This is a genomic window from Capnocytophaga sp. oral taxon 324 str. F0483, assembly GCF_000318315.2.
GTDB classification, from domain to species: Bacteria; Bacteroidota; Bacteroidia; order Flavobacteriales; family Flavobacteriaceae; genus Capnocytophaga; species Capnocytophaga ochracea.
Map to the genome: position 1 here is coordinate 133,637 of NZ_KB291527.1, position 57,671 is coordinate 191,307.

Sequence of the window (57,671 nt, forward strand, 5' to 3'; positions counted from 1 at the left end):
AATCTTGGACGATTGGTATAGAAAGGGTATGTAAGTAATTGATTAATACTGTAATACAACAAATCAAAAAACGGCAAAAACGGGGTTTCGAGGCGAAAGAAAGAGAAATAGGCAATAGGCCTTAGGTCATAGGCAATAGGAGGGAGTATGACGGAAAAGGTGGAGTGTAGCGATGCAATAACGAATAATGAACGAAGGAAAGACGAAGAAACAACGAAGAAAAGACGAAGAAACAACGAAGAAAAGACGAAGAAACGGAGAAGGAATAGCGAAGAAACAATAAAGCAAAAGAGAAATTTAAATAAAGCAAAAACGAAAAAATAAAAGCATATGAAACGAGTAAATCTATTTTTAATGGCAGTGTGTTGGACAGCTTTTGTGAGCTGTAGCAAACAATCGAGTGATATTCCTGAGGTGACCATTGATAAAACCAAAGTGATGCGATGGGATTTTAAAACGCTTGACGGTTGGTTATTAGGTAATCAGGACGAGGATTACCCACAAGGGAAGGACAAAGAAACTTATGCTAAAGTGGTAAGTGATTCTTACGCCAAAGATGGTTGGGCACTGAAAATATGGACGAAAGCTCATACTGAACAACGCAAAAAACAAAAAACAGTACACCGTTACGGGGCAGGTATTTACACTTGGCGCGCTTACATTCCGCCGATGGAAACTGGAGCTTGGGCAAGTATAGGCTCTTTCTTGTATAACAGTGAGGGGCACGAAATAGATTTTGAAGTAGGCTCAGGTGATGCTAAACGCAGGAAGAAGTTGGGCGCAAAAGAGGGGCAGGTAGTGGTGTTTATGACCAGCCAGAATAATCCTTGGAAGCAAAATGCTGAGGTGCTTATAGACAGCGACCAATGGCATACTTTTCAGATTAAATTAGCTATCAATCCGCAGAATAACCATTATATTGCTACGTGGCTCATCGATGGGGTGCAACACCTTCATACGGAGCTCAACTATGGGCAACAGTATTCTTTTCGTATCTTTTGCAGTGTAGAGAATATAGATTTTATAGGCGACCGTATTCCTACCAGAGACCATTATGCCTTGTGGGATTATGTGACATATGAGCCTTTTAGTAATGCTATTGAGCCTGTAAATCCCGATAAAGACTAACGCTTTTTTCTTATTGAAATAATTAACATAGAGGAACGAGAAAGATTTAAAATATGAGAAAATCGATTATTATTTTGTTTTTAACCATAGGAGGATTATTAGTCTCGTGTAAAAAAGATGACTCTTTTACCCCTCCGTATCAGGGTAACCTTACCGCTTTTGAGGTGTCTTTGAGTAAGACGAATAACCTTCGCGCGGAAGTAACTGCTACTTTCAGCGGGGAAACGTCTTTCCATATAGCTTATTGGGAAGTGAACCATCCGGCACAAGTACAGCAAACCAATACCTACCAGGGCAAAGGGATAGAACGTAAAACGCTATTGTTCCTCAAACCCGATACTGAATATGCTTGCAAACTATTTTACGGCAATGGATTGGAAACCGAAGTGAAAACCTTTAAAACAAAAAATGTGGAGGCTTTCCTTCCTAATGCAACATTACTGATAGACGACCTAAAAGAAGATATAGGCGGTTATTTTTTTGCAAATGCCCGTAGGAATGGTACAAAAGCCATCTATCTAACAGATACTAAAGGAGTAGTAGTATGGTATGAGCAAGTGCCCGAAGAGCCTTTGGTCGTAAATTACGATGCACAGCGTCAGCAGTTTTACATTCTTACCAATCCTACTTACCCCGTTGGAAGTCCTTATACTTTCAATGCTAAAAGTATTAAAATTATAGACCTCTTTGGTGAGGTAGTATTTCAAAAAGACTTTGCTACTGTTCCCGCACTTAACGGACGGGAAGTGCATCACGAGTGTCGCCCTATGCCCGATGGCAGTATAGGATTAGTAACCTATATTGATAAAACTTTCGACCTCACTGCACAAGGTGGTACAACCACTGATATTGTAAAGGGTGATGGTTTTGTGATTATGAATAGAAAAGGAGAAATCACCCAGCAATGGAGTTGTTTTGATTATGTAGACCCCACTACCGACCCTAATATAAAAACACAAGGGGTAAAAGAAGATTGGCTACACGCCAATTCCTTTAACTACGATAGCGAAGGTAATTACTATATGACGTTTAATCGTTATGGAGAACTTTGGAAAATTAACGGTAAAACAGGGAAGTTACTATATCGCATAGGCGAAAATGGCACCATAAAACCTGAGAAAAAATACTTTACTCACGGGATGCACTGTGCTAACCCGAAAGCACCTAACGAAGTGTTAGTGATTGACAATGCGCGTTCAGATTCCGATACGGGCTCGAGAGCTATTTTGTATAAAGTGAATGAACAAAGCAAAACAGTAACAGTTCCTATGGCAGTAGCACTTCCCAAAGATTTATCCTCATCAAACCGTAGTAATGCACAATTTATAGGTGAGGACTTACTACTAATCACGTTGAGTACCAAAAAACAAATAATCATTACCGACCGCAACGAAACACCCACCATAAAACGTTCTTTTATGTTGCCTTTTACTTTCTATCGAGCACAATATATCCCAACTATTAAATATTAAAAATCAAACCACCACCAATGAAAAAACTTATATTTAGTTTAGTAACACTATGTCTTATGGCTTGTAAAAGCACTGAGCCTGTAATTCATTACGAGGTAATTCCGCTACCACAATCCATTAGTTATACCCATCAGAAACCTTTTGAGCTCGATGCTCAAACCGTGATTACCTATCCACAAGGTGATGCCTTACTACAAAGGAATGCCCAATTCCTTGCCTCTTATCTTAAAGAAATCACAGGGCTAACCCTTACCACTGAGCCCAATGTAAATAGTGGAAAGGTTATTCGTCTTAAAACCGACCTTAAAAAACCTAACCAAGAGGCTTATCAACTTACCGTAGCAAGTGAGCAAATTACTATTGATGGAGCAAGTCCCGCAGGTGTGTTCTACGGCATACAAACCTTGCGCAAGTCGATTGACGTAACAGAACCTAAATCCTTAGCGTTCCCTACGGCTGTGATAGACGATGCGCCTCGCTTTGCCTATCGGGGAATGCATTTTGATGTGAGCAGGCATTTCTTTACAGTAGATTTTATCAAGCAGTACATTGATATACTCGCACTTCATAACCTTAATAAGTTTCATTGGCACCTCACCGATGACCAAGGGTGGCGTATAGAAATCAAAAAATACCCTCGTCTTACTGAGGTAGGTTCAACACGCAAAGAAACCCTTATTGGGCATTTGCTCAAAGATAAACCCCACCAATTTGATGGCAAACCTTATGGCGGGTTCTACACCCAAGAACAGATTAAAGAGATTGTAAAATACGCCCAAGACCGCTATATTACGATTATTCCCGAGGTAGATATCCCTGGACATACCTTAGCTGTGCTTACGGCTTACCCTGAGTTGGGTTGTACAGGCAAGGACTATGCAGTAGGTACCAAATGGGGGGTTTTCGACGATGTACTTTGCGCCGGCAATGAGGCTTCTTATGAGTTCTTAGAAGGTGTATTCGACGAAATTACCGAACTTTTCCCCTCTAAATATATTCATATAGGAGGTGATGAGTGTCCTAAAACACGTTGGAAAGAGTGCCCTAAATGTCAGGCTAAAATTAAAGCGTTGGGCTTAAAAGGCGACGCTGAACACACTGCCGAACAGAAACTACAAGGCTATGTGGTATCGCGCGTAGAGCAGTTTCTCAAGAAGAAAGGTAGAGAGGTAATAGGCTGGGACGAGATTTTGGAGGGAGATAACATTTCACAAGACGCGATTGTAATGTCGTGGCGAGGTACCGAAGGAGGTATAGCCGCAGCACAACGCCACAACCGCGCTATTATGACTCCGCATTACAGTTTGTATTTCGACTATAACCAAGGCGAAGACCCCAGTAAAGAACCACTGTCCATAGGCGAATACCTTCCCGTGAAAAAGGTGTACGACTACGAACCTATCGACCCTAAACTCACTCCCGAACAAGGTAAATACATCTTAGGAGCACAAGCTAATTTGTGGACAGAGTACATCGCGAGTCCTGCACACGCTGAGTATATGCTCTTGCCTCGCTTGGCTGCCTTAGCTGAGGTACAATGGACAGCCCCAGAGAAAAAGAACTATGCTGACTTTTTGAAGCGTTTAGGCAACTTACTCAATTACTACCAAAAAGAGGGATATCATTATGCCAAACACATCTTGGGTGTTACCCCTGTGATTCAGCCCGCTCCTAAGAAAGATGGCATTCAGGTAGAACTCCTCACCGTAGGCAATGGCAAGGTGTACTACACCACCGATGGCACTACTCCTGATGCTACCAAAACGCTTTATACCCAGCCTATCAAACTCAGCAACGAGGTGCTGTTAAAAGCAGTAGCTGTGCATAAAGATACCATAAGTGGAGTGTTTAGCTACCAGTCGTTATTTAATAAGGCTACTTACAAGCCTATACAATTACTTACTGAAACTAATCCTAAATACACTTTTGGAGGGGCTACAGCCTTAGTAGATGCCCAAATAGGTGAAGATTCTTATATCGATGGGCATTGGGTGGGCTTTCCTGGTCGAGTGGGAGTGGAAGCAGTGATTGATTTAGGTAAAGAAGAAGAAATTAGCAATCTCAAAACAGGTTCTCTGTCCGATACGCCTAACTGGATATTCCCAGCCTCAGAAGTCGCTATTTACAGCTCTGCTGATGGAAAAAACTTTCAGCTCATCACTCAGCAACCTTTGAAGATAGCCCAGAAGACCGACCCTATCAAGCGCGTGCCTATCAGTTTGAACTTTGCTAAAACTAAAACTCGCTATGTGAAAGTAGTGCTCAAAGGTACCGTAATCCCTGAATGGCACGAGGGTAAAGGCACACCAGCCTTATTGTTTGTAGATGAAATCCAACTGATGTAAAAATATATATTTTTCATATGTAATATTGCTTTTATTTAAAATTTGTGTACTTTTGCACATCGTAAAGACGCGACTACAAAACGCGTCTTTACTTTTTAGTATGCAAAAACCTTTAATATTAGTAACAAACGACGACGGTATTACCGCTCCTGGTATCCGTTATCTGATAGACATAATGAAAGAATTAGGCGAAGTAGTGGTAGTAGCCCCTGATTCGCCACAGAGCGGTAAAGGGCACGCCGTTACCCTCGATACTACTATGTACTGCGACCCTGTGCCCTCACATAATGGAGCTACTCGCGAATACGCTTGTAGTGGTACACCTGCCGACTGTGTGAAAATAGCCAAACACGAAGTGCTGAACGGTCGTCTGCCCGATCTCTGTGTGAGTGGTATCAATCACGGTTCCAATGCTTCTATCAACGTGATATATTCAGGAACGATGAGTGCTGCTATCGAGGCGGGTACTGAGGGCATTCCTGCTATTGGTTTTTCATTATTAGACTCCAGTTGGAATGCCGACTTTTCGCAAGCGCGCTCTTATATCAAAAATATTGCTGAAAAAGTACTCGCTAATGGTTTGCCCAAAGGAACAGTGCTGAATGTGAATATACCTAATATCAAGAAGGAAGAAATAAAAGGCGTAAAAGTATGCCGTCAAGCACGTTCGCGCTGGATAGAAAGTTTTGATAAACGCGTGAACCCGCAAGGGAGAGTGTACTACTGGATGACAGGTACTTTTGTGAATGAAGACCAAGGTACTGATACTGACCAATGGGCTCTCGAAAACGGCTATATTTCAGTAGTGCCTATTCAATTTGACCTTACGGCTCACCAAAATATTCAAGAGTTAAAGCAATGGGATTTTTAAATATAAATCAAAAGCGCAAAGACCAAATCATTGGTTTTATAGCAGGTATTGTTGTAAATGTGATAGGGGTGATAGCCTATGTGCTTATCTTCTCTAAATTTAGTATTGCTACTACCTTGCAAGATGCCTATTACAAGAGATATTTAGGTAAACTCATACTCTTAGGAGCCCTATTAGACCTTGCTATCTTCTTCTTTTTTATCAATCGTTATGAAAACGAACGCGCACGTGGTGTACTTATCGCTTCGTGCGTATTAGCCTTTATAATTCTGCTATTACAATTCACTTAAAATTAAATACAATGAGAATCAGAGAATATGTAGTTTTCTTATACCGTATCTTCTTGGTATACTTATTTTATGCTATTGCACGTGGTTTGTTTATCTATATGAATCGCGGACTGATGGGTGATTATAACACATCCGACCTTTTCTATTATGGATTGGCGTTTGATAACTGTGCTATAATGTACACTAATTTGCTGTTCATACTGCTCAGTTTACTACCTTTGTGGGTAAATACCCATAGGAAATTTCAGAAAGTAGTTTTTTGGTCGTACTTTGTACCTAATACGATTGCTTATGCCACCAATTTTATTGATATGGCATACTACCCTTTTAGCAAGTCTCGCCTTACTTCGGCATCGTTTGCAGTTATAGAACACGAAAACAACAAAATGAAAATATTCAGTAGCTTTTTAGGAGGCTATTGGTATATGTTCGTAGGCTTCTTTTTACTGATAGCTCTTTGGGTTTTTCTTTATAAACGCGTGAAAAACGTCGAAGTGCCTATTACTCAAAAGAAATCTTATTTTGGTTGGTCTACTGTATTTTTCTTAGGCTTCGGTACTCTGATAATGATGGCTATACGAGGCGGTGGTTTTACTTCGGATACGCGCCCTATCAATATGCTTGATGCTAGCCGACACGTAAATACAGCTCCTCAGGCTGATGCGATACTAAACACGCCTTTTTGCCTTATTCGCAGTATGGGTAAGAACAAAGGATTTAAAGAATATCACTTTGTAGATGAAGCCTACATCAATGAGAGTTTAAAACCTATTAAGCAGTACAACCGCGAAGTAGCTACCAAGCCCAATGTCGTCCTCTTTATTTTAGAAAGTTTCGGCAAAGAGTATTGGGGCTGTATGAATACTAAAACCCATATTCCTAACTTTAAGTCGTATACTCCCTTCTTAGACTCGTTAGCACAACATTCACTTGTGCTCGACAATGCTTATTGCACAGGACGTCAGTCAATACACGGAATGTCGTCAATGTTGGCAGGAATTCCCTCTTTTCAAGTCGCTTACACCTCATCACCTTATGTGAAGCAACCCACACAGTCTTTGGTGTCTATTGCCAAAGAAATGGGCTACGATACCTCTTTCTTCCATTCAGCACCCAATGGTTCTATGGGATTCTTAGGTTTTTCTAATATCTTAGGTTTCGATCATTACTATGGTAAAAATGAGTACAATAACGATGCTGATGACGATGGACACTGGGGAATTTGGGACGAACCTTTTTTCCAATATATGTGCAGGACTTATTCTCAAAAGAAACAACCTTTCTTAGGTACTATTTTCACACTCTCCTCCCACCACCCTTTTCAAATTCCTAAGCAATATGAGGGCAAATTCCCTAAAGGCAACTTAGAAATTCACCAATGTATTGGCTATACCGATTACGCTCTCAAACAATTCTTTGAGTGTGCTAAAAAACAACCTTGGTATAACAATACTATCTTTGCTTTTGTCAATGACCACCCTAACCAAATCTATTACGACCTTTACAAAGAGCCTATTACAGGCAAAGGAGCGGCAATTATGTTTTACAGCCCTAACCCTAATTTAGTGCCAAAGGGGGTAAATTCAGATATTGCCCAGCAAATAGATATTTATCCTTCGTTAGTAGACCTAATGGGTTACCATAAGCCTTTCCGCTCTTGGGGGCGCAGTGTGTTTGCCAATCTTCCTGATGAAACGCCTCGCGCTTTTATCTCCGATGCGCTTATGTACCAAATGATGCAAGGTAATTACATCTATATCATCGACGAAACAGGCAAGGTAAACGGAGTGTACAAGAAAGAAGACGGTGCTCTCAAAAACAATCTCTTGGGCAAAGAAGACAATGCCGAAATACAAAAAGGTATTAAAGATTTAAAAGCCTTTATGCAAGACTATATGGATAGAATTATCAATCATAAGCTTAGTTTAAAATAAAGGTAAAAAGTAAGAAACAAATCCAGCGATAGCTGGCAGGTTAAATAGCAAAGCGCGATGTTTAGAATAATAAACATCGCGCTTTCTTATCTCATATCTCTTACCTCTTAGCTATTCAAGAGTAAGAAGGTATTTCTCTGCGTCCAACGCTGCCATACAGCCCGAGCCTGCTGCCGTAATAGCTTGGCGGTAGCGCGTGTCGGCAGCATCACCAGCTATAAACACCCCTGCTACATTGGTGAGCGAAGTGCCCGCTACATTCTTAATATAGCCCACCTCATCAGTGTCGATATAAGGTTTAAACACATCGGTATTAGGTTTGTGACCGATAGCTACAAAGAAACCTGTGATAGCTATTTCGCTTATCTCCCCTGTTTTGTTGTTGCGCACTTTAATGCCGGTAACTACTTGTCCGTCACCTAATATCTCTTCAGTTTCAGTATTAAATAGCACTTCTATTTTTGGCGAATTGAGTACGCGTTCCTTCATAATTTGTGAAGCGCGGAACTCATCGCGACGCACGAGCATTGTTACTTTCGAGCAAAGGTTCGCTAAGTAAAGCGCTTCCTCACAAGCCGAGTCGCCTGCCCCTACAATAGCCACGTGTTGATTGCGGTAGAAAAAACCGTCGCACACAGCACAAGCCGATACGCCTCCTCCTGTTTGCAAATAGTGCTGTTCTGAGGGTAAACCTAAGTATTTAGCCGAAGCACCCGTAGCGATAATCACAGCATCAGCGTGGAGCTCTTGGTCATCTACCCATACTTTGTGTGGGTGAGCCGAAAAATCTACCTTAGTCACCCAGCCGTTGCGAATATCAGCCCCAAAGCGTTTAGCTTGTTGCTCTAACTGCATCATCATTTCGCTACCCATTACTCCCTCAGGATATCCCGGAAAATTCTCTACTTCGTTAGTAGTAGTGAGCTGTCCACCAGGTTGTTCTCCTTGGTAAAGCACAGGGCTTAGGTTCGCGCGCGAAGCGTAAATAGCGGCAGTATAGCCCGCAGGACCTGAGCCTATAATTAGGCATTTTATCTTTTCAATGTTTGCCATAGCAATTTTTTCTTTCTTTTAATTAGGGTGCAAAACTACAAAAATAATACCAATCTACAAACCTGCCAATTTGTTAACTCCTTAATAGGGTAATGTTTCTACAACTGATTCTTTATAAAAACTCTCAGCAGAATATAACCTATCTCCGATACTGATGAACAAGCTGTTAGACGTATTTTCTTGCAAAAAATGTTGTAAAAAGTAGCTCAGTATATCTTGGGCTTCATTCAAAAAGATGTAGTATTGGTATAGGTAGATAGTTTTTACCTCAAAGGGGATTTGTACCAACCATTCTTTGGTAAATGTTCTTCTTAAACGGTTGTATTTAGAGAAACACACCCATTGATAGCCGCATTTATTGGAATATACTTGCGTATAATTCACCGAACCCGTTACTTTGTAAGGAATATCTTTCAAATAATTGGTAATAGTTACTTTATCGTCGGCAAAAAACAAGCAAACTTGCTCTGTAGCCACCAGAGGAGGTAATATAAAATCAGATTGCGCTAATTTTTCTTTCCATTTGCGCAAAATTTTTAGTATTAACTCACGGTTCTTCTTGCTTTTTACAAAAGTAGGGAGCTTCGCTACCATTGTCATTCCCTCACGTTCGCGTAGGTCAGAGGCAATATAGTCTTCCATTATTTGCAAATGACTCATATTTCTCGCCCAAAACAAGTTACCACGCACGTTTTCTTGAAAAAAGTACGGCAACCCAAAAGTGTTATCACATTTTAGTCCGTTAGGTGCTATAGGGTTAGGTTTGTGGTACAACTTGTACTGAGGTTTCACGAGGTACTCTTCGCCACACTTAGGACATTTCACTTGGCAAAGGTCTTTCTTTTCTTTGAGTCCGCCTTGTCGTTGTTCAATTGGGGTGCCACAATTGGGGCAGTGTAGTTTTACTGTAGCTACAAACAACTCCAAATTTTCACTTGTTTTCTCAAATCCACAATGCTCGCAACGCACTTTACTGCCACCTTTATCTGTTACTACGGCAATTTTTTGACACTCGGGACAGGTTACCCAAGTGTCGTCTTTCCATAGAATAAGGTGTTTTTCGGTATATCGTTGCTTCGTCATTTTTACTTTTTAGTTATAAGTAATTGCTCATTAAAGAGCATCTTTTGTATAACAATCGTATAAGGTTTTTATAAGTTTCCTATAAGCTACCCTTCATTTTTACTGAGGTTTCGAGCCCCCATATTTTCAATTTCTGAAAGCAAAAGTACAAAAAATATACTAATAAACAAAAAATTAAACCTCTCATTTACTTTTGCAACAAACCTTAGTGAAGCTCCTCCCTCCGCTGGCGTGTTTCTTGTAACTCGCACTTCTGAGTCTCTCCGAGATTCTCAGAGAACTCTCATTAACCACACCTCCCATATGCTAATTCCTAAATTTGCTAATCTGCTAATTTTCTTTCAATTTCTCCACCCTAATTGTTACTTATTTTTATGTCCGACAAGTCTAACCAGTAGAACCAGTGATATCAGCTGATAGTAGCACTATAAGTCCAATCAGTATTCAGTTAGTATTCCATTAATCTTCGGTTAGTCTTCACTGTAGAGCCACTGTAGAGCCACTGTAGAGCCACTATAAGTCCACTGTAGTTCCGTTTAAGGTTTATTAAAAATCCGTCAGATGTCTCACAGAGCAACCACAAGGTACTTCTTGCTACCTACTCACAAGCACCTTTCATCTACCCACTTTTCACAAATCACCCCCGATAACTTATAATTCTTTATAAAAATAAATATACTTATATTGTGTTAATAATCAATGATATATAAAGAATTTTAACAGCTAATTAAAAAATCCAAAATAAAAAAATAGGAAATAATAAATGTTATTTCATATAAAACACGTATATTTGCGCCTTGCATAGAATAGCGTATGTACAGATTTATACACATTACATTGATACTATTGGCGATGCATATGGCATCGGCACAGCAACACGAAATCGGTGTTTTCTTAGGTGGAAGCAACCCCATTTCAGATGTTGGTAGAACCTATTATTTATATCCTAACAAAATCGCTTTTGGTGGGATATATAAATGGAATTTCCACGAACGTATGGCAGTTCGTGTGCAGGTTACTAAGTCCGAACTTAGAGCTAACGACGTCCAATCCGATATCCCTGGTAAACGCAACCGAGGGTTCGCTTATTCAAGTGATATTACCGATTTGGCGGTAGGCACCGAGTTCAATTTCTTTAGCTACAGAATCGGCAATTTGCTCGATATGCCTATGACCCCCTATGTGTTCGTAGGTATAGCTGGGCTTTGGCACGACGATTTGTACTTCGACCCCTCCTATCCCAAACCCGTTGAAGCTAGCGATACTACACGTCGCGACTTCGATGTGGCTGTGCCCGTAGCTTTCGGTTTTAAAGCTAAAATCACTCGAAGGCTTGTTTTAGGAGGTGAAGTAGCTTTCCGTTTTGCCCTTACTAATAACGTCGATGGTAGTGCACCCGAAAGAAAATCCTTTACATTCGGTAACATAGGAAGAAGTTACGACTGGTACGCCTTCTCAGGTCTTACCCTTACCTACACCTTCGGCGAATGGCCTTGCTATTGTAGATAATTTCACTTAAAACCAATGGAGATTACGAACTATCCAAAGCATCTGGCTATTATAATGGACGGTAATGGGCGTTGGGCAAAAAAACAAGGTTTGCTCAGAGCCTATGGTCACGAAAAGGGAGTGCAAACTGTGCGACAAGTAGTGGAATATTGTGTGGAACACCGTATTCCATACCTCACCCTTTTTGCCTTTTCTACCGAAAATTGGAAACGACCCGCCTTAGAAGTAAAAGCCCTAATGGAGTTATTGGTAAAGTTCCTGAAAAAGGAAGTTGATAATTTGCACAAAAATAATGTAAGACTCAAAACCATTGGCAATTTAGACCGTTTCCCTCCTAAACCACGCGAAGCCCTACTTGCTTCTATCGATAAACTCAAAAACAATACAGGGCTTACCCTTACCTTAGCCCTCAACTATGGAGCACGTGAAGAAATCCTAACTGCTATAAAAGAAATTGCAGCAAAAGTAAAAGAAGGCACACTTATTGCTAATACAATTACCGAAACAACACTACAAAAACACCTATACACCTACGACTTACCCGATGTAGACTTACTTATCCGCACCAGCGGTGAGGAGCGCATCAGCAATTTTTTATTATGGCAAATAGCCTATGCCGAACTCTATTTTACTGAAGTATTATGGCCTGACTTCACAAAAAAACACTTAGAAGAAGCCCTATCAAACTATCAAAATAGAGAAAGACGATTTGGAAAAACAAGCGAACAACTTACGTAAAACTATGCTGAAAAAATTTTTATTGCTTGCTTTCTTGGCTTTTGTAAGCCTTGTAAGTGCACAAGAAGAAGATAGAATATCATTAGGAAAAGGAAGAAAATATACAATTGGTGGCATTGAAGTTACTGGCGCAAAACGTTATAACGAACAAACTATCCTCACTACTTCGGGTTTGAAAGTAGGTGATGTAATCGAAATCCCCAGTGAAAAATTCAGCTCCATCATTCATAAGCTATGGGGCTATAAGTTGTTTAGCGATATTAATATTTATATCAAGCGCGTAGAAGGTGATACCGTATTCTTAGAGTTAGCTATCAAAGAAACACCTTCATTAGTCGATGTAAAAGTAACAGGTATCGGACAGAAAAAAGCAGAAACCCTCCTTAAAGATGCCGAAATTAAAAAAGGAGTAAAGGTAAACGAAAGCCTTATTGCTAATACTAAAAACTATATCACTAATAAATATCGAAAAGATGGTTATCTCAACACCAAAGTAACCATTGATACCAAAATAGATACTACCGATGCCAATGGTGTAGATATGCTCATTCATATCGATAGAGGTAATAAGGTAAAAATCGATAAAATTACTTTTGAAGGCAATCAGCAATTCACCTCAGCCAAGTTGCGCAAGAAGCTCAAAAAGACAAAACAAGTGCGTTTCGGTCGTTTCTGGAAACGCTCCAAATATGTTAAGAAAGACTACGACGAAGATTTAACAAACCTCGTAGATTTCTATAAAGAAAAAGGCTATCGCGATGCTCGTGTGGTAAACGATACGCTTATTAAAAATAAGGACGGTAACGTAAGTCTTAATATAGCAGTAGAAGAAGGGAAGCGTTATTATTTCGGTGATATCCGCTTCTTAGGAAACTCAGTCTATAACGACCGTGTGCTCAATCAAGTATTGGGTATCAAAAAAGGCGATGTATATAACGGAGTATTGCTCAAAAAACGCATTCAAGACAATACCAAACCCGATGCCGAAGATATAACCAACTTATATCAAAATAGTGGTTATCTCTTCTCGCAAATACACCCTGTAGAAACCTCAGTAGTAAATGATACTATCAATTTCGAAATACGCGTGGTAGAAGGGAAGCCTGCTTATTTTAATAAAATATCAGTAACAGGTAACGAAAAGACTAACGACTATGTAATTTATCGCGAGTTGCGTACACGTCCTGGTTATCTATATAGCAAAGATGCCGTAGTGCGTACCGTTCGTGAGTTAGGGCAGTTGCAACTATTCGATGCTCAAAACATCAATCCAGAGTTTAAAAATGCCGACCCTAATGCAGGAACCGTAGATATAGAATATAAACTCACCGAAACAGGTTCAAGCCAAGTGCAGTTGCAAGGAGGGTACGGTGGAGGCTCATTCATAGGTACACTTGCCCTTTCATTCAATAACTTTTCTATTCGCAACTTGTTCAACCCCAAAGCCTATCGCCCAGTGCCTATGGGCGACGGTCAAGCACTATCACTCAGTTTTCAAATAAGTAGATACTACCGCACTTATGGGTTTTCATTCACCGAGCCTTGGATGGGAGGTAAACAGCCTGTGCAGTTCTCAGTGTCATTCAGTAGAACCGAACAGTTCGGGTATAGTTACAGGAGCTATGATGTAGATAAGAGTAAACGTGTGTATATCACAGGAATAAGCGTAGGTTTAGCCAAACGTTTGAGAGTCCCCGATGATTATTTCCAAATCGCTCATACTTTAAGCTATCAGCATTATGATTTGAAGAATTATCCTAATTTAGGACTCTTTACTTTTAAAAACGGTAACTCTAATTCATTAGCTTATACTATTTCGCTATCGCGTAATTCAAGTGGGCCTAACCCTATCTATCCAATGTCAGGAAGTAGCTTTACCATTAGTGCGAAGCTTACCCCTCCTTACTCATTGTTCAATAAGGTAGATTATGGCAAACTACTTGAAGAACGTGAAACAGCATCTACCAATAAAGATTCTGAAAGAATAGCACAAATAGACCAAGAGCGTTTCCACTGGTTAGAGTTTTATAAGCTCAAGTTTACCTCAGCTTGGTATACCAATATTTACAGTAAATTTGTATTAAAGTTTGGTGCTGATTTTGGTTATTTGGGAGCTTATAACAGCAAACGCGGTATAGTACCTTTTGAACGTTTCTTTATGGGAGGCGATGGCTTAGGCTATTACTCGATGGACGGACGTGAAAACATACAAATGCGCGGGTATGAAAACTATGCCCTTTCCGCCGATGATGGCGAGACTGTGTTTAACAAGTTCTCTCTGGAATTGCGTTATCCTATTACTCTTAAACCAATGGCTTCTATCTATGGCTTAGTATTTGCCGAAGGAGGTAATGTACACAATGGATTAGAGAACTTTAATCCTTTCCAGATTAAGCGTTCAGCAGGTTTAGGATTGCGACTCTTTATGCCACAGTTCGGTATGCTGGGTATTGACTTTGGGTATGGTTTCGATAACCCTGCCAATAGCAATAACCGCAGTGGCTGGCAAACACACTTTATTTTTGGACAACAATTCTAATTTTTGGCACGATATTTTCTTTTATGAAAAGAGAAGGCTAAAAAGTAGTATATACATTTGATAAATGTTATGAACAAACTACAAGCGTTATTTATAGTACTATTGTGTAGTGCCTGTTTTACTTATGCACAAAAGCCATCTCGTATTGGCTATGTGGATATGGATTACATATTATCACACCTCGAAGATTATAAAGTAGCAAGCCAGCAGTTTGCCTTACAAGTAGAGCAATGGGAGGCTGAAATAGCCAAACGCCAAGAAAAGATAAAGGCTGAAAAAGATAAGTTAGAAGCTGAGAAAGCTTTACTTACTCCCGAGCTTATCAAAGATAAAGAAGAAGAAATAGCTCTGTTGGAATACAACCTAAATGCCTATAAACAGCAGAAGTTTGATGCTAAGGAAGGAGAGTATATCACCCAAAAGTTTATGCTTGCTAAGCCTATCCAAGACCAAGTGTTCAATATAGTGCAAGAGATAGGCAAGATGCGTAAATACGACTTTATCTTTGAGAAGAGTGACGCCACTATGTTATTCTCTAATGAACAACATAACTTGAGTAAAGTAGTGCTTCGTGCCTTGAAGAAGAAAGACAATGTCGAAGATAGGAACAAAGATATGGCTCAGCTCTTAAAAGAAAGCTATGATTTTGAGTTTGTAGAAGAACGCGTTAAGAAACGTAAAGAAGCTGAAAAAGCACGTGAGCAACGCCGAGTACAATACGAACAAGAACGTTTGCGCAAAACTGAAGAAATGAAGCAACAGCGCGAACAGCTCAAAGCAAAACGCGAGAAAGAGCAAGCCGAGCGTCAGCAGAAGTTTCAACAAGAACGAGACGCCCTTAAAGCGCAACGCGAAAAAGAACAAGCTGAACGTGTACAGAAATTCCAACAACAGCGCGATTCTATAAAAGCACAACGGGACAAAGAACAAGCCGAACGCCAACAGAAGTTACAAGAACAGAAAGAACAGCGTGAGAAGGAAATAGCTGAACGCCAAAAGAAACTTGAAGAACAAAGGGTGCAACGTGAAAAAGAACAAGCCGAGCGCCTTAAAAAACAACAAGAGGCGAGAACACAAACGCCTACAACAAATCAGTAAAAATTTTTAAATAACTAATATTACAAACAGATGATGAGAAACATTAGAACGTTGATGATTGCATTGGCTCTATTCTTAGGAGCTACTACAATGCTTACTGCACAAGTGAAAATCGCTCATATTGATGTGCAAAAACTTTTAGAAGAAATGCCTGAAAGAAAATCAATAGAGTCACAATTAAAGAAAATGGAGCAAGGATATATGAACGATATTCAAGCAGCTATTAAAGAATTGCAAGCTAAGGCTCAAAAGTATCAGAATGAAGCTGCTGCTCTTACAGAAGCACAACTTAAAGCTCGTGAAGCAGAATTCCTCAAAAAATCAGAGGAAATTAAAACTATGGAAGAAAATATCCGTAAAACACAACAAACTGCTGCTGAGAATTTACAGAAAAAGCAACAAGAATTGGTAGAGCCATTGCTTAAAAAGGTAAAAAGCTCTATTGAGAAAATTGCTAAGCAAAGAGGACTTCAGTACGTATTGGATTCAAGTGCAGGCTCAAGCGTGATTGTAGCTACAGGAGATGACCTTTACAGTACAGTTAAAAAGGACTTAGGATTTTAGTTCGTAGATTTTTAAATTATTAGATATTTTTTCTTATGAAAAGTGTTCGCTAAGTGAACACTTTTTTTTATTTTTGCAACTGAAAAGAACCTTATTTTAAAATGACTTACTCAACATCACGTACAGCACCTATTGGTTTGTTTGACTCTGGAGTAGGGGGGACTACTATCTGGAAAGAAGTAAACGCACTAATGCCTAATGAGAACACCCTGTTTATAGCAGATAATAAAAATGCTCCTTATGGTGAGAAGACTAAGGAGGAAATCATTGCATTATGCGATGCGAATACGCGTTTTCTGTTAGAAAATAATGCAAAAATTATAGTAGTTGCGTGCAATACAGGTACTACCAATGCTATATCGTATTTGAGGAATAAATATAAAGAAGTACCTTTTATAGGAATAGAACCTGCTATAAAACCTGCGAGTTTGCAGAGTGTTACTAAGAAAATAGGGGTATTAGCAACCCGCAGTACACTTGCCAGCGACCTTTTTGCTAAAACCAGTGAGCACCTTAAACAGGAAGAGCAAGTGGAAATTATAGAGCAAGTAGGGGAGGGGCTAGTAGACCTTATAGAAGCGGGACGTATAAAAAGTCCTGAAATGACGCTATTATTACGCAAATACCTCTTACCTATGGTTGCCGAAGGAATTGATTATTTGGTGTTAGGTTGCACTCATTACCCTTATTTGTTACCACAAATACAAGAGCTCATTCCTCCACACATAAAGGTAATAGATTCGGGGTATGCGGTAGCTAAACAAACGCGCAATATACTTTCTCAACATCATTTACTGAATGATGATGCTACTGCAGAGGCACAACACCTTTGGCTTGCTAATGGCAAGGTAGAAGTATTGCAACAGTTTGCACCCAAGAATGTCGAACACTTGAAAATTTCTACTTTCTGATATTTATTCTTAAAACTATTTCTTGGGAATCCTGATATAATACGCTTTACCATCTATATTATCTAGCCTTTTATCGCGTAGCCAAGGATTGTATAGTTTTAGGTCTTTATAAGTAATGTTCTGGCTCTTGGCGAATTGGGTGAGATTTTCAATGGTAGAATCTACCATTACATTGTAAGTGGGCAGTTCGTTATACAAATGTTTCTTCTCGAAGATGAAGCCGTACTTCTTAGGGTGCTTCATTATCTCTTTTAGGGCTAAAATACGAAATACATAGCGTGAAGTTTCGGAGCTTAGCCATAAATCATAATAATTATTAGTTTCTTGAAAAGAAGTTTGCTTATTCATTCCTGAGATACCGGCATTATAAGCAGCGGCAGCCATCGTCCACGAACCTGTACTGCGCTTGGCTTTGTTTAAATAATCGCAGGCAGCTTGGGTGGCTTTTTCTATGTGATAACGTTCGTCTACTTGGTCGGTTACTTCTAAGCCGTATTCTTGAGCGGCGGGTTTCATAAGTTGCCAAAAGCCACTTGCACCAGAGGGTGATACCGCATTTGTGAGTCCGCTTTCTATGATGGCTAAATATTTGAAATCATCGGGGATATTATTGCGTTTGAGGATAGGTTCGATGATAGGGAAGTACTTATTAGCACGCTTGAGTACCAACAAAGTATTGGATTGCCAATAGGTATTTACGATAAGCTCTCGGTCTAAGCGCTCGTGTACATCGGGGTCTTCCAAAGGTACTCTTTCGCCAGCAAAGTCTAATTTTTCGGGTAAATCGATGGCAAATACTCTGTAATCATTAGAGAAATCACTTTTATGATGAGTTTCTTGAGCTGAAAGAGGGTTCTGGGCTACTTCGGCTTCTGCTTGTTCGTAGATGTTGTTTTCTTCTTTTTTTACTGACATTGCATTGACCAAAAAACCAGAGAGCAAAACTACTCCTCCACCTGTGAGCAAATATTGTATCGTTCTTTTCATCATTTTTTCTTTTGTATAGATTGGGGCAAAGATAGTAAATAATTCTTTAATACCAAATAATGTTAGAAATTAGAAAATTAGAGAATTAGAAAATGAGAAAATTAGAGAATTAGAAAATTAGAGAATTAGAAAATTAGCAAATGAGGAAATGAGGCGCGAGTTTGAGTTAGAGGAATGAGGCTGTGCCTCAGAAATTAAACAAATTTTAAACAAAATCAAGGTTGCGCCTTGTGAAATGGGGAGAGAGATTCGTCGGAGTTTTTGGAGAATCTTAAAGAGGTTCTGAACTTTCGGAAGATATCGGAGAGATTCGGAAGAAGGTTAAGAGGGTTTTTGGTGAAAAAAGGGTGTAAGGAGGGTGGGGTTAGCTTATAGAGAGCTTATAGGAAGGCTTATACGAATCTTGGACGATTGGTATAGAAAGGGTATGTAAATAGTTGGTTCATAATATAATACAACAAGGCTAAAAACGGTAAAAACGGGGTTTCGAGACGAAAGAAAGAGGAAGAGGTGATAGGCCTTAGGCCATAGGCACTAGGAGGGAGTATGACGGAAAAGGAGAAGGATAATTAGGGAATTAGCAAATTAGAAAATTAGTAAATGGGAAAGTGTAATAGAAACCTCCCCCTTTTACACATACCCAGCTGTCGCTGGCTACCTCCAAAGGGGGAATGTAGGGACGGAAAAAAGGGAAGAGAAATTAGAGAATTAGCAAATTTGAAAATGAGAAAATGGGGTGGTGTGGAGTCTTAGGGCCATAGGTAATAGGGGAATGTAGCGACGGAAAAAGGGGAATGTAGCGAGCGAAAAATAAAGATAAGGCGAAGGTAAGATATATAAACCTCCTTGTTAAAGTAAAACAATAAAATAAGTTAATTCTTTTTGCGGAGTGTGTTTTTTATTTTACATTTGCACCATTATTCACCATAAACAATATTTTAATGAAAAGTTTTATTTTCTTTCTTGCTCTTTTTTGTGAGCTTACCCTTTCTGCTCAAGCACAATACACTGTAAAAGGCTTCGTCCATAACGCTTCGCTTGAGGGAATTCCCAAAGTAGCTATTAAAGTATTAGATGCTGATACGAACCTTATTGTAAGCGAACCTCTTACGGGAGCTAACGGACTCTTTAGCTTTACTTCTTCTCCTCGTAAGTTGCGCATTTATATTGAAAGTACGGGTGATTATTTGTCGTATACGGGAGAGCCTTTTCTGTTAGACAAGAATATTGATATGCTTGCTATTGCACTTAGCACTGCGGTAGATTTGGAAGAAGTAGTACTTACAGCTACTCAGAAGAAAGCTGCTGTGTATATGGAGCAAGGCAAGATAGTGTTTTCACCTAAAAACAGCCTAACACACTCTTCGGGTACGGCACTTGATGCACTGAAAAGTACGCCCAATGTGGTGGTAGACAACCAAAATCACCTGAGCATTGGCGGAAAAAGCAATGTGTTGGTGCTCATCAATGGGAAGCCTACTTATATGCAGCCCGACGATTTGGCGAACTACCTGAAATCTATTCCAATGGCGCAAATCAAGAAAACGGAATTATTACTTAATCCGCCTGCCGAATATGAGGCACAGGGAGGAGCAGGAGCGGTGAATATAGTATTAGACAAAAAGACGGTGGAAGGCACGTTCTTCTCCTTAAATAACGGGGTGTCGTATTGGTGGAATCTGCGACAGAACACAGAACTCCAATTGCAACACAGCGTGAAGAAGGGTATTTTGCGTTTGGGTTATAATCATCAGTTGGGGCATTACGCAATGGATTACGGCAGTGAGCGCCTACAAAATGGCTTGCGCTACGAAAGTCCTACCGATGATACCGAAAAGCGCAAAACGATTGCAGGGCATATTGGCTATGACTATTTGCCCGATGAACAACATACCTTAGGGGTGCAACTTTCTGCCAACACGTTATTTGGCAAAGGAACTACCAGCACGACTACCCGCTTTTTCAATGCTGCTAATGTATTGGAAAAGACGCTATCGGGCTATAACGATTACTTTATGCAAAAAGCCAATCGATACAGTGCCAATGCTTACTACACGTTTACTCCTTCGGATAACGAACGCTATCAGTTGGACATAGATTACGCTTTCTTTGATGGGGGCTCGGGCAATTGGCAACCCAACACTTACCGTTCGCCTGAGGGTACTATACTTTCTCACGAGATGTACCTCTCCGAAAACGACCGCAAAATACATATCTTTGCTACTTCTTTTCGTTCGGAGCTACCGTTATGGGGAGGCAGTCTTACAGCAGGTGCTAAATATTCACAAGTATTTTCGGATAATAGTTTTCATTTCTTCAAGCACTTGCCTATCCACAATATCATAGATGTAAACCGCTCCAATGCTTTCGACTTCAAAGAACGTATTTTTGCCGTATATGCCCAGTATCACTACCCTATTACCGAACGCTTGAATGCTGAGGTGGGTGTGCGTAACGAGACCACTTTTTCTAAGGGAGTACTATTGCCCGTTGTGGGCAGTGCAAATAGCCAACAAGAACACAAAAAGCACTATACCAATTTCTTTCCTACCCTGAGTTTGCAATACCAATGCAACGATGACCTACAACTATTTGCAGGTTATAGCACGCGTATCAACCGACCTGAATACCAGAATCTCAATCCGTTTGAATACCTATTAGACGAATTATCGTATTGGAAAGGGAATCCGTTTTTAGCCCCTGAGAAGATACAAAAACTCACTCTTTCGGCTTCGTATAAAAAGACATCTTTTACAATGGCTTACAGCTATTCTACTGATTTTTTTAGCAGTATTAGTGAACCTTTTCAGCATAATAAGATTATTTCTATCCCTCAGAACATAGGTAGCCAGCACCATTTACTTTTTTCGCTTTATCAAGAACTCAACTGGGGCAACGGCTGTCAGACGACTATTACCCCTAACCTCAGTTATATAGAGAACAAAGGCACTGTGTTGGAAGGCACGGAGTTACACCTCAATCGTTGGCAGTACAGCCTAACGATGCAAAATTACTTTCGCTTGCCTTGGCAACTGAAAGGCGAACTCACGGCAGTTTACAATTCGCGCAGATTAGCAGGCATCAACGAGATAGCTAAATCATCAGGAGGTATAGACCTCGGTTTGCAACGCCTTTTCTTAAACAATCGTCTTACGGCTACCTTTAGTTTTACCGATATTTTCCACACCCAGCGTTGGGACAGCGAGAGCCATTTGCCTAACTTAGACCTTTATGCTTACGGCAATAGCGAAAGCCGACAGCTTAAACTGAACTTCACTTACCAATTTGGAAAAGCTAAAGAGGCACACGTAAATGAACTGGAAGAAGTACAACGGTTGTGATTTTTTGGTGTTTTATTTCGCTATAATCGCAAAAAGCTATATCTTTGCATTTGAAATTATCCCTTGGAAATATATTTTTCAAGGCAATAAAATAAGCTAATGAAAAAAACACTTTTTACTATTATTGCCCTGTTGCTTTCGGGCTACACTTTTGCACAGACGGATACTTCGGGGCGAAGCCTCTATCGTGCTACTCCTGAGAAGAAAACTGCCTTAAAGCACACGAAATTGAAGGTAGATTTTAACTTCACTAACCAAACACTCAACGGCGAAGAATGGCTTACTGCTTCTCCTTATTTCTATGCTACCGATAGCCTTATCCTCGATGCAAAGGCTATGCTTATCCACAAGGTGGCTTTGGAACAGAACGGCAAGCAAAAGCCTCTTTCTTATAGCTATAAGAATGATATGTTGAGAATAAAACTCAACAAAACTTACCAAAAAGGGGAGACCTATACCGTGTACATTCGCTATACGGCACAGCCTGAAAAGGTAACCGATAAGGGCAGTCGTGCGATTACCGATGCCAAAGGGCTTTACTTTATCAACCCTAACGGAGAAGCCGACAAGCCTATGCGCCAAGTATGGACGCAGGGTGAAACGGAAGGCTCTTCGTGCTGGTTTCCTACCATCGACAAGCCCAACCAAAAGACTACTCAAGAAATAGAAATGACAGTGCCCGATAGCTTTGTTACCCTCTCTAACGGGGTGCTAAAAAGCAGTGATAAGAAAGGCAATATGCGCACCGACTATTGGGTGATGGACAAGCCTCACGCACCTTATCTTTTCTTTATGGGGGCAGGAGAGTTTGCCGTAGTAAAAGATACGCCTTGGCGCGGTAAGGTGCCTATTGAATACTATGTAGAAAAGGAATACGAGCCTGTTGCAAAACAGATATTTGGAAATACTTCCGAGATGATTACGTTCTTCTCTGAGCGTTTTGGCTATGACTATCCGTGGGCTAAATACGCCCAAATGGTAGTGCGCGACTTTGTGAGTGGAGCAATGGAAAACACTACGGCTGTAAGCCACGCCGAGAGTGCTTATCAGAGCGCAGAAGCTTTGGCTGACCAAAACTATTGGGAGCCTATTATCGCACACGAATTGGCACACCACTGGTTTGGCGATTTGGTAACTACCGAAAGCTGGTCGAATCTCACCGTAAACGAGTCGTTTGCCAACTACAGCGAATACTTGTGGTTGCTACACAAATACGGCAAAGATGCCGCAGAATACCACCTTAGCAATAACACCCTTCAATACCAACACCGCGCCAATGATTTTGCAAAAGATTTGGTGCGCTTTGGCTATGATTCACGTGAGGATATGTTCGATTTGGTATCTTACAACAAAGGCGGGGCTATCTTGCATATGTTGCGCAATTATCTTGGTGATGAGGCTTTCTTTGCAGGGCTTACCGATTACCTCAAAACGAATGAATACGGCACGGGGGAAGCTCACCAATTACGTCTTTCGTTAGAAAAAGTGAGCGGTAAAGACTTGAACTGGTTCTTCAACCAATGGTACTTTGGCAATGGTAATCCTACTGTGAATGTAGAAAAGACGTTTAGCAATGGTAAATTGACCTTAAAAATCATTCAAACACAAAGCGAAGACCTCTTGTTTCAGTTTCCGTTGGATATAGATATTTACAGAAATGGCAAGGCAGAGCGTCATAGTGTTTGGGTAGATGCTCGTAAAGAAAATACTTTTACTTTCGCAATGAAGAAAGCCCCAGAGCTGATAGATATCAACCCCGAAGGTGTGGTGCTGATAGATGAGCAATACCAAAAAACGTGGGCGGAGTATTTGTACCAAATGCAACGCGCTAAATCACTCAAGAGCAGAATGCAAGCGGTAAGTGCGCCAATGGCTCCTGACGGCAAAGATATTTTGCTCGCTGCTCTTAAAGACCCCTTTTTCCAAGTGCGTATACAAGCATTGCAAAAACTCGCTAATTATGAACTGAATGCCAAAGAAATGGCAATGGTAGAAAAGATTGCATCTTCTGACCCTGAGAACTTAGCTAAATCGGCAGCGATATGGGTATTAGCTACCTCAAAATACAAAAACAAATACGTTCCTTTATTTGAAAAATACCTTGGAACTCCTTCGGGGGCTATCAAGAATGCTGCTATCAATGGGATAGCTCGTACAGATCCCGCACGCGCTAAGAATATACTTGAAAAAGGAAGTGTTAAAGACTTTGATACCGACCAATTAGCGGGATTATCAGGAGTAATTGTAGACAACCAAATGGAGCAGTATCTCCCTGCGATACTTCCTTATTTTATATACTATCCTTTCTTTGAAAAAGACAATCCTGACACAGCTGTCAACTTCAAAAAAGGCTATGAGTGGGCAATGCACTTAGACAATACTTCACACGTGGAGCTATTGGCTGAATCACTCAAAGAAATCGCTAAAGATATGGAGAACCCTGCTGCTAAAGAGATGCTCAAAAACGTATTGGACGAGGGAATCACTATCAAACGCGGCTTAAACCAAACTGAATCGGTAAAAAAACAGATTAAGATGTTGGAAGAGATTAAAGAAATGTTTAAGTAGTGGTTAATGATAAACTTTGCCAAGTTATTTGCCCGTGCGGCTCGCACCTTTGGCAAAGTCTATTTATAAAATATTTAAGTTTATGGAAGTACTTCACACAATGCGTCTTTTGCTTCGTCCCTGGAAAACAACAGATGCCGAAGCCTTATACGCACAAGCGCACAATCCTATTATAGGCAAGCGGTGCGGTTGGTTACCTCACAAAAGTGTAGAAGAGAGCCAAAAGATTATTGAGGTTGTCCTTAGCAAGTCTCATAGTTTTGCTATTTGTTTAGCAAACAACATTCCCATAGGAAGTATAGGCTTGCTTTTACAAGGAGAGAGCAATCTTCCTGTAAGCGAAAATGAAGCTGAAATAGGATATTGGCTTGGAGAAGACTTTTGGGGCAAGGGCTATGTTACTGAAGCTACCCTAAGGGTAATACAATATGCTTTTGAACAGGTGAACCTTACCCAGCTATGGGCAGGCGCATACGAGGAAAATATTGCCTCACAGCGAGTACTTGAAAAATGTGGTTTTGGTTATCATCATACCATTGAAGATTTCTTGTTTCCGCTTATAGGGGAGAGGCATACAAGCTTAATATATACATTAAACAGAGAAAATTGAAGATGAATACTCAAGAAATCGACGCGCAAAGTTTACAAAAAGCCTATCGTCTTTTTGAGAGTGGGACTATAGAGCAGATAGAAGTAGGTATCACTAAAGGATTATGCGAGATACATCGCTATCTTTTTGAGGGGCTTTACGATTTTGCAGGTGAGATACGTCGGCTAAACATCAGCAAGGGCGGTTTTAAGTTTGCCAATGCGATGTTTTTGCACGCTATCCTACCCGTAATAGACCAAATGCCTGAAAATACTTTTGAAGAAATTGTAGCCAAATACGTAGAGATGAATATTGCCCACCCTTTTATGGAAGGCAATGGACGTGCTACTCGTATATGGCTCGACTTGATACTCAAAAAACGCTTAGGCAAAGTAGTGAATTGGCAACGGATAGATAAAGCTCCTTATCTCCAAGCAATGGAGCGTAGCCCTATCAACGATTTGGAATTGCGCTTTTTGTTGCAACCTGCCCTTACTGATAAAGTAAACGACCGTGAAGTAATTTTTAAAGGTATAGAACAATCTTATTATTATGAAAGTAATGACTAAAACAATGAAAAGACTTCTATTGATAACTATTCTTTCTTTGGTAGCAATTTCTTGCCAGCAGAAGAAAGCAACAACTGAAAAGGCAGCTGTTACTCTCACTTATTCTAATTTAGTAGATACCGCTACCCAAGATGAAGTGCAAAAAGCTCTTACAGCAGCGGGGATATCTCAGCAAAATGTAGCCTCTTTTTTGGAAAGTGTAGCCCTTTTCAACCAAACAGTAGGCGATAAAGCAGGCTTAGTACCCAAAGGATTTGTTACTATTGACAGCTTGCTACCTAAGTATGATGAGGTTGCTATACAAAGCATTTGGACGGCTAAATACCCTATGTTTCAAGGCTATAACTGTCGTCTTACCTCTTTCACCCTCTTGCGTGATTTAATTTCTTTCCCTACGGATAAAAAGTTTGCTAGCAAAGAGGAAGATGAGGTGCTTTTTATAGACCGTGAATCCTTGCACAATACTCCTAAGAAGTTCTTTACCTCTGAGGAAGAAAATAACTTTTTTACCCTCTTTACCGAGGTGCTCACTACTAATACCAAAGATATAAACACTCATTTGCAGGCGATGCAAGAAGCGTGGAAAGAGCGCGGTATCAATTTCCGTTATAAAAACGACCCTACTAAGGCATCGCTTATCTCGGCAGTCTTCCATTCCCAAATCACCCCAGAGGAGAACACACTTTTTGTAGGACACGTAGGAGTATTAGTACCTTTTGACGGCAAGTTGCTCTTTATAGAAAAACTCGCTTTTCAAGAACCCTATCAGGCAATAAAATTAGAGAATCGCACCCAGCTCAGTGATTACTTAATGAACCGATATGATATAGAATGGGAGCAACCCAATGCCATTCCGTTTATAATGGAAAACGATGTGCTAATGGACGGCTATCGCCCCAATCCATATAAAAAAGAACAGCGATTGTAAGAAGATAATTGTCATTTGTTAATTAATTTCTATCTTTGCAAAAAATAAGTAGGTGTATTATGAGTGCTATAGTAGCCATTGTGGGACGACCGAATGTAGGTAAATCCACTTTTTTTAACCGTTTGATAAAACGCCGAGAGGCTATCGTGGACGCTGTAAGTGGCGTAACACGCGACCGCCATTATGGTAAAACCGACTGGAACGGGGTCTCTTTTTCTGTTATTGATACAGGTGGTTACTTAGCGGGAGGTGACGATTCTTTCGAGAAAGAAATCAACAAACAAGTTGCCTTAGCCATAGACGAAGCCGATGCGATTATCTTTATGGTAAACGTAGAAGAAGGGCTTACTGGTATGGACGAATCGGTGGCTGAGTTGTTGCGTAAATGCCGTAAACCGATATTAGTAGCGGTAAACAAAGTAGATAGCAACAACCGTCGCAACGATATGCACGAGTTTTATGCCTTAGGTTTTGAACATCTCTACGCCCTATCAAGTGTAAATGGTAGCGGTACGGGTGAATTGTTAGACGACTTGGTAGCGCTCTTGCCCGTAAAAGAACAACAAGAAGAAGACACCTTACCGCGCTTTGCCGTAGTAGGGAGACCTAATGCGGGTAAATCATCATTTATCAATGCTCTTATAGGTGAAGATCGTTATATTGTTACTGATATTGCAGGCACTACACGCGATGCGATTGACACTAAATATAACCGCTTTGGATTTGAGTTCAACTTAGTTGATACAGCGGGAATCCGCCGTAAAGCCAAAGTGAAAGAGGACTTAGAGTTTTACTCGGTAATGCGTTCTATTCGCGCCATTGAACACTCCGATGTATGTATTTTGATGCTCGATGCTACACGTGATTTTGAAAGCCAAGATGCTAATATCTTCTGGTTGGCACAACGCAATCGTAAAGGTATAGTGATATTGGTAAACAAATGGGATTTGGTAGAGAAGGAAAACAATACTGCTAAACAGTATGAAGCAGCTATCCGCAAAGAAATAGAACCTTTCACCGATGTGCCTATCTTGTTTGTATCAGTACTGAATAAGCAACGTATCTACAAAGCCATAGAAACTGCTGTAGCTGTGTACAACAACCGCACTAAGCGCATACCTACCCGCAAACTCAATGAGGTGATGTTGCCTATCATAGAGAACTACCCCCCTCCCGCTATCAAAGGAAAATACATCAAGATAAAATTCTGTACCCAGTTGCCTACACCTATGCCACAGTTTGCTTTCTTTGCTAATTTGCCACAGTACGTAAAAGACCCCTACCGACGTTTTATAGAAAACAAACTCCGTGAGAACTTTGATTTTAACGGTGTGCCTATTGACGTGTATTTCAGACAGAAGTAATACTATTGAAAAAAAATGAAAAAGAATATAGCAATCATAATGGGAGGTTACTCTAATGAAGCTCCCGTTTCTTTAAAGAGTGCTGCAGTAGTAGCCAAACATCTCAACCAAGATAAATATGTACCTTACCCCGTGCGTATCGACCGCGATAAATGGGTGTACGTAGATGCTCAAAACAACGAACACCCTATTGATAAAAACGACTTCTCGGTAACAGTAAACGGACGTAAAATTACTTTTGATGCCGTTTTCAATGCCATTCACGGCACTCCTGGTGAAGACGGTTATTTACAAGCCTATTTCAATTTGATTGGCTTACCGCTTACAGGATGCAGTATGTATGCTTCGGCTCTTACATTCAACAAACGTGATATGCTATCGGTACTCAAACCTTTTGGTATTCTTTCAGCCCCTTCTTACTATCTCAACAAAGGTGAAAACTATAATACAGCTGATATTGTAGCCAAAGTAGGCTTACCTTGCTTTGTAAAACCTAATAAGGCAGGTAGTAGCTTAGGCGCTAGCAAAGTAAATGAAGAAGCTGCCCTGAAAGAGGCTATTGATAAAGCTTTTACGGTAGATGATGAGATACTTATAGAAAGTTTCCTAAAAGGTACTGAAATCTCTATCGGGGTAATCAACTATCGCGGTGAAATAAAAGTTCTCCCAATGACTGAGATAGTATCCGAGAATGATTTCTTCGATTATGATGCCAAATATAACGGCAAGTCTCAAGAAATTACCCCTGCACGCCTATCTGCCGAAATGACGGCTAAAATCAACGCTTTGGCAGAACGTGTATACCGATTGTTGAAAATGGAAGGCTTCAGCCGAAGTGAGTTCATCATCGTAGGCGACACGCCTTATTTGCTTGAAATGAATACTACACCAGGGCTTTCAGAAGCGAGTTTACTGCCTCAACAAGCTAAAGTAGCAGGCATCAGTCTTGAAGAACTATTCGAAAGTGAAATAGAACGAGTATTGAATCACTAACCATTAATCGTTAATCATTGAAAAGAGCTTTATTTCCAGGGTCGTTTGACCCCATTACCTTAGGTCATTACGATATTATCAAACGCGCTTTAGACCTATTCGATGAAATTGTGGTTGCCATAGGTGTTAATGGCGACAAGAACTATATGTTTACGGTAGAACAACGCAAAGAGTTTATCGAAAAAGCCTTTGCCGATGAACCCAAAGTAAAAGTTACTACTTACCAAGGGCTTACAGTAGACTTCTGCAAAGAAATCGATGCTCAGTTCATCCTCAGAGGTTTGCGCAACCCAGCCGACTTTGAGTTTGAAAAAGCTATTGCGCATACTAACCGCAAATTATCCCAAATAGAAACTGTCTTTTTACTAACGGCAGCGCGTACTTCGTTTATATCATCGTCTATTGTGCGCGATGTTATTCGCAATCACGGTGATTATACCGTATTAGTGCCTGAAAGTGTGAGAGTGTAAATTAATAAATAATAAAAAGAACTTAAAAATATGTGTGGAATTGTAGGTTATTTAGGCAAACGTGCCGCTTTTCCCATCGTGATTGATGGGTTAAAACGCTTAGAGTATCGCGGATATGACAGCGCAGGTTTTATCTTAAACGCTGACCAGTTTTACGGAGAAAAAACCAAGGGCAAAGTATCCGATTTGGTAGCCAAAGCAGGGGAAAATGTTCCTACTTATGGTTGCGGTATGGGGCATACCCGTTGGGCTACTCACGGAGTGCCTAACGATATTAATTCACACCCTCACCGTTCTAATTCTGGCAAAATAGCGATTGTACACAACGGTATTATTGAGAATTACGAGAGTATCAAGCAAAACCTCATCAAAGAGGGATTTGTATTCCATTCAGATACTGACACCGAAGTATTAGTAAACTTCATCGAATACTTCAAAGAAAAAGAAAACGTCAATTTAGAGACTGCCGTGCGCTATGCGCTCAACGAGGTGGTGGGTGCTTTTGCCATTGCTGTAATGGAGGAAAGTAAACCTGAGGAAATAGTAGTAGCCCGCTTGGGTAGTCCATTGGTAATCGGGGTAGGTGACGGCGAGTTTTTCATCGCTTCCGATGCCTCTCCTTTTATAGAGTATACCCAAAACGCTGTGTATTTAGAAGATGGCGAAATGGCTACCATTCACCTCAACAAACCGTTGAAAGTGATTAAAATAGGTAGTAATGAGCAGGTGAGTCCGTTTGTACAACAACTCAAACTCAACCTCGAAGCAATTGAAAAAGGCGGATACGACCATTTTATGCTCAAAGAAATCTACGAGCAGCCTAAGTCTATCCAAGACACGATGCGCGGTCGCCTCTTGCCCGATCATACTACCAAACTATCAGGAGTTGATAATCATTTAGAAACCTTCCTCAATGCCAAACGCATCGTTATTGTAGCGTGTGGAACTTCGTGGCACGCAGGCTTGGTAGGTGAATATCTGTTAGAAGAATACGCTCGTATTCCTGTGGAGGTAGAGTACGCCTCAGAGTTCCGTTATCGCAACCCTATTATCAATAAGGGGGATATCGTCATTGCTATTTCACAATCAGGCGAGACCGCCGATACCTTAGCAGCCCTCAAATTAGCGAAAGAAAAAGGAGCTTTTATCTACGGTATTTGCAATGTGGTAGGTTCATCAATTGCGCGTATCACCCATTCTGGCACTTACACCCACGCAGGCCCTGAAATAGGGGTAGCTTCTACCAAAGCCTTTACCACCCAACTTACGGTGCTTACCCTTATCGCTTTGCATTTAGGACATAAAAAGGGCACCCTCAGTACAGAAACCTATCACCACCTTTGCAAGGAATTAGAACGTGTGCCCCAGTTGCTCGAAACGACTATCAAATCAGTCGATCACAAGATAGCCGAGATAGCCGAAAGCTATAAAACTGCTACCAATTGCTTGTATTTAGGTCGTGGTTTTAATTTCCCTACCGCTTTGGAAGGGGCTTTAAAACTCAAAGAAATATCCTATATTCACGCCGAAGGCTATCCTGCTGCCGAGATGAAACACGGGCCTATCGCCCTTATCGATGAGAATATGCCGGTGATATTCATAGCACCGTCTAAAGGTCATTATGATAAGGTAGTTTCCAATGCACAAGAGATAAAGGCGCGCAAAGGTAAAATTATAGCCGTAGTAACCGAAGGCGATACCCAAATGGCGGGCTTAGCAAACCACGTGATTGAAATACCCGAAATCAGTGAGGCGCTTACCCCTATTTTAGCCTCAGTACCTTTGCAGTTGTTGTCCTATTATATCGCTATCAAGCGCGGTTGCAATGTCGATCAACCTCGTAATTTAGCCAAATCAGTGACCGTAGAATAATTTGGTAATTTGCCAATTTCTCAATTAGAAAAAGAGTCAATTTGTATACTTACAAATTGACTCTTTTTTTGTTTGAAGTGAGCTCGATATAACAAAATTCTCTTTTTTAATTGCTTTTTTACTATATACCTTGCCAAAGTTTCTGTTCGCTCTTCGTGCTACGACTCTTACCAAAATAGAAATCCCTTAACTACCCTTCTTTTTAGCTCTATCTTAGCTTTAACTTACTTCCTATTTAGGTTCGTCTTTTGTTCGTTGTAGAGCCACTGTAGAGCCACTGTAGAGCCACTCTTCGTTCATCTTACTGCCGTTATACCTTGCTAAAGTTTCCGTTCCCCGTATAGCTCACGCCCTGTTGTGCTATGACTTTTTCAAAGCTGAAATCATTGATAGTCAATCTCATTGACATTACATTTATAGGGGCGCTTGTAAACGCCCCTATAAAAATAAAACTTTTTGAACAGCTTTTTTTTTGTGTTTTACTATTCAGTAAATTCGATTACGTCAGCTGAAACAGTTACTGTGTATTGCATACCAAACCAGAAAAAGAAAGAATGTATTTCTACAGTTTCATTGATAACCGCTCTTGAAGAGCCTACCAAATTGGCATTTTGAAGCATTTTAGCTCTTGCTTTTTCTACCAAGCCACGTCTTCCACCTCCTACAATAAGAAAATATTGATTAGAAGCTTCTCCTTTCACGTGTTCTACTACTTTAAAGTTATTTTTAGCCAATACCACTTGAGTAGTATGGTTGTTTACATTGTGTGATAACTCTCTTCTACCTCCACAACTCGCTAACAGTAGTGCCAAAGCACTGAATAAAACGATTTTTTTCATTTGTTATTGATTTAATTTTGATGTTACGATATGAGTAAGGGCAACTTTTAGAGCATAAAAAAAGCGTGAATGTTTTGTTCACACTTTTAAAAAGGCTCTGGTATGCCCAAAAACAGGTATGTAACAAAAACAGTTCACGCCCTTGTGGGGCGAGAAACTATTTGTTAATTACCTCTGCTTTTTTATTGAATTTACCAGATTCTTTTAAAAAGGAATATTAACAACTTTCTCTTTAAATCTTATGTGTATTTTTCTATTCTTCTATATCTCAATTGTTTTTATTTGGTGCAAAAGTATGAATTAATTGTAAATTACAAATGATAAAAGACAATTTTTTTCCAGAAAAATAAAGTTTTTTCCTTTTTTCGTCATTCGTATTTCGTATTTCGTAATTATTTATTACTTTTGCCCTCTGTAACAAAAATTTAAACCAATGAATACCGTAAATCGTTTATTCGATATACCTTATTATCAACAATCTAAACACCCTTTAGAGGTCGCTTTTGCTACCAAATACAACGGTGAGTGGGCAAAAACCTCTACCGCTGAATATATCCAAAAAGCGAATACCGTAAGCCGAGGCTTATTGCGCTTAGGCATTGAAAAAAATGATAAAATAGCGGTCATTTCAAGTACTAATCGCACCGAATGGCACGTGCTCGACATCGGGATTTTACAAGTAGGCGCACAGAATGTACCTATCTATCCCACTATCAACTTAGAGGATTTCGAGTATATTCTCAACCATTCGGAATGTAAATACTGTGTCGTTTCCGATAAAGAACTATGGGAGAAAATCTCTTCTATCCAAGATAAATTGCCTCATCTAAAAACTATTTTTACCTTCAACGATGTACCTTATGCTCACCATTGGCAAGAAATCCTCGATTTAGGCGCCGATGAGAGCAATCAAGCTGAAGTGGAAGCACGCAAAGATAGTATTCAAAAAGACGATTTAGCAACTATCATCTACACTTCGGGCACTACCAGCCGTCCAAAAGGGGTAATGCTCTCCCACTGGAATATCATCTCTAACATACTGAACTGCCAAGACCGTTTGCCTATTACCGAAGGCTCTACAGCACTCAGCTTTTTGCCTGTATGCCACGTGTTTGAGCGTATGCTCACCTATTTGTATCAGTACGATTGTCTAAGCATTTATTTTGCTGAATCTCTCGATAAAATCAGTGATAATTTACGCGAAGTAAAACCGCATATTATTACAGTAGTACCCCGACTCATAGAGAAGATTTACGACAAAATCTTCGCAAAAGGGGCAGAACTTAAAGGCATTAAACGCAAACTCTTCTTTTGGGCACTCAATTTAGGCTTTCAGTACGAACCTTATGGTGCTAATGGCGCTTGGTATCAGTTCAAGCTAAAATTAGCACGCAAACTCATCTTTAGTAAATGGCGTGAAGCCTTAGGCGGACGCATACAGATGATTGTCTCAGGTAGTGCTGCCCTCTCACCGCGTTTGGCTAAGGTGTTCTCTGCTGCAGGGCTGAAAATTATGGAAGGTTATGGTCTTACTGAAACCGCTCCCGTTATTGCAGTAAACCGCGAATCGGGTAGATTTTGGAAAATAGGTACCGTAGGGAAACCTATTGTCAATATAGATGTAAAAATTGCCGAAGACGGTGAAATACTTGTGAAAGGCGAGAACGTGATGTTGGGCTACTATAAAGACCCCGAGCAAACAGATCAAAACATCACCGATGGTTTCTTCCACACAGGCGATATAGGCGAGCTTGACGCTGATGGCTTCCTTAAAATCACTGACCGCAAAAAAGAAATCTTCAAAACTTCAGGCGGTAAATACGTATCGCCTCAGCTGATAGAAAACCAGTTGAAACTCTCTCGTTTCATTGAGAATGTAATGGTAGTAGGCGAAGGTGAAAAGATGCCAGCTGCTATTATTCAGCTCAATTTCCCGTTTGTAAGAGAATGGGCGCGCCGTCATAAAGTAAAATTAGGAAAGACCAACGAAGAGATTATACAAAATCAAGCCGTTCACGACCGTATTGCTAAAGAGGTAGAAAAGGTAAACAATCATTTAGGCAAGTGGGAACAAGTAAAACTTTTTGATTTCACCCCCGATGAATGGACGATAGACGGCGGTCATCTCACTCCTACTCTCAAACTCAAACGACGTGTGATTAAAGAAAAGTATATAGATATTTACAATAAGTTCTACAATAAGTGAGAGAAATAACCGATATTACTACTTTTACTACCCAGCAACCTACGGTGCTCACCATAGGCACGTTCGATGGTGTGCATTTGGGACATCAGAAAATCATTGAAAGGGTAGTAACAACAGCTCGCCAAGGAGGACTTTTAGCAACAATATTCACTTTCTTTCCGCATCCGCGAATGGTAGTGCAACACGACAAAAGTTTGAAACTTATTCACACTTTGGAAGAGAAGAAACAACTACTCCAGCAATTAGGCGTCGATTTGCTCGTGGTGCAACCTTTTAATGAGGCTTTTGCTCAACTTACTGCCGAGGAGTTCGTAAGTACTATTTTGGTACAGCACCTCAACGTGAAAAAGGTGATTATTGGTTGCGACCATCGTTTTGGGCGCAATCGTACCGCAAATATAAACGATATGCGTTTATTTGGCGAAAAGTATGGCTTTGCTGTGGAAGAAATATCAGTGCAAGAAGTAGATGAAGTATCGGTGAGTTCCACCAAGATAAGAGAGGCGTTGAATAAAGGCGACGTTACCACTGCCGAGCATTACCTCGGGACTCCTTACAGCCTTACAGGCACGGTGATACACGGACTCAAATTGGGGCGTACCTTAGGCTACCCTACGGCTAATATACAAGTAACTGAGGACTACAAACTCATTCCCAAAGATGGCGTATATGCCGTGTATAGCTACATTGGTGCACGAAAAGTTTATGGAATGATGAGCATTGGCAAAAACCCTACTATCGAAGGAAAAGGAGCGTCTATCGAGGTGTATTTCTTTGACTTCAACGGTGACCTTTACGACCGTGAGCTCACAATATATTTTGTAAAATACCTACGTGAAGAACGAAAGTTCTCTTCGGTAGCACTTCTTAAAAAACAATTACAAGATGACGAAACAACAGCGAGAAAAGCAATTGCGTTATGACAAAGCTTATATGCGTATGGCGATGGAATGGGCAAAATTGTCTTATTCACAGCGCAAGCAAGTAGGAGCTATAATAGTAAAAGACCGTATGATTATTTCTGACGGTTATAATGGTACGCCTACTGGTTTTGATAACTGTTGTGAAGATGAGGAAGGCAATACCCATTGGTATGTACTTCACGCCGAAGCCAATGCGATAATGAAAGTTGCTTCGTCTACTCAATCGTCGGAAGGAGCGACACTCTATATCACAATGTCACCTTGCAAAGAGTGCAGTAAGCTCATCTACCAATCGGGGATTAAGCGCGTGGTGTATAAGGAAGGCTATCGCGATAACGAGGGCTTAGCTTTTCTCGAAAAAGCAGGTGTAGAAGTCGTCCATTTAGAAGATGTAAGTGAATAATCTTCCTTACTTAAATTTAATATTTACTCCAAGTAGCTGATATCCTTCCCAAGTGTTGGAGGTACAGAATTCCCAATTATATTTTACTTTATTAACTAAGAAAGTGTCTTCTTTTTTTATTTTGGTGATGCGTCTGTTAGCAATCGTTTTACCGGTAATATAGCCCACAAATAGGGCAATAGGGTAATCGGAAGCCCAGTGTACTTTACTTTGCATCATCTCGTAGCACATCAAACCTAAAGCTGTGTAACCTACGGGCTTTATCCATTTGTAGTCGGGGTAGTTTTCGGCAATCACTGTGAGTGCTGACATTGCAGTAGTCAGGTGTCCAGAGGGCATAGCGTCATACATAGGGGTATCCTCTTGGTAAGCTTTAAAGCTGGGAGCAAATGTCCACTGACTGTGCCAACGCCCGTCGTCTGCGGTTATAAACGGACTCTCGCGCCCTGTAAGTCGCTTAATAGGTTGTACAAATGCCCCCGATACAATGATGCTTTCCAATATCTGCATAGCAGTACTTTTGGCGCGATAATCACCTGTGATAAGACCATAAGTAGCCATTCCCCCACTGATAATGATAAAAGTCGTACCATTGCCAATAAAGTACATTGCTGAGTTTACATCGGCGGGAATAATCTTCAAAAAGCCTAACTTCTTATAGGTATGTGCTTCATTTAGTCCTAAATTCTCTCCCAAATTTCTACTCTCTCTAATGAGCCAAGGGTCAGCGGGTATAAGTGCAGCAGTAGCACCAATAGCTGCCAATCCGTAAGGATAATTCGGTTTAGACACCATCTCGACCGCCGATTTACCTATGTTGCGTGGTATTTTGTTGAAGATATCTACAAAACGCGGTTTTTGGTATACATAGGTTAGATTATCATTGATTTTATATTGTTTGCCTGATAAATCTGCTTCAGATGGGTGTGAGCCTTGCAAATGCTTTGCAATGCTATCCAATGTAGTTTGTGGAATAGAGTCGTTTTCCTGTGCTGTAACAGGATATAGGGATAGAAGGAGAAAGGATAGTAAAAAGTATTTCATCGAATGAGTTCTGTTAAAAAGCTATCGGTGTTTTTGTTGTTGTAGAAGGCTTTGATTTCTTCGGCGTTTTCTTTGAGCAATTGGCGAATGAAAGCATCGTAGGTAGTTTTACGGTCTTCTAAAAAGCCGTTGAAATAGCGTTCACTTACTTCCAAACCATTGGCTTTTTCTATCTTTAAAAGACGTTCGTACAAAGGGGCTATATGCTCGCTGATGAGTGTTTTAGGCAATGCTTTGCGGTGTGATACAAAGGCAGTAATCTCATCTTGCTCATTGCGTACTATTTCAAAATTAGTAATCACCCAATAATAGCGCCCGCTTTTAGAGAGGTTCTTGATGATAGCGTGGAAATTATTATGCCCTTTGAGGTTTTCCCACAGTATTTTGAAAACTACTTTGGGCATATCGGGGTGGCGGATAAGGCTATGAGGCTGGTCATACAACTCAGCCTCAGTATAGCCTGATACTTCCTGAAATGCCTTATTGGTTTCCATTATATGCCCGTGCCTGTTGGTACGACTCATCAGGGTAGTGGTTTTATCCCACAACACTTCTTCGTCTATGGGCACGGGACGTTTGATTGTTAGAGTTTCAGTCATTTTCTTACCTCTTATCTCTTACTTCGTATCTAATTTGTGAAGCCAATTGCGCATATCCACTTCTTTGGCAATAGTGTTGCGCAATTCGGGAATGGCAATGCGCACTTGCTCCATAGTGTCGCGGTGGCGTAAGGTAACGGTGTTGTCTTCCAAAGTTTGGTGATCGACAGTTACGCAGAAAGGTGTCCCTACCGCATCTTGGCGGCGATAACGGCGACCTACTGCATCTTTTTCGTCGTAAGCTACATTGAAATCGTATTTTAGCTCGTTCACAATTTGTTCGGCAACTTCTGGAAGTCCGTCTTTTTTGAGCAATGGCAATACAGCTACTTTGGTAGGAGCCAACACAAAAGGCAAGCGCAATACGGTACGGGTATCTCCTCCTTCTAATGCTTCTTCTTGCAATGAGTTGGAGAATACCGCAAGGAACATACGGTCGAGCCCGATAGAGGTTTCGAGTACGTAAGGAGTATAGCTCTTGTTTTCTTCGGGGTCAAAGTATTGCATTTTTTTGCCTGAATACTTTTCGTGGTTACCGAGGTCGAAATTGGTACGAGAGTGAATACCTTCTAATTCTTTGAAACCAAATGGGAAACGGAACTCGATATCGCAAGCAGCATCGGCGTAGTGGGCAAGCTTTTCGTGTGGGTGATAGCGATAGTTTTCTTCACCCATTCCTAAGGACAAGTGCCATTTGAGGCGCGTTTCTTTCCAGTACTCATACCATTGTTGTTGGGTACCTGGTTTGATGAAGAATTGCATTTCCATTTGTTCGAACTCGCGCATACGGAAAATAAACTGACGTGCCACAATCTCGTTGCGGAAGGCTTTACCTGTTTGGGCGATACCAAAAGGAATTTTCATACGTCCGGATTTTTGCACGTTTAGGAAGTTTACGAAAATACCCTGAGCGGTTTCGGGACGTAGGTATAAATCCATAGAGGCATCGGCAGAGGCGCCTATTTTGGTACCGAACATTAGGTTGAACTGTTTTACATCTGTCCAGTTGCGAGAACCTGTTTCGGGGTCGGCAATTTCGAGTTCTTCAATAAGAGCTTTTACATCGGCGAGGTCTTCTTTCTCAAGAGATTTACCCAAGCGGTGTAATATTTCTTCGCCACGTTTTTTGTATTCTAACACACGAGGATTGGTAGTTATAAACTGCTCGCGGTCGAAAGCATCGCCGAAGCGTTTTTGGGCTTTAGCAATTTCTTTTTCAATTTTATCATCGAGTTTAGCGACGTAATCTTCTACGAGCACATCGGCGCGGTAACGTTTTTTAGAGTCTTTGTTATCGATAAGAGGGTCGTTGAAAGCATCGACGTGCCCAGAAGCCTTCCACGTAGTAGGGTGCATAAAGATAGCAGCATCGATACCCACAATGTTCTCGTTCATCTGCACCATTGCGCGCCACCAATATTCGCGGATATTCTTTTTTAGTTCAACGCCATTTTGACCATAATCGTACACGGCACCAAGACCGTCGTAGATTTCACTTGAAGGGAAAATAAAGCCATATTCTTTGGCGTGAGCAATAACTTTTTTGAATTGATCGTCTGTATTTGCCATATATTCAATTGATTTTCAGTTGTAAAAATAGATTAAGTTTTGTTTCAGATCAAAAATAATTGGACAAAGGTACTATTATTTTTTGGAAAAAGGAGTATATTTGCCGAAAAAGTTTTAGATTAATGGTTAGTGCTTAATGATTAATGGTTAATGGTTAATAGTGAAATTGGGAGAGGATTATACAAAGCTTATAGGATAAATGGACAAAGAGTGGGTCTACAGTGGGTCTACAGTGGCTCTACAACGAACAAAAGACGAACGATGAACGAAGGAACAACGAACCTAAGTAGAAGGAAAGTTGAAGCTAAGGCAGAGATAAAAAGAAGGTTATTAGTGGATTTCAACTTTGCCAAAGATTTGAAACTTTGGCAAAGTTTATACATATAAACGAATAAACAACGGTGCAAGGCACGGGCAGGTGCGAGCCGCACGGGCAGATAATGAACAAAAAACGAATAAAAAATCCTCTCCTCAATCACATAGTTTCCTATTCGGAGACTACTCCCAAGGAGAGGGAGTGTAGTAACGGAAAAATAAGACGAACAATGAACGAACAATGAACGAGGAGCGGAAGGAGAGAAGGTAGATTTAAGAGGAAGCTATTAACGACCTATTAGCTAAAAGAATTATGATTTTATCGGATATACTTTCGGTGTTATCACCTGCTTATTGCAGAGGTTGTGGAAAATTATTGGTTACAGGTGAGCAATTTTTGTGTGTAAATTGTAGAGAAAAGTTGGAAGAAACGGACTTTCATTTGCAGGCGGAAAATTTGTTTACCCAGCGACTGACAGAAGAGTGCGAAGTGTTTGCGGCTACTGCATTATTTTACTTTAAAAAGGATAATATGGCACAACATTTGATACATTCTTTAAAGTATAAAGGAGATGAGCAGATAGGGGAGTGGTTAGGACAATGGCTCGGTGAAAAGATAAAGAATGCGCCCCTATTTCAGCAGGCTGAGGTGGTGTTGCCTGTGCCTTTGCACAAAAGCAAAGAACGCAAGCGAGGATACAACCAAGTCGCCTTGTTTGGCAGGACACTTGCCACAGTGTTACACCTTGATTATATAGATGATGTATTGGTGAAAATTGAAGCTAATACTACGCAAACCCGAAAGGTAGTGTGGCGACGTTTGAAGGAGAGTGAACATATATTTTCTCTTCAAAACACTCATAGAATAGAAGGCAAGAAGGTGCTTTTGGTAGATGATGTGGTGACCACAGGAGCTACGCTCACCAACTGTTATGAGCTACTGAAAACCGTACCTAATGTGGAAATAGGCGTTGCTACAATGGGGTATGCGATGTTGGGATAAGAATGGAAATATATTGATAAATAGAAAATTAATAACTAAATATAAAATTGTATGAAGAACACTTTTAAATTAATTGTTGCAGCATTTGTAATGTTTGCATTTAGTACTAATGTAGGGGCTATGACCCTTAATGTAAATCAAATCGCTAAAAGCCTTATCGTAGACCAAGATGGTAACGGAGGAGTGAAAGTGAAGAAATCTTGCGATAAAGACGGCGAGAAAAAAGAGTGCAATAAAGATGGCAAAAAGAAATCTTGTTGCAAAAAAGATGGTAAGAAAGATGGCAAAAAGTCCTGCCACGAAAAAGGTGGTGAGAAAAAAGAAGTGAAAGCAGAAGAAAAACCTGTAGAATAATTTTTCACCCATTATAAAAACTTTTTTACACTGAAAAACCTTAGCATAAGTGGCTGAGGTTTTTTGGTATTAGTGTGATGTATGAAAAAACTTATTTATAGTCTGTTGAGTAGTGTAGTGCTATTGTTAGTAGCTTGTGGTACTGATATATTGCCTAAGCCTAAGGGAGTATTGCGATTGGAATACCCGCAAGCATCATATCAGAAAGTAACCGAATTGCCTAATTGTCCGTTTACTTTTGAGGTAAATACGCTATCGGAATTGAAATACAAACCCCATTCGTGTGATGTTAATATAGAATATCCTGCGATGAAGGCTACGGTTTATCTCACTTATAAAAATGTGAATGGCAATATCCGTCAGTTGCTGAGTGATGCACAGAAGTTTACTTATGACCATACGATTAAAGCGGATAATATTGCTTCGACAGTATTTATGAACGATACGACCAAAGTGTACGGTATGTTTTACCAAGTGTATGGCAATGCAGCTTCGCAAGCACAGTTTTACGCTACCGATAGTGTGCGTCATTTTATATCAGGTTCGGTGTATTTTAGGGTGGTTCCTAATTACGATTCGGTACAACCTGCGAGTAATTATTTAGAAAAAGATGTGAGGAGGATAATGGAAAGCCTCCGCTGGAAATAAAAAATAGAGGTAAAAGTTGGCAGTTTACAAATATAGCATTACTTTTGCCCCACAAAACACTGAAAAATTATGAGTTTACAAACTAAAGTAATGGAGGCTCTCAAAGAAGCGATGAAAGCCAAGGACACAGTGGCATTAGAATCGTTGAGAGCTATTAAATCGGCTATTTTGTTAGCCAAAACAGAAGCAGGGGCTGCCGAAGAACTTTCGGAAGCTGATGAACTTAAACTGTTACAAAAATTAGTAAAACAGCGCAAGGACAGTGCGGCTTTGTACACACAGCAAGGTAGGAATGACTTAGCTGAGCCTGAATTAGCCCAAATGGCGGTGATAGAGAAGTTCTTACCGGCTCAACTCAGTGAAGCAGAAGTAGAAACTGCTCTGAGAGGGATTATTAACCAAGTGGGCGCTACTACGCCTAAGGATATGGGCAAGGTAATGGGTGTAGCCACCAAACAATTGGCTGGTAAGGCTGATGGCAAGCTCATTTCGGAGATTGTAAAGAGATTATTGTCTTAGTAATATATAGTTTAAAAGAGGCCGCATAGTTCAACTGGATAGAATATCAGATTCCGGTTCTGAAGGTTGGAGGTTCGACTCCTCTTGCGGTCACGGAAAAAAAAGCAGGTTGCTAATTAGCAACCTGCTTTTTTGGTTGTGCTCTGTGGAGTGACGAGAGTGTAATGTGAGACAGTATATTAAGCAAACTCTAAATGCTGTAATTCTTTACCAAAAGCGTGCAAATGGCGTTGTATTTTTTGAGTAGTTTTGGCGCTAGGTTTACGTTTGCCTGTGAGATAGTGGCTTAGTTGCCCTTGATTTACTCCAGTAAGACGTTCTAATCCTGCCAATGAAATAATTTTGCTGTAATATTCTAAGAAAGATGCGGTGTCATATTGATATATGAATTCTAAATCGGGGAACTCTTTACCTATTTCATCGTAATACTCTTTCATCTCATCACGACATAACAAAAAGTCATCTTTAGCCTCGGCTACTGTATTACCTTCTCCTATGATTCCAAAATTTAAATTATCATCATCTAAATAGATGCCATAAGAGCCATCGTTACCTCTTTCTATAATTGCTTTTACTTTCATATCTTCTGTTTATTTTTAAGACCAGCTAATTTAAGAATGCTATTTAAAGTACCTGCTTTTACTTCTTGACTTTCGTGTTTACTGGTTGGGAATTCTTTATTAGTGAGAGGACTAAACCAAATGGGGTGATTACTTCCTTGCCTTACTATATAACAACCTGCTTCACGTAGTTTTTTGTGTAATTCAGAATACTTCATTTATTTCATTACTTAAATTGGTGTGGCAAAGATACGAATATTAATATCATTATACAAATTTTTAGTGTTAAAGATTCTATGGTTATCTTCTATTCCTATTAAATTAATTTATCTAAATCAGCTGTTTTGCGGATATAAAAAAGCAGGTTGCTGAGTTTTCAGTAACCTGTTTTTTTGGTTATGATATTTTAAAACGATTATAAAATGAAATCGGTGTTGATGAAGTTAGAAGCACCGGTGCGGAGGAGGTTCTCTACTATCCTGTCGTTGTAGTCGTTGTTTTGGAACGATACAAAAGTGCGGATAGAGAACGAGCGCAAGGCATCGTGTACGCTTAGGGTACCCACAGCTGAGTCTTTTCTACCAGTGAAAGGGAATACATCGGGGCCTCGCTGACACAAACTGTTGAGGTTCACACGGCAGAGCATATTCACCAACATATCGATGAGAGGTGAGAGCTCGTGTGGGTCTTCGCCAAACAGACTGATTTGCTGTCCGTATTTAGAATCGGAAATCTCATCTATAATCTCGTTGATATTGGAGAACGGTTTTACTGGAATAAGGGGACCAAACTGCTCTTCGTTATACACTCGCATTTCCTTGGTAACGGGATAAAGTACCGCAGGGAAGATGAAGTTATCAGTGCGCTGACCACCTTTTTTATTCTGAATAGTAGCGCCTTTGGCAAGAGCATCGTCTATGAGTTCCTGTAAGAAAGCAGGTTTATCGACCTCGGGTAGGGGAGTGAGAGCTACTTTTTCGTCCCACGGATTACCGAACTTCAGCGCATCGACCTTTTCGGCAAAACGCTTGAGAAACTCATCTTTAATCTTGGCGTGTACGTAGAGGATTTTTAGTGCTGTACAACGCTGTCCGTTGAAAGACAAAGCTCCTTTCACGCATTCGTTTACTGCTAAATCAAGATTGGCGTCAGGAAGTATTACTCCAGGGTTTTTAGCTTCCAACCCAAAGACAAGGCGCAAGCGGTTTTTCTTAGGGTGCTGGTCTTGCAGTGCAATAGCTGTCTTGCTGTTGCCTATAAGTGCCAATACATCTACCTTGCCACTCTCCATAATGGGTGGGGCAACGGTGCGACCGCGTCCGTAAAGAATATTAATCACCCCACGGGGGAAGGAGTTTTGGAAGGCTTCCAATAGAGGCGTGAAGAGTAATACCCCGTGTTTAGCGGGCTTAAAAATCACTGTGTTGCCCATAATAAGTGCAGGGATAATCAGTGCAAAAGTTTCATTCAGTGGGTAGTTATAAGGGCCTAAACAGAGTACAACCCCTAAGGGGCCACGACGAATGAGGGCATAGACTCCATCGCGTTGTACGAATTTAGACGACTGGTTATCGAGTTCTTTATAAGCATTGATAGTGTCGTAGATGTACTCTACGGTACGGTCAAATTCCTTACGCGAGTCGTCCAGGTTTTTGCCGATTTCCCACATCATCAGTTTTACGACCTCATCGCGTTGCTTTTCCATTTGTTTTACAAATTTGAGCATTGCGGAGATGCGGTCTTTTACTTTCATCGTAGGCCACAAACCTTTACCTTTGTTATAAGCCTCAGTAGCCGAATGAAGGGCTTCTAAAGCATCAGCTTTGCCTAACGAAGGCACGCTACCCAAGAGGGTATGCTCATACTTTTCAGTAGAAGAAATAGTGGAATAGATATTGGTGAACTCACCTTTCCACTCACGGAGTTCGCCATCGATAAGGTAAGTGTCTTGGCGAAAGGGTTTTACTTGAAATTGTTCTAGTATATTCATAATTTTTTAATTAGCAAATTAGTAAATTAGCAAATGAGTAGGGTATGTACATTTGCTAATTATCACATTAACAAATTAGCAAATTGTCATACTCTTCCTTTGAGGGCGTTGAATACCCAAGCAATAGCAAAAAAGCCAATGCCTACCGCTCCGAATCCAAAGCCTGCTACTTCGTTGTATTTAAAGGCTCCTAAAGCGATAAGCCCTAAGCCTACTACTATCATTATGAGGGTTGCCCACCCTAATACAGCATTTTTATTCATTATTATGATTACAAGTATCGGTTATCAGTAGGCAAAAGTAGAAAATAATTAGCAAATGAACAAATTTTTGAATTAATGGTCAATGATTAGTGGTTGGTGGTTAGTGGTTAATGGTGGAATTGGGAGAGGATTGTACAAAGTTTATAGGATAATTGAATAATGGGTGGGTCTACAATGGGTCTACAGTGGGTCTACAGTGGGTCTACGATAAATAAAAGACGTTGTGAGTTACACGGACAGATATAGAAAAGACAAAGGTAACCTCCCTCTTACACATACCCAGCTATCGCTGGCTACCTCCAAAGGGGGAATTAAAGCGACGTAAAGACAAACAAAGAACGAACAAAAGACGGTGCGAGCTACACGGGCAGATGAAGTCAAAACGAACAAAACCTTCCCCTTACACATGCCCAGCTTTCGCTGGCTTCCTCCAAAGGGGGAACTAAAGCGATGCAAAAACGAAGAATGAACGAAGATTAATGATATTGCTGTAGGAAAATGGGTGCAAATTATCTTTACATATAAAGACTCTTTCCTTAAACTCTACATCAATGGCAAACTCATTAAAAACTACCAGCGTCCTAGTTTAAAAGTATCTCCTGGTATACGTATTAATATCGAAAATACCCAAACCTCTTACTCTGCTAATCGTTATTTCCGAGAGTTTAGAGTATGGAACAAAGTACTTACCGATGCCGAAATCGCAGATGGTCTATATCTATCTGTCGACCCTGATACTAAAGGTTTAGTAGCCTACTTGTCTATCACAAAAAAAGACGGCTTTAAAGATATGAGCAAGTACAATAATACCACTATCTATAGAAAAGGTACTTCTTCCTATAATACAGGAGAACAAGATGGTGATTCGTATGTAAAAGATATTGATGAAGCTACCTTTACTCCTACAGTAGAATGGAAAGAGAATGTAAAATTCCCATCTGAAATCTTAGATACAGAAGATTAGTAATAACAATGAGGCTATACTGTAAAGAAATAGCCTCTAAAAAATAAACACAATGAAAAAAATAATATTCAATAGTTTAACAGTCGCTTTCTGTTTTTCACTATTAGTATCTTGTAAAAAAGACGAGATTACTGTCGAAAAAAACGATAGCACTACTTGGGAAATTGATAAAAAAATAGAAGACAACGATATTCGTACCCAATTAGGATATGACCCTCGTCTTAACTATATTTATCTCAGACCCACTGTTGCCGATCTGCCAATGCTCTCTTTTGGTAATGTAACTATTAATAGAAACTATACCAAAGAAGTAGAAATAAGACTGCTTGACAAACCTTATGATAAGGATGTTCAAGTATCATTTGCTTACGATGCATCAGCTTACGACAAAGTAAAAGCTAATTATTCAGGCTTTGAATTAGGTGATGCTAACCTTGTTCAGTTGAGCGAAGCTACCAAAACCCTTAGCAAAGGTGAAACTTCTGTTACTTTCACGCTTACTATTAGCAATAACTCTAATTTTAATAAAAAAGTTATTTTGCCTTATGCTTTAAAAGTAACCGATAGTGGTCTTACACTTCCTAAAGGGAAAGATGTATTTGTACTAAAAGTTTTCCCAGAAGAAATAAAGATTAGTGCAGTGCCTCGAGATGTAACCAAGTTATTAGGTTTCTATAACGGCACAACCTACATAGGAAGTAGTGATAAAAAAGTTACTTTTACAGTGAAGAGCAGTTACGAATTGCCTCTAGGGCTTACAGTTGCTTTGGTACGTGATGCGAATCCTTCTTTAGGAAGTAAAAAAGTGGCTCCTGATGGAATAGAAGGTACACTTCCAGAAGACAATTTCGATGCCATTAGCAAAGACCTTTCATTCAATTTAGATGAATCAAACATTACAGCTAAAGGAGAGTATGTTTTACCGCTTAAATATATAGTAAAAGATGCTTCAGGAGTTGAGCAAGAATTATCAAACAACGGAATTTCTGTAAATTTGAATGTGAAAGAGTTAGTAGCTTCTAATGATAATGTAGAAGTAGCTTCTAAAGAATTAGGCACAAAAATAAATAGAAAAGGTATTCGTGTATCCTATTATGGAACTACTTATTACTTAGCAAGTATGATTGACGACGATCTTTCAAGTGTAGGCTATGTTAAAGAAGGTGCATATGTGTATTTTACTTTTCCTAAAGTAAGAAATATAAAATCTGTCGTTATAAAAATGCGTCAGGGTAATGAGATGAAAGCTCTCTCACTATATGCCGGTTTGTCACAAGGAAACGAACAGATACAAGGTACGGCCTCTTATAGTGGAAAAGATGATTTTATCATTACATTCAAGAAAGCGGTTCCTCTTATCCGTTTAGCTTTGGGTGATTTTGTCAATAAAGATAATGCAACCTCTAATTGGATAGGTATAACTGATATTCAATTCTACGAAGAATAACACTAAGAAGCTTAGTATTTTTTGTTTATCTATTTTTCTCTAATTCCAACAAAAAAGCGTATTCTTTTGAGGTTTCTTTTAGGGCTTCAAAGCGTCCTGAGGCACCGCCGTGACCAGTTTCCATATTGGTGTCTAAATACAGCGGATGGTCGTCGGTTTTGATTTCGCGCAGTTTGGCTACCCATTTGGCGGGCTCCCAGTACTGTACTTGTGAGTCGTGCAAACCGGTACTCACGTACATTGCTGGATAGACTTGAGCGCGCACTTGGTCGTAAGGGGAATAGGAGAGCATATAATTGTAATATTCCTCGTTATTAGGATTCCCCCACTCGTCGTATTCGCCCGTAGTGAGCGGAATACTCTCGTCGAGCATTGTGGTTACCACATCCACAAAAGGCACTGATGCGATAATGCCTTTATACAATTGCGGTGCCATATTCACCACGGCACCCATTAGCAAACCTCCAGCCGAGCTACCTTCAGCAAATAGATGTTCGGGAGAGGTGTAACCTTCGGCGATGAGAAACTGAGAACAAGCGATAAAATCGGTAAATGTGTTTTTCTTTTTGAGGAGTTTGCCATCTTCATACCATTGGCGACCTAAATATTCTCCCCCGCGGATATGTGCAATAGCATAGATAAAGCCTCTGTTTAACAAGCTCAAACGGGTGGTAGAAAAATAAGGATTGATGGTTACTCCGTACGAGCCATAACCGTACAGTAACAAAGGATTTTGTCCATTTTTCACTATGTCTTTGCGATATACGAGAGAGATAGGGACTTTTACTCCATCGGGGGCAGTTGCCCAAAGGCGTTCTTCTATATAATTATCTTTGTTGAAGTCCTCGCCTAATACTTCTTGTTCTTTTAGCAAGTGCTCTTCGCCAGTGCGCATATTATATTCTATAATAGAAGCAGGTGTTGCCAATGATTGGTAGTTGTAGCGCAACCATTCGGTGTTGAAATTCACGCTTTGAGTAGTATAGGCAGTATAAGTTTCGCTATCAAAGGGGAGATAATGTACTTTTGAGCCGTCCCACGAGCGTATTTGTATACGTTCTAAGCCGTTGTACACTTCTTCGACTACTAAGAAATCTTTAAAAATCTCGATATCGTTGAGGCGTACTTCGGGACGATGGGCAATTACTTCTTCCCAATGTTCTGAGCTTGTAGCACTTTCGGGGGTACGCATCAGTTTGAAGTTGGTCGCACCATCTTTATTGGTGAGGATATAAAAATGCTCCTCATAATGAGCGATATCGTATTCCAAGCCTCGTGTGCGAGGTTGGAATACTTTGAAAGCCTCGAGAGGGGTATTGGCATTTAAGATTTGATATTCGGATGTAAGGGTACTTTCACTGCCTATCACAAGGTATTTGCGGGACTTCTCGCGGTAGACGAATACATCAAAAGTATCGTCTTTTTCGTGGAAAATTAGTATATCGTCTTTGGGGTCAGTACCTAAAATATGGCGGTATACTTTGAAAGAACGCAGGGTTTGGATATTGTTCTTCACATAGAAAATGGTACGACTATCGGCTGCCCAAATTGCTTGTCCGTTGGTATTTTTGATTTTATAGGGCAGTATTTCACCTGTGCTGAGGTTCTTGATTTGCAGGGTATATTGCCGGCGAGATACCGTATCTACCCCAAAAACCGCCCACTGGTTGTCGTCGCTTATGGCAAAGCTATCGAGGTGAAAGTAGGCTTTACCTTTAGCCATCGCATTACAATCGAAAAGCACTTCTTCGGAAGCTTCGAGCTTTTCTTTGTAGCGCACATAAATAGGGTAATCCTTTCCTTCTTCATAACGAGTTTGATACCAATAACCGTTGTAGTAATAAGGCACAGAACTGTCGTTTTCTTTGATACGACTTTTCATTTCGGCAAAGAGTGTTTCTTGCAAAGGTTTGGTATGTGCTGTTTGCGCCTGATAGTAGGCGTTTTCGGCTTCTAAATAAGCAATAACCTCAGGGTTTTCGCGCTCGCGTAGCCAATAGTAATTATCGGTGCGCTTGTTGCCAAATTCGTGGAATATATGCGGGAGTTGTTTAGCTTTAGGAGGGTGTGATTGAGGTTTATTCATTTGATATGATATATGTTTTTTTGTCAATTCCGATGCCTTTTAAAGTGATTTTTTTCCAATGTGTGGGCATTACAGTTTTCAGTTGTTGTATGCCTTTTTCTTCTGATATATCTAATCCTCCAAAGCCCATCATCACCGTTTGTAGTACGCCTCCTGCTCCGGTGAGGAAATAAGGAGTCTTACCATTTTTGGTTTCAGCCATTACTCTAAAAGGAGGTAAGAGGTTAGGGTGATAGGCTTCAGTAAAGTACTTATAAGCCTTTTCGCGGTCGCCTAATCGGCTGTATAAGAGAGAGAATATAGCCTGAGTCATCGCAGGAGTATCGTTGTAAGGCACTTTGTCTTTGTAATACTCTAAATCTTTGTGTATTTGCTTTTTGTCGGTAATTACTTTTAATGGATAAGCTAATAGGTTTACATCGGCTTGCTTGATTGCTTGCCCCGTATAGCTATCGTGTTCACGGGTTACGCCATTATCCATTGTGCTAAAAACGAGCTGTTCGGCTATGGTTTTCCATTGAGGGTTAGCTTTTATCCCTAATACTTTGGCAGCAGCAATAGCGTAGAGCAAATTCAGTTTAGCAGCTGCATTGGTATAGGCGTTGTTATCTACATTTTCAGCCCATTCATCGGCACATACTACGTTTTTAATTTGATAGGGAGCTTGTTCACTCACTCGGCTTTGCCAAAAGGTAGCGGTACTTTCTAAAATGGGATAGCCTATGCAGCGCAACCATTCTTTATTTTTAGTTACACAATAGTAATTCCATACTGCTATAGCTACATCGGCAGTGATGTGGTGCTCGTAAGTACCTGTTAGTGCCCACACAGGGGTGTCTTCTTCTCCTGATATGGCACTTTCCCAAGGGAACATCGCCCCTTGATAACCGTGTAGAGCAGCGTTGTGTTGGGCGCGTTCTAACCTTTGATAGCGATAGTTGAGGAGGTTTTTAGCTATTTCGGGGTGCAATAATAACAAAGGGGGATACATCCACATTTCGGTATCCCAAAATATGTGTCCCATATACCCTGTGTGGCTTAACCCATAAGGAGAAAGAGAAAAGGAATGGAGCTCACTTACCGAAGCGTATAAGTGGTATAACATATTGTGGATGTCCTGATTAGCCTGTGCATCTCCCTCAATCTCAATGTTGCTTTCCCAGAGTTTTGCCCACTGTTTGTTATGTCCTGCAAGCAGCGCCTCGTGTCCCTGCAAGAAAGCATAAGTACAGAGTCTTTCGGCTTGATTATAAGGGTCGGCAGAGTGCTGAGAGCTTATTAGGTTGCCAATTAGTGAGAAAGAATAGGTTTCGCCTGCTTTTAGTTTATGAGTGAATTGCATTAGGTGACTATTGTAGTCTCTCATTTCGTGCAATATTTGGGGAGCGTTACCGTATTTTTTATCGAAAAGAAAAGCGTTACTCACTGCTACTTTGGCATTTTCTGCTGGTGTTTGAGCCACCGTAGTGAGCAATGGGATATGAGCGTGAGGCGGATTGATTTCATTGAAGTAGTTTTGAGGGTTGCGGAAGCCATCGGGGGTGGTTAGAATGTTCTCTGCCAAAAGTGTAATATCGCGCAAAGGGGTAATGCTGATGTCTAACAGCAAGGTGTGAGGCAAGTGCCTCAAGGCATAATAAGTATAGGTAACTTTAGCTTTGTCTTTAAAATTGAAGTGACCTGAGAACGCCCCATTGCGCAATTCTAATTCTTGAGTGAAATCACTAACAGAATGAGCGTTGATATCCTCGTAATCAATAGCCATTCGCAGTTGTAATGGATTGATATTAGGCATAGCCGAAACTACCCTACTTTTGCCGTAATCGTACAACCCTGCTATGATTACTTGGTCTACTTGTAGGGGTGCAGCAGAAGAACGCATCCCTATCATTCCATTGCCTATTGTAACCCCGTAATAGTTAGCGGGGTTGATGGTCTCTGCTTTGAGCAACCACGGGTCTTGGGCATTCAGTGAAGCACAGCAAATGAAACCTATAATGAAAAAGAATTGTTTCATAATCACTTGATACTTATAGCCAAGCCACCACTGGGGGCAAGGCGTTGTTTGAGTTTGGTTTTTTGAGTTACTTTCATTGTTTTGATGGAGTAACTATTGGGATTGGTACGCCAATCGGCATTTTTGCCATCGGTGTAGAGGGTAGCGGTATAGGTTTTTCCTTTGGGTAGAAAGCTGAAATCAATGAGAGCTTCACGGGCGTTTTCATCGGTGATAGCGCCTACAAACCACTCGTTTTTACCTTTAGCTTTGCGGGCAATGGTGATGTAATCGCCGGGTTCGGCTTCTAAAATATAAGTATTATCCCAGTCGGCTGCTACATCTTTGATAAATTGGAAAGCATCGAGGTGTTTTTCGTAGTTCTCGGGCAAGTCGGCCGCCATTTGTAACGGACTGTACATTGTTACGTAGAGCGCCAACTGCTTCACAAGGGTAGTACTACGTTTGGCTTTGTTGTTGCCATATCGGCTCAAATCGCCTTCAAAAATACCAGGGGTATAGTCCATAGCGCCACCCATCAAGCGGGTAAAGGGGAGGATAGTAGTATGTTCGGGGCGATTGCCGTTGAACGACTCAAATTCGGTACCGCGTGCACTCTCTTGGGCTACCCAGTTAGGGTAAGTACGGCTCATACCGGTAGGTCGCACCGCCTCGTGAGAATTGACCATTATGCGGTACTTAGCAGCGGTTTCGGCTACATAGTTGTAGTGGTTTACCATCCATTGTCCGTCGTGGTATTCGCTGCGCGGGATGATAGGTCCAACATAACCTGTTTTCACGGCGTCGTAACCGTTGTCGTTCATAAAGCGGAAAGCCTCGTGCAGGTGGCGTTCGTAATCAACTACTGAGGAGGTAGTTTCGTGGTGCATAATCAGTTTTACTCCTTTGCCAGCGGCGTATTGGTGTAGTGCTTGTACATCAAAATCGGGGTAAGCTTTGGTAAAGCTGTAGATGCGCTCTTTGTCGTAAGCATAATTATCTTCCCAACCCTCGTTCCAACCTTCCACAAGAACGGCATCAAAATCGTGTTGAGCGGCAAAATTGATGTATTGTTTTATGTGCTCGGTATTAGCACCGTGATGTCCGTTAGGTTTTAGTTTTGTATAATCGGTAACGCCAATGGTAATATCGCGGTCATCGGAGTAAGCCCACGTACTGCCGCCTCCTATGAAATACTCCCACCAAACGCCTATGTATTTAGTAGGGTGAATCCAAGAAGTATCGGCGATTTTACAGGGTTCGTTGAGGTTGAGGATAAGGTTAGAAGCTAAAATATCACGGGCATCATCGCTTACTACTATCGTACGCCACGGCGTTACGCTACCTGTTTGAATATAGCCTTTTACCCCATTCTTATCGGGGACTAAATGAGCTGATAACTGATGTTTGACAGCATTAACGTTGAGCATCATCGAAGGGTAATTCACCAAAGCAGCTTCGTGCAGATTGATGTACAATCCATCATTTGATTTGAGCATCAAAGGCGTTTGTACAGCTACATTGGGAGTAGGTGCTTTGGCAGCCAAAGGCTCTTCGCGCACTTTGTCGATAAGTTTAGAAATTTCCGAAATAGCAGAAGTGGTAATAGGAAACTCGTTGGTGTCGTAGTCAGCGGGAATCCAAAAAGCCTTGTGGTTACCCGAAAGCTGAAAAGTAGAGAGTTCCTCTTGAATTCTAAAATGACGGAAGTTAGCTTGCACTGGAAATTCATAGCGGAAACCTAAACCGTCGTTGAACAAGCGAAACCGCAAGTACAATTGTCGTCCGTTGTTTTTCTGAGTGAGACGGACGAACATTTCTTTGTGATGGTCGCGTATTTCTTTGTTTTCGCCCAATACGGGTTGCCATACACTATTAGCTTCAGCAAATTGAACATCTGTGATTTCAAAATTGCTGTTGAAATCCTCCTTTTGGTTGATTACAAACCCCAGAACACTTTCACTGATGACTGTTTTGCCTTTGAAAGTTAAGGCATAAGTAGGCGTACCTTTTTCATTAAGCCGAAATGAGAGTTTGAGGTTCCCGTTAGGAGATGAAAGAGTTTGCGCAAATAGAAGAGGCGCAACACACAACATACATACAATAGTGATAATAAACTTTTTCATTGGTTAAATATTTTTATCGTGATTTTATCTTTTGCTTGACCACTCATTGGCTCTCCCTGAGAGAAATTCTTGTAAGATAATAGTCGCGCTTATTTCATCTATCAGCGCTTTGTTTTGGCGTTGTTTCTTTTTTAGTCCGCTATCAATCATTGTTTGGAAAGCAAGTTTGGAGGTAAACCGCTCGTCTTGACGGTGGATAGGTATCTCGGGAAACTCCTGTTGTAACTTACTGATAAACTTTTGTATCTCAGCCTCTACACTGGAATCCTCACTGTTCATTCGTTTAGGTTGCCCAATCACAAAGGCTTCTACGGCTTCCTCGGCAGTGTATTGTTTTAGGAAAGCGAGTAGGGTAGGGGTTTCTACTGTGCAAAGCCCCGAAGCGATGATTTGCAGGGGGTCGGTTACAGCAATACCTGTGCGTTTGGTTCCGTAGTCTATAGCTAAGAGTCGCATAATTATTCTTCCTCTATGATTTCCTTAAATGTTTCCCAAGTAGATGAAGAAATAACAGGCTTGTAGTTAGTTCGCTGTTTACTGATATTTTGTAGCAAATACTCTTTCCTATCCTTTGGAAAAGGGTGAGTGCTCACCCATTTAAATGCCGAAGGCGGAGTATTCTTATCATCTATCACCCCTATAAACTCAGCAAAAGGTTTAGGGTCTATCTTCGCATTTTGTATATAGGTAAGTCCCACAAGGTCGGCTTCTTTTTCCATATTTCGGTTAAAAGCACTCGAAGATACGATTCTGCCTACTTCTGTAATCATCGAAAGGTCTGACCGCCCCGAAATAATAGCAAACAAAGTGCCTATCCCTAATTCTCTTACAAGCGACTGCATTACGTGATCTTTTTCAATATGCGCCAGCTCGTGCCCAATCACCCCACAAAGGGCTTCTGGGCTTGAAGTCTTTTTTACAAGTCCTGTATAAATCATCAGTTGGTGATTAGGCAAAGCAAAAGCATTTACCTCTTCACTATCTAATAAGTACACTTTCAGCTCCTTCCGGTCGATGTTATTAGCATCACATATTTTGGTCACCATACTGTCGATAGTCGCTACTGCAAGGCTATCGTCTACCACCGAGTTTCTGCTCGTGAAGTCCTCAAACATCATTTCACCCAGCTTCACCTCTATTTTCTTCACGTATTCATTCCTTATCAGCGGGTTAATCTTAAAAATCCCCAACCAGTTTACTTGTTGCAGTAAAAACCAACCGCCAAAGAAAACACACAGTAAAATAGTGCCTCTTGATATTACTTTATTCATTATTTTTTCACTATTAAATCTACAATATCACCGTAAAACCACCACGATAAATGTTCGCCCTTGCGTATCTTTATGGCAGAATAAAACGTGCCTATAATTTCATAGACATTAAAGATAAAGGCAATGATCAGCCAAGCAATATAAGCATTAGTTACTAAATTGCTCCCCAATACTATTGATACAGTCCACCAGAAAGTAGTGGTGTTTACAAAAAATAAGAAGAGTTGTGAAACGAAGGCTTGATAACAATGCCAACGCACAAAAAAAGAGCCTTTGCGATGTGCCACCAGAAAGAATATGGTAGCCAGTAGATTGATGATAGGCAAAGGCATTCCCGCCATAATAGCCACTATCGACATTATATAGCTATTGGCAGCGCGCTCCTTGTCACCATCGCTGATGCGTTCGTTTAATTGTTTAGATTCTATCATAAACCTTTATAAATATTCCAAATCCAGTTCAGTACTATGAGAATAAAAAAGGGAATATACACGTAAGGGTGTTTAAAGAATTTTTCAAACTTTATGTAAGCTCCCTGCAAAGTAGTTTTCTTTCTGCATAAATCATAAAGTAACCACAACGGAGTAATGATAAGTAATACCGATGCCAATACCCCAAGCGGATTAGTCAGTAACGCCTCTCCCCAGTGTCCTTCAAAAAAAGCCTCAACTGACCGCGTGGTACCACACGACGGACAGGGGTACCCCGTAACATTCTTTATTGCACAAACAGTAACCCCTATGTCCTGTCCGTGAAAAACATAGTGGCTAAGTAGCCACCCCCAACAGGCAAGACATAGGAGTGTGATGAAAGTATAGAACTTTTTAGTCGTCAATTAGTAACTAAGTGATGAAGCTAATAATTCGGCATTTTTGTCTCTTGTAGCGTCCATAATTAGGAACCAGTCCACAATCGTCCAAATACCCAAACCACCACAAGTAAGTAATTTACCAACTCCCATACCTACATCGCCGATGTAGAAACGGTCAATACCCAAATTTCCTGCAAAAATAGAAATGAGGAGAGAAGTAGTAGGGTCTTTAAACTGTATCGTTTGTAGCATTACCCATTTTGATTCGTCCAAAGAAAGAAGCTTTTCACGAATTTGAGGAACGATTTCAGGTCTGAAAAATTTACCATTAGTTACGATAAACATATCCACTTTTTGTGCATCCATAGTGTGTAAAATTATGATATTAAAATTATGGCGCAATATTACAGCATTTTTTTGATATTGCCTAATATTTTAACAAAAAAAGTTATACTTTTAATTCAAATTCACAGATAGTGTCTTTAACAAGGTGTTTTTCTACAAAATTGCAACACTCGGTTTTTACATTTCCCTTATCTTACCATCGCCTTGCCTTCATCATTCGCCTCTCGTCCTTTGTCATTTGTTCCCTTTTCCGTCACTATATTCCCCTTCTCCGAGATAGCCAGCAACAACTGGGTATGTGTAAAGGGGGAGGTTATCTCCTAGTGCCTATGGCCTAAGGCCTATCACCTCTTCCTCTCTCTTTCGCCTCGAAACCCCGTTTTTACCATTTTTATTATTGTTGTATTATAGTATAAATCAAGTACTTATATACCCTTTCTATACCAATCGTCCAAGATTCGTATAAGCTTCCTATAAGCTACCTATAAGCTAACTACATTCATCCTCATAGCCTTTTCTCATCAAAAAACCTCCCAACTCACTTTTTATATTTTTCGTTTTCCTCCGATAACTCAGACCAGTCCAATTTGTCCGACAAGTCAGACCCATCAAAAAACTATTTTTATCACTATTCATTCTCTCATTTCCAAATTTCCTAATTCTCTCATTTGCTAATTTCCAAATTTTTTAATTTTCTACCCGCCATACGGCTCGCACTTATTTTATCAACCGAATTGCTAATACAGCTTCTATGGTTGTGAAATAAAGAGAGGGCAATAAGATGAAGAGCATTTCGTATAAAGGAGAAGGACTTACAGTTTTTACCAGCGGAAGTGAGAGAATTACTACGGCTACAAAGCGCAATACAAAGCCCGCCATAAAAGCAAAAGCAGTGTGCTGTTTGCGTCTTTTGTTTACGATGAAGATAATACTAAATAAGAAGAAAGATAAGCCACAATGGAAGATGAGCAAGGTATTTAGCGAATAGTACAAACTAACACCCTCTGTGTTTACGTAATAATTGTACAGCCAAAAGAGTCCTACCCCTCCGGCAATAAGCAATAATAAATATTTTACAAACAGAAGTATGTTACTCTTCATCGCTCATCTGTTGGGCTTTCTTAATTACTGAATACATAGCTCCAAATACCCCAAAAAGCGAACATACCACTGTCCATAGAGAGTACTCATTAGGAAATTTACCATCTAACCAAACACCAAAAAAGCTACAAATGGCTATGGTAATAGCCATTTGTAGCCCTATTTGTGAAAAGGTAATCCACTTATTTAGGTGGTTGTTTTTCGGCTGTAAGTGGTGCTTGTGGTTTTTCATTGATGGTAAAGCTGTTTTTGCCTCCTTTCATCGAGCAAGAAACGTTAAATACCGCTCCTGGTTCTATAGAAAGCTTATCTACGTACACTTCGCCTTCTACAACTGCAGTAGATTTTAAACTTAAAATACTACTCACTTTAAGGGTACCTGTTATTTTACCTTCAATATCGGCGTTTTCGCAAATCACAGTGCCTTTTATTACACCGGTTCTGCCTACTACTAATTTACCTGAAGTTTGGAAAGTTCCTTCCACTTCACCATCAATTCTAAAATCAGATTTTGAATTGATTTCTCCTTTGAATTTTGTTTCAGCAACAATACGGTTGCTACTTCCTGTGGGATTTTCTGCTGCCATAATAATCTTTTTATTATCTCTCTCTTTATTAAATATAGTCATTTGTATTTCTATTTAAAATACAGCCCCAAAAGTACAATAAATATTTTAAAACTGCAATTTTTTTAATGATTCTTTTTTTTATTATTTTTCTTAATAAATTGTTTCTTAATAGTTTAAGCTAATTAATATGTAAGAAAAAACTCTGGTAAAATTCAAGAATTACCAGAGTTTATTTGTTTTTATATTTGTTCTTTAATTAAATGCGTAGGCAGTCCCATTACGTTGTTATAAGAGCCTTCAATAGTGGTAACTCCTATATGTCCTATCCACTCCTGTATACCATAAGCTCCTGCTTTGTCAAATGGCTGATAGTGACTGATGTAATAGGTTATTTCGTCATCGGAAAGCTCTTTAAAGGTTACTTTCGTAATACAGTGCTTCGTTATTTGCTTTTCATTAGTAGTAAAACATATAGAGGTAATTACCTCGTGAGTCTTCCCTGAG

Annotated in this window: 52 protein-coding genes, 1 tRNA gene and 2 pseudogenes (1 of these 55 cut by a window edge); 32 read left to right on the forward strand and 23 right to left on the reverse strand. The window is 40.3% G+C overall.

Features of this window, described 5'->3' with window-relative positions; all coding sequences use genetic code 11:
* The first annotated feature begins 330 nt into the window (after window positions 1-330).
* The 6 genes from HMPREF9072_RS08120 to HMPREF9072_RS08145 all read left to right on the forward strand — a co-directional run bounded on the left by HMPREF9072_RS08120 (window position 331) and on the right by HMPREF9072_RS08145 (window position 8,040).
* Window positions 331-1,128 carry a hypothetical protein gene (locus tag HMPREF9072_RS08120; protein WP_009411250.1) on the forward strand — a complete coding sequence of 266 codons (798 nt, stop codon included), beginning with the start codon at window positions 331-333 and terminating at the stop codon, window positions 1,126-1,128.
* 53 nt (window positions 1,129-1,181) lie between these two features.
* Complete coding sequence (locus HMPREF9072_RS08125) at window positions 1,182-2,600, forward strand: aryl-sulfate sulfotransferase (RefSeq protein ID WP_009411251.1); 1,419 nt, start codon at window positions 1,182-1,184, stop codon at window positions 2,598-2,600.
* A 17-nt stretch (window positions 2,601-2,617) separates the two neighbouring features.
* Window positions 2,618-4,945, forward strand: coding sequence for a family 20 glycosylhydrolase (locus tag HMPREF9072_RS08130; RefSeq protein ID WP_009411252.1), 2,328 nt, complete (start codon window positions 2,618-2,620; stop codon window positions 4,943-4,945).
* Between the two features lie 100 nt (window positions 4,946-5,045).
* Window positions 5,046-5,816, forward strand: a complete 771-nt coding sequence (gene surE / locus HMPREF9072_RS08135; protein ID WP_009411253.1) for a 5'/3'-nucleotidase SurE — start codon at window positions 5,046-5,048, stop codon at window positions 5,814-5,816.
* Window positions 5,804-6,106, forward strand: coding sequence for a hypothetical protein (locus tag HMPREF9072_RS08140; protein WP_009411254.1), 303 nt, complete (start codon window positions 5,804-5,806; stop codon window positions 6,104-6,106). Before surE ends, HMPREF9072_RS08140 begins: the two co-directional genes overlap by 13 nt.
* Window positions 6,107-6,117: 11 nt before the next feature.
* The gene (locus HMPREF9072_RS08145) at window positions 6,118-8,040 is read left to right on the forward strand and encodes an LTA synthase family protein (RefSeq protein WP_034566303.1); all 1,923 of its coding nucleotides are present in this window, start codon (window positions 6,118-6,120) and stop codon (window positions 8,038-8,040) included.
* Between the two features lie 111 nt (window positions 8,041-8,151).
* Here the strand turns inward: HMPREF9072_RS08145 and trxB are convergent, their stop codons facing one another.
* The gene (gene trxB / locus HMPREF9072_RS08150; RefSeq protein ID WP_009411256.1) at window positions 8,152-9,093 is read right to left on the reverse strand and encodes a thioredoxin-disulfide reductase; all 942 of its coding nucleotides are present in this window, start codon (window positions 9,091-9,093) and stop codon (window positions 8,152-8,154) included.
* 81 nt (window positions 9,094-9,174) lie between these two features.
* The gene (locus HMPREF9072_RS08155) at window positions 9,175-10,176 is read right to left on the reverse strand and encodes a hypothetical protein (RefSeq protein ID WP_009411257.1); all 1,002 of its coding nucleotides are present in this window, start codon (window positions 10,174-10,176) and stop codon (window positions 9,175-9,177) included.
* A gap of 813 nt (window positions 10,177-10,989) precedes the next feature.
* On the opposite strand from HMPREF9072_RS08155, the gene HMPREF9072_RS08160 reads away from it, so the two are divergent.
* From HMPREF9072_RS08160 to murI, 6 genes are all read left to right on the forward strand, one after another.
* Window positions 10,990-11,685, forward strand: a complete 696-nt coding sequence (locus HMPREF9072_RS08160) for a DUF6089 family protein (protein ID WP_034566304.1) — start codon at window positions 10,990-10,992, stop codon at window positions 11,683-11,685.
* Between the two features lie 15 nt (window positions 11,686-11,700).
* On the forward strand, window positions 11,701-12,423 hold the full coding sequence (locus tag HMPREF9072_RS08165) for an isoprenyl transferase (protein WP_009411260.1): 723 nt from the start codon (window positions 11,701-11,703) through the stop codon (window positions 12,421-12,423).
* Window positions 12,424-12,427: 4 nt separating this feature from the next.
* Window positions 12,428-14,962, forward strand: a complete 2,535-nt coding sequence (gene bamA / locus HMPREF9072_RS08170; RefSeq protein ID WP_009411261.1) for an outer membrane protein assembly factor BamA — start codon at window positions 12,428-12,430, stop codon at window positions 14,960-14,962.
* A gap of 69 nt (window positions 14,963-15,031) precedes the next feature.
* Window positions 15,032-16,060 (forward strand): OmpH family outer membrane protein, encoded by a 1,029-nt coding sequence (locus HMPREF9072_RS08175; RefSeq protein ID WP_009411262.1) that lies wholly within the window; start codon window positions 15,032-15,034, stop codon window positions 16,058-16,060.
* A gap of 30 nt (window positions 16,061-16,090) precedes the next feature.
* On the forward strand, window positions 16,091-16,624 hold the full coding sequence (locus HMPREF9072_RS08180; protein WP_016479699.1) for an OmpH family outer membrane protein: 534 nt from the start codon (window positions 16,091-16,093) through the stop codon (window positions 16,622-16,624).
* A gap of 101 nt (window positions 16,625-16,725) precedes the next feature.
* Complete coding sequence (murI, locus tag HMPREF9072_RS08185) at window positions 16,726-17,535, forward strand: glutamate racemase (protein ID WP_009411263.1); 810 nt, start codon at window positions 16,726-16,728, stop codon at window positions 17,533-17,535.
* 15 nt (window positions 17,536-17,550) lie between these two features.
* Here the strand turns inward: murI and HMPREF9072_RS08190 are convergent, their stop codons facing one another.
* Complete coding sequence (locus tag HMPREF9072_RS08190) at window positions 17,551-18,525, reverse strand: lytic transglycosylase domain-containing protein (protein ID WP_009411264.1); 975 nt, start codon at window positions 18,523-18,525, stop codon at window positions 17,551-17,553.
* Window positions 18,526-19,463: 938 nt separating this feature from the next.
* On the opposite strand from HMPREF9072_RS08190, the gene HMPREF9072_RS08195 reads away from it, so the two are divergent.
* The 9 genes from HMPREF9072_RS08195 (at window position 19,464) to glmS (ending at window position 31,216) form a co-directional block, all read left to right on the forward strand.
* Entirely contained in the window at window positions 19,464-21,863 is a 2,400-nt protein-coding gene (locus HMPREF9072_RS08195; protein WP_009411265.1) for a TonB-dependent receptor, read from the forward strand.
* 99 nt (window positions 21,864-21,962) lie between these two features.
* Window positions 21,963-24,431, forward strand: coding sequence for a M1 family metallopeptidase (locus HMPREF9072_RS08200; RefSeq protein WP_009411267.1), 2,469 nt, complete (start codon window positions 21,963-21,965; stop codon window positions 24,429-24,431).
* 82 nt (window positions 24,432-24,513) lie between these two features.
* Window positions 24,514-25,041 (forward strand): GNAT family N-acetyltransferase, encoded by a 528-nt coding sequence (locus tag HMPREF9072_RS08205; RefSeq protein ID WP_034566306.1) that lies wholly within the window; start codon window positions 24,514-24,516, stop codon window positions 25,039-25,041.
* Window positions 25,042-25,043: 2 nt separating this feature from the next.
* Window positions 25,044-25,589: a protein adenylyltransferase Fic gene (gene fic, locus HMPREF9072_RS08210; RefSeq protein WP_009411269.1), complete on the forward strand. Its 546-nt coding sequence runs from the start codon at window positions 25,044-25,046 to the stop codon at window positions 25,587-25,589.
* A 4-nt stretch (window positions 25,590-25,593) separates the two neighbouring features.
* Entirely contained in the window at window positions 25,594-26,517 is a 924-nt protein-coding gene (locus tag HMPREF9072_RS08215; protein ID WP_034566314.1) for a DUF4300 family protein, read from the forward strand.
* Window positions 26,518-26,576: 59 nt separating this feature from the next.
* Window positions 26,577-27,881 (forward strand): ribosome biogenesis GTPase Der, encoded by a 1,305-nt coding sequence (der, locus tag HMPREF9072_RS08220; RefSeq protein ID WP_009411271.1) that lies wholly within the window; start codon window positions 26,577-26,579, stop codon window positions 27,879-27,881.
* A 15-nt stretch (window positions 27,882-27,896) separates the two neighbouring features.
* Complete coding sequence (locus HMPREF9072_RS08225) at window positions 27,897-28,874, forward strand: D-alanine--D-alanine ligase (RefSeq protein WP_009411272.1); 978 nt, start codon at window positions 27,897-27,899, stop codon at window positions 28,872-28,874.
* A gap of 17 nt (window positions 28,875-28,891) precedes the next feature.
* Window positions 28,892-29,344: a pantetheine-phosphate adenylyltransferase gene (coaD, locus tag HMPREF9072_RS08230; protein ID WP_002677379.1), complete on the forward strand. Its 453-nt coding sequence runs from the start codon at window positions 28,892-28,894 to the stop codon at window positions 29,342-29,344.
* A 30-nt stretch (window positions 29,345-29,374) separates the two neighbouring features.
* Entirely contained in the window at window positions 29,375-31,216 is a 1,842-nt protein-coding gene (glmS, locus tag HMPREF9072_RS08235; protein WP_009411273.1) for a glutamine--fructose-6-phosphate transaminase (isomerizing), read from the forward strand.
* 482 nt (window positions 31,217-31,698) lie between these two features.
* Here glmS and HMPREF9072_RS08240 read toward each other — a convergent pair whose 3' ends face one another.
* A complete protein-coding gene (locus HMPREF9072_RS08240) occupies window positions 31,699-32,055 on the reverse strand; it encodes a DUF6567 family protein (RefSeq protein WP_009411276.1) in 357 nt (118 codons plus the stop codon).
* Between the two features lie 433 nt (window positions 32,056-32,488).
* Between HMPREF9072_RS08240 and HMPREF9072_RS08245 the strand changes: the two genes are divergently transcribed.
* The 3 genes from HMPREF9072_RS08245 to HMPREF9072_RS08255 are packed head-to-tail and all read left to right on the forward strand — an operon-like array spanning window position 32,489 to window position 35,587.
* Entirely contained in the window at window positions 32,489-34,261 is a 1,773-nt protein-coding gene (locus HMPREF9072_RS08245) for a long-chain fatty acid--CoA ligase (RefSeq protein ID WP_009411278.1), read from the forward strand.
* Window positions 34,258-35,184, forward strand: a complete 927-nt coding sequence (locus HMPREF9072_RS08250; protein WP_009411279.1) for a bifunctional riboflavin kinase/FAD synthetase — start codon at window positions 34,258-34,260, stop codon at window positions 35,182-35,184. Before HMPREF9072_RS08245 ends, HMPREF9072_RS08250 begins: the two co-directional genes overlap by 4 nt.
* Window positions 35,147-35,587 (forward strand): dCMP deaminase family protein, encoded by a 441-nt coding sequence (locus HMPREF9072_RS08255; RefSeq protein WP_009411280.1) that lies wholly within the window; start codon window positions 35,147-35,149, stop codon window positions 35,585-35,587. Before HMPREF9072_RS08250 ends, HMPREF9072_RS08255 begins: the two co-directional genes overlap by 38 nt.
* 6 nt (window positions 35,588-35,593) lie before the next feature.
* On the opposite strand, the gene HMPREF9072_RS08260 is transcribed toward HMPREF9072_RS08255, so the two are convergent.
* From HMPREF9072_RS08260 to HMPREF9072_RS08270, 3 genes are read right to left on the reverse strand one after another with little or no spacing between them, the layout of a single operon-like run.
* Entirely contained in the window at window positions 35,594-36,631 is a 1,038-nt protein-coding gene (locus tag HMPREF9072_RS08260) for a phosphatase PAP2 family protein (protein WP_009411281.1), read from the reverse strand.
* On the reverse strand, window positions 36,628-37,230 hold the full coding sequence (locus HMPREF9072_RS08265) for a PAS domain-containing protein (RefSeq protein ID WP_009411282.1): 603 nt from the start codon (window positions 37,228-37,230) through the stop codon (window positions 36,628-36,630). Before HMPREF9072_RS08265 ends, HMPREF9072_RS08260 begins: the two co-directional genes overlap by 4 nt.
* A gap of 18 nt (window positions 37,231-37,248) precedes the next feature.
* Complete coding sequence (locus HMPREF9072_RS08270) at window positions 37,249-38,799, reverse strand: glycine--tRNA ligase (RefSeq protein ID WP_009411283.1); 1,551 nt, start codon at window positions 38,797-38,799, stop codon at window positions 37,249-37,251.
* A 628-nt stretch (window positions 38,800-39,427) separates the two neighbouring features.
* Between HMPREF9072_RS08270 and HMPREF9072_RS08280 the strand changes: the two genes are divergently transcribed.
* From HMPREF9072_RS08280 to HMPREF9072_RS08300, 5 genes are all read left to right on the forward strand, one after another.
* Entirely contained in the window at window positions 39,428-40,117 is a 690-nt protein-coding gene (locus tag HMPREF9072_RS08280; protein WP_009411285.1) for a ComF family protein, read from the forward strand.
* Window positions 40,118-40,168: 51 nt separating this feature from the next.
* On the forward strand, window positions 40,169-40,471 hold the full coding sequence (locus HMPREF9072_RS08285; RefSeq protein WP_002675425.1) for a hypothetical protein: 303 nt from the start codon (window positions 40,169-40,171) through the stop codon (window positions 40,469-40,471).
* Between the two features lie 81 nt (window positions 40,472-40,552).
* The gene (gene gldD / locus HMPREF9072_RS08290; protein ID WP_002675426.1) at window positions 40,553-41,119 is read left to right on the forward strand and encodes a gliding motility lipoprotein GldD; all 567 of its coding nucleotides are present in this window, start codon (window positions 40,553-40,555) and stop codon (window positions 41,117-41,119) included.
* A 69-nt stretch (window positions 41,120-41,188) separates the two neighbouring features.
* Window positions 41,189-41,638 (forward strand): GatB/YqeY domain-containing protein, encoded by a 450-nt coding sequence (locus tag HMPREF9072_RS08295; protein WP_009411286.1) that lies wholly within the window; start codon window positions 41,189-41,191, stop codon window positions 41,636-41,638.
* A 19-nt stretch (window positions 41,639-41,657) separates the two neighbouring features.
* Window positions 41,658-41,731 (forward strand) — tRNA-Arg (locus HMPREF9072_RS08300).
* An 86-nt stretch (window positions 41,732-41,817) separates the two neighbouring features.
* On the opposite strand, the gene HMPREF9072_RS08305 is transcribed toward HMPREF9072_RS08300, so the two are convergent.
* The 4 genes from HMPREF9072_RS08305 to HMPREF9072_RS12370 form a co-directional block, all read right to left on the reverse strand.
* Window positions 41,818-42,219, reverse strand: a complete 402-nt coding sequence (locus HMPREF9072_RS08305; protein ID WP_009411287.1) for a helix-turn-helix transcriptional regulator — start codon at window positions 42,217-42,219, stop codon at window positions 41,818-41,820.
* Window positions 42,216-42,416, reverse strand: a complete 201-nt coding sequence (locus HMPREF9072_RS08310) for a type II toxin-antitoxin system HicA family toxin (protein WP_009411288.1) — start codon at window positions 42,414-42,416, stop codon at window positions 42,216-42,218. The genes HMPREF9072_RS08305 and HMPREF9072_RS08310 overlap by 4 nt, the downstream gene beginning before the upstream one ends.
* Window positions 42,417-42,613: 197 nt before the next feature.
* Window positions 42,614-44,188: an NADP-dependent glyceraldehyde-3-phosphate dehydrogenase gene (locus HMPREF9072_RS08315; protein ID WP_009411289.1), complete on the reverse strand. Its 1,575-nt coding sequence runs from the start codon at window positions 44,186-44,188 to the stop codon at window positions 42,614-42,616.
* 86 nt (window positions 44,189-44,274) lie between these two features.
* Window positions 44,275-44,451 (reverse strand): CAL67264 family membrane protein, encoded by a 177-nt coding sequence (locus HMPREF9072_RS12370; protein ID WP_002675432.1) that lies wholly within the window; start codon window positions 44,449-44,451, stop codon window positions 44,275-44,277.
* Window positions 44,452-44,932: 481 nt separating this feature from the next.
* On the opposite strand from HMPREF9072_RS12370, the pseudogene HMPREF9072_RS08320 reads away from it, so the two are divergent.
* Window positions 44,933-45,415 (forward strand): annotated as a pseudogene (locus HMPREF9072_RS08320) (LamG-like jellyroll fold domain-containing protein); the annotation flags it as partial.
* Between the two features lie 52 nt (window positions 45,416-45,467).
* The gene (locus HMPREF9072_RS08325) at window positions 45,468-46,862 is read left to right on the forward strand and encodes a BT_3987 domain-containing protein (RefSeq protein ID WP_009411292.1); all 1,395 of its coding nucleotides are present in this window, start codon (window positions 45,468-45,470) and stop codon (window positions 46,860-46,862) included.
* Between the two features lie 25 nt (window positions 46,863-46,887).
* Here the strand turns inward: HMPREF9072_RS08325 and HMPREF9072_RS08330 are convergent, their stop codons facing one another.
* The 7 genes and pseudogenes from HMPREF9072_RS08330 to HMPREF9072_RS12530 all read right to left on the reverse strand — a co-directional run.
* Window positions 46,888-48,948, reverse strand: a complete 2,061-nt coding sequence (locus HMPREF9072_RS08330) for an oligopeptidase B (RefSeq protein WP_009411293.1) — start codon at window positions 48,946-48,948, stop codon at window positions 46,888-46,890.
* Window positions 48,941-50,965, reverse strand: coding sequence for a glycoside hydrolase family 65 protein (locus tag HMPREF9072_RS08335; RefSeq protein ID WP_009411294.1), 2,025 nt, complete (start codon window positions 50,963-50,965; stop codon window positions 48,941-48,943). The genes HMPREF9072_RS08330 and HMPREF9072_RS08335 overlap by 8 nt, the downstream gene beginning before the upstream one ends.
* 2 nt (window positions 50,966-50,967) lie before the next feature.
* Window positions 50,968-53,070 carry a glycoside hydrolase family 97 protein gene (locus HMPREF9072_RS08340; protein ID WP_009411295.1) on the reverse strand — a complete coding sequence of 701 codons (2,103 nt, stop codon included), beginning with the start codon at window positions 53,068-53,070 and terminating at the stop codon, window positions 50,968-50,970.
* A gap of 24 nt (window positions 53,071-53,094) precedes the next feature.
* On the reverse strand, window positions 53,095-53,526 hold the full coding sequence (gene ruvX / locus HMPREF9072_RS08345; RefSeq protein WP_002675451.1) for a Holliday junction resolvase RuvX: 432 nt from the start codon (window positions 53,524-53,526) through the stop codon (window positions 53,095-53,097).
* Between the two features lie 2 nt (window positions 53,527-53,528).
* Window positions 53,529-54,341 (reverse strand): M48 family metallopeptidase, encoded by an 813-nt coding sequence (locus HMPREF9072_RS08350; protein ID WP_002675452.1) that lies wholly within the window; start codon window positions 54,339-54,341, stop codon window positions 53,529-53,531.
* Complete coding sequence (locus HMPREF9072_RS08355; protein ID WP_009411296.1) at window positions 54,341-54,772, reverse strand: hypothetical protein; 432 nt, start codon at window positions 54,770-54,772, stop codon at window positions 54,341-54,343. The genes HMPREF9072_RS08350 and HMPREF9072_RS08355 overlap by 1 nt, the downstream gene beginning before the upstream one ends.
* Window positions 54,769-55,008 (reverse strand): annotated as a pseudogene (locus tag HMPREF9072_RS12530) (DUF2752 domain-containing protein); the annotation flags it as partial. The gene HMPREF9072_RS08355 and the pseudogene HMPREF9072_RS12530, both read right to left, overlap by 4 nt.
* Here HMPREF9072_RS12530 and HMPREF9072_RS12535 point away from each other — a divergent pair.
* On the forward strand, window positions 54,929-55,096 hold the full coding sequence (locus tag HMPREF9072_RS12535) for a hypothetical protein (RefSeq protein ID WP_009417661.1): 168 nt from the start codon (window positions 54,929-54,931) through the stop codon (window positions 55,094-55,096). The pseudogene HMPREF9072_RS12530 and the gene HMPREF9072_RS12535 sit on opposite strands and share 80 nt — an antisense overlap.
* Window positions 55,097-55,176: 80 nt before the next feature.
* Here the strand turns inward: HMPREF9072_RS12535 and HMPREF9072_RS08365 are convergent, their stop codons facing one another.
* The 5 genes from HMPREF9072_RS08365 to HMPREF9072_RS08385 form a co-directional block, all read right to left on the reverse strand.
* Window positions 55,177-55,518 (reverse strand): TM2 domain-containing protein, encoded by a 342-nt coding sequence (locus tag HMPREF9072_RS08365; protein WP_009411298.1) that lies wholly within the window; start codon window positions 55,516-55,518, stop codon window positions 55,177-55,179.
* Window positions 55,519-56,214: 696 nt separating this feature from the next.
* Entirely contained in the window at window positions 56,215-56,598 is a 384-nt protein-coding gene (locus HMPREF9072_RS08370) for a hypothetical protein (RefSeq protein ID WP_009411299.1), read from the reverse strand.
* Window positions 56,588-56,830 carry an AtpZ/AtpI family protein gene (locus HMPREF9072_RS08375; protein ID WP_082315870.1) on the reverse strand — a complete coding sequence of 81 codons (243 nt, stop codon included), beginning with the start codon at window positions 56,828-56,830 and terminating at the stop codon, window positions 56,588-56,590. Before HMPREF9072_RS08375 ends, HMPREF9072_RS08370 begins: the two co-directional genes overlap by 11 nt.
* The gene (locus HMPREF9072_RS08380) at window positions 56,781-57,227 is read right to left on the reverse strand and encodes a polymer-forming cytoskeletal protein (protein WP_009411301.1); all 447 of its coding nucleotides are present in this window, start codon (window positions 57,225-57,227) and stop codon (window positions 56,781-56,783) included. The genes HMPREF9072_RS08375 and HMPREF9072_RS08380 overlap by 50 nt, the downstream gene beginning before the upstream one ends.
* Before the next feature lie 179 nt (window positions 57,228-57,406).
* A protein-coding gene (locus HMPREF9072_RS08385; protein WP_009411302.1) for a Maf-like protein crosses the window boundary here: on the reverse strand, window positions 57,407-57,671 show its end. The gene runs 287 nt beyond the window's last position; only the last 265 of its 552 coding nucleotides appear in the window; its start codon lies beyond the right edge, outside the window; its stop codon occupies window positions 57,407-57,409.

Coding starts and splice junctions, on each gene's coding strand:
- ruvX (WP_002675451.1), bottom strand. CDS start 53,526: ATGCGACTCTTAGCTATAGACTACGGAACCAAACGCACAGGTATTGCT.
- HMPREF9072_RS08130 (WP_009411252.1), top strand. CDS start 2,618: ATGAAAAAACTTATATTTAGTTTAGTAACACTATGTCTTATGGCTTGT.
- HMPREF9072_RS08335 (WP_009411294.1), bottom strand. CDS start 50,965: ATGAAACAATTCTTTTTCATTATAGGTTTCATTTGCTGTGCTTCACTG.
- HMPREF9072_RS08310 (WP_009411288.1), bottom strand. CDS start 42,416: ATGAAGTATTCTGAATTACACAAAAAACTACGTGAAGCAGGTTGTTAT.
- HMPREF9072_RS08205 (WP_034566306.1), top strand. CDS start 24,514: ATGGAAGTACTTCACACAATGCGTCTTTTGCTTCGTCCCTGGAAAACA.
- HMPREF9072_RS08365 (WP_009411298.1), bottom strand. CDS start 55,518: ATGGATGCACAAAAAGTGGATATGTTTATCGTAACTAATGGTAAATTT.
- HMPREF9072_RS08265 (WP_009411282.1), bottom strand. CDS start 37,230: ATGACTGAAACTCTAACAATCAAACGTCCCGTGCCCATAGACGAAGAA.
- HMPREF9072_RS08120 (WP_009411250.1), top strand. CDS start 331: ATGAAACGAGTAAATCTATTTTTAATGGCAGTGTGTTGGACAGCTTTT.
- glmS (WP_009411273.1), top strand. CDS start 29,375: ATGTGTGGAATTGTAGGTTATTTAGGCAAACGTGCCGCTTTTCCCATC.
- HMPREF9072_RS08305 (WP_009411287.1), bottom strand. CDS start 42,219: ATGAAAGTAAAAGCAATTATAGAAAGAGGTAACGATGGCTCTTATGGC.
- HMPREF9072_RS08370 (WP_009411299.1), bottom strand. CDS start 56,598: ATGAAGAGTAACATACTTCTGTTTGTAAAATATTTATTATTGCTTATT.
- HMPREF9072_RS08295 (WP_009411286.1), top strand. CDS start 41,189: ATGAGTTTACAAACTAAAGTAATGGAGGCTCTCAAAGAAGCGATGAAA.
- HMPREF9072_RS08155 (WP_009411257.1), bottom strand. CDS start 10,176: ATGACGAAGCAACGATATACCGAAAAACACCTTATTCTATGGAAAGAC.
- bamA (WP_009411261.1), top strand. CDS start 12,428: ATGCTGAAAAAATTTTTATTGCTTGCTTTCTTGGCTTTTGTAAGCCTT.
- HMPREF9072_RS12535 (WP_009417661.1), top strand. CDS start 54,929: ATGATAAGTAATACCGATGCCAATACCCCAAGCGGATTAGTCAGTAAC.
- HMPREF9072_RS08200 (WP_009411267.1), top strand. CDS start 21,963: ATGAAAAAAACACTTTTTACTATTATTGCCCTGTTGCTTTCGGGCTAC.
- HMPREF9072_RS08280 (WP_009411285.1), top strand. CDS start 39,428: ATGATTTTATCGGATATACTTTCGGTGTTATCACCTGCTTATTGCAGA.
- HMPREF9072_RS08355 (WP_009411296.1), bottom strand. CDS start 54,772: ATGATAGAATCTAAACAATTAAACGAACGCATCAGCGATGGTGACAAG.
- HMPREF9072_RS08255 (WP_009411280.1), top strand. CDS start 35,147: ATGACGAAACAACAGCGAGAAAAGCAATTGCGTTATGACAAAGCTTAT.
- HMPREF9072_RS08315 (WP_009411289.1), bottom strand. CDS start 44,188: ATGAATATACTAGAACAATTTCAAGTAAAACCCTTTCGCCAAGACACT.
- HMPREF9072_RS08160 (WP_034566304.1), top strand. CDS start 10,990: ATGTACAGATTTATACACATTACATTGATACTATTGGCGATGCATATG.
- HMPREF9072_RS08340 (WP_009411295.1), bottom strand. CDS start 53,070: ATGAAAAAGTTTATTATCACTATTGTATGTATGTTGTGTGTTGCGCCT.
- HMPREF9072_RS08285 (WP_002675425.1), top strand. CDS start 40,169: ATGAAGAACACTTTTAAATTAATTGTTGCAGCATTTGTAATGTTTGCA.
- HMPREF9072_RS08375 (WP_082315870.1), bottom strand. CDS start 56,830: ATGAAAAACCACAAGCACCACTTACAGCCGAAAAACAACCACCTAAAT.
- HMPREF9072_RS08350 (WP_002675452.1), bottom strand. CDS start 54,341: ATGAATAAAGTAATATCAAGAGGCACTATTTTACTGTGTGTTTTCTTT.
- HMPREF9072_RS08195 (WP_009411265.1), top strand. CDS start 19,464: ATGAAAAGTTTTATTTTCTTTCTTGCTCTTTTTTGTGAGCTTACCCTT.
- HMPREF9072_RS08180 (WP_016479699.1), top strand. CDS start 16,091: ATGATGAGAAACATTAGAACGTTGATGATTGCATTGGCTCTATTCTTA.
- HMPREF9072_RS08245 (WP_009411278.1), top strand. CDS start 32,489: ATGAATACCGTAAATCGTTTATTCGATATACCTTATTATCAACAATCT.
- HMPREF9072_RS08175 (WP_009411262.1), top strand. CDS start 15,032: ATGAACAAACTACAAGCGTTATTTATAGTACTATTGTGTAGTGCCTGT.
- murI (WP_009411263.1), top strand. CDS start 16,726: ATGACTTACTCAACATCACGTACAGCACCTATTGGTTTGTTTGACTCT.
- gldD (WP_002675426.1), top strand. CDS start 40,553: ATGAAAAAACTTATTTATAGTCTGTTGAGTAGTGTAGTGCTATTGTTA.
- HMPREF9072_RS08330 (WP_009411293.1), bottom strand. CDS start 48,948: ATGAATAAACCTCAATCACACCCTCCTAAAGCTAAACAACTCCCGCAT.
- fic (WP_009411269.1), top strand. CDS start 25,044: ATGAATACTCAAGAAATCGACGCGCAAAGTTTACAAAAAGCCTATCGT.
- HMPREF9072_RS08215 (WP_034566314.1), top strand. CDS start 25,594: ATGAAAAGACTTCTATTGATAACTATTCTTTCTTTGGTAGCAATTTCT.
- HMPREF9072_RS08225 (WP_009411272.1), top strand. CDS start 27,897: ATGAAAAAGAATATAGCAATCATAATGGGAGGTTACTCTAATGAAGCT.
- trxB (WP_009411256.1), bottom strand. CDS start 9,093: ATGGCAAACATTGAAAAGATAAAATGCCTAATTATAGGCTCAGGTCCT.
- HMPREF9072_RS08240 (WP_009411276.1), bottom strand. CDS start 32,055: ATGAAAAAAATCGTTTTATTCAGTGCTTTGGCACTACTGTTAGCGAGT.
- HMPREF9072_RS08140 (WP_009411254.1), top strand. CDS start 5,804: ATGGGATTTTTAAATATAAATCAAAAGCGCAAAGACCAAATCATTGGT.
- surE (WP_009411253.1), top strand. CDS start 5,046: ATGCAAAAACCTTTAATATTAGTAACAAACGACGACGGTATTACCGCT.
- HMPREF9072_RS08145 (WP_034566303.1), top strand. CDS start 6,118: ATGAGAATCAGAGAATATGTAGTTTTCTTATACCGTATCTTCTTGGTA.
- HMPREF9072_RS08270 (WP_009411283.1), bottom strand. CDS start 38,799: ATGGCAAATACAGACGATCAATTCAAAAAAGTTATTGCTCACGCCAAA.
- der (WP_009411271.1), top strand. CDS start 26,577: ATGAGTGCTATAGTAGCCATTGTGGGACGACCGAATGTAGGTAAATCC.
- HMPREF9072_RS12370 (WP_002675432.1), bottom strand. CDS start 44,451: ATGAATAAAAATGCTGTATTAGGGTGGGCAACCCTCATAATGATAGTA.
- HMPREF9072_RS08260 (WP_009411281.1), bottom strand. CDS start 36,631: ATGAAATACTTTTTACTATCCTTTCTCCTTCTATCCCTATATCCTGTT.
- HMPREF9072_RS08125 (WP_009411251.1), top strand. CDS start 1,182: ATGAGAAAATCGATTATTATTTTGTTTTTAACCATAGGAGGATTATTA.
- HMPREF9072_RS08165 (WP_009411260.1), top strand. CDS start 11,701: ATGGAGATTACGAACTATCCAAAGCATCTGGCTATTATAATGGACGGT.
- HMPREF9072_RS08325 (WP_009411292.1), top strand. CDS start 45,468: ATGAAAAAAATAATATTCAATAGTTTAACAGTCGCTTTCTGTTTTTCA.
- HMPREF9072_RS08380 (WP_009411301.1), bottom strand. CDS start 57,227: ATGACTATATTTAATAAAGAGAGAGATAATAAAAAGATTATTATGGCA.
- HMPREF9072_RS08190 (WP_009411264.1), bottom strand. CDS start 18,525: ATGATGAAAAGAACGATACAATATTTGCTCACAGGTGGAGGAGTAGTT.